Annotated in this window: 39 protein-coding genes and 1 pseudogene; 18 read left to right on the top strand and 22 right to left on the bottom strand. The window is 66.8% G+C overall.

Annotated elements, in window-relative coordinates:
- Positions 1-43 precede the first annotated feature (43 nt).
- Positions 44-505 (bottom strand): Lrp/AsnC family transcriptional regulator, encoded by a 462-nt coding sequence (locus RSO01_RS13905; RefSeq protein ID WP_147149699.1) that lies wholly within the window; start codon positions 503-505, stop codon positions 44-46.
- A 99-nt stretch (positions 506-604) separates the two neighbouring features.
- Here RSO01_RS13905 and RSO01_RS13900 point away from each other — a divergent pair, with 99 nt between their 5' ends.
- From RSO01_RS13900 to RSO01_RS13865, 9 genes are all read left to right on the top strand, one after another.
- Positions 605-2,962: a thiamine pyrophosphate-binding protein gene (locus RSO01_RS13900; RefSeq protein ID WP_147149698.1), complete on the top strand. Its 2,358-nt coding sequence runs from the start codon at positions 605-607 to the stop codon at positions 2,960-2,962.
- A 30-nt stretch (positions 2,963-2,992) separates the two neighbouring features.
- Positions 2,993-3,802 carry a VOC family protein gene (locus RSO01_RS13895; protein ID WP_147149697.1) on the top strand — a complete coding sequence of 270 codons (810 nt, stop codon included), beginning with the start codon at positions 2,993-2,995 and terminating at the stop codon, positions 3,800-3,802.
- Positions 3,803-3,896: 94 nt separating this feature from the next.
- Positions 3,897-7,058, top strand: a complete 3,162-nt coding sequence (locus RSO01_RS47230; protein WP_170303044.1) for a hypothetical protein — start codon at positions 3,897-3,899, stop codon at positions 7,056-7,058.
- Complete coding sequence (locus RSO01_RS13890) at positions 7,055-9,010, top strand: hypothetical protein (protein ID WP_147149696.1); 1,956 nt, start codon at positions 7,055-7,057, stop codon at positions 9,008-9,010. Before RSO01_RS47230 ends, RSO01_RS13890 begins: the two co-directional genes overlap by 4 nt.
- A gap of 17 nt (positions 9,011-9,027) precedes the next feature.
- Positions 9,028-9,993, top strand: coding sequence for an AAA family ATPase (locus RSO01_RS13885; RefSeq protein WP_147149695.1), 966 nt, complete (start codon positions 9,028-9,030; stop codon positions 9,991-9,993).
- A gap of 16 nt (positions 9,994-10,009) precedes the next feature.
- Positions 10,010-11,251, top strand: coding sequence for a hypothetical protein (locus RSO01_RS13880; RefSeq protein ID WP_147149694.1), 1,242 nt, complete (start codon positions 10,010-10,012; stop codon positions 11,249-11,251).
- Between the two features lie 2 nt (positions 11,252-11,253).
- Positions 11,254-12,387 (top strand): ComEC/Rec2 family competence protein, encoded by a 1,134-nt coding sequence (locus tag RSO01_RS13875; protein WP_147149693.1) that lies wholly within the window; start codon positions 11,254-11,256, stop codon positions 12,385-12,387.
- Between the two features lie 46 nt (positions 12,388-12,433).
- Positions 12,434-13,525, top strand: a complete 1,092-nt coding sequence (gene mtnA / locus RSO01_RS13870; protein ID WP_147149704.1) for an S-methyl-5-thioribose-1-phosphate isomerase — start codon at positions 12,434-12,436, stop codon at positions 13,523-13,525.
- Positions 13,522-14,718 carry an MFS transporter gene (locus RSO01_RS13865; RefSeq protein ID WP_147149692.1) on the top strand — a complete coding sequence of 399 codons (1,197 nt, stop codon included), beginning with the start codon at positions 13,522-13,524 and terminating at the stop codon, positions 14,716-14,718. The genes mtnA and RSO01_RS13865 overlap by 4 nt, the downstream gene beginning before the upstream one ends.
- 12 nt (positions 14,719-14,730) lie before the next feature.
- On the opposite strand, the gene RSO01_RS13860 is transcribed toward RSO01_RS13865, so the two are convergent.
- On the bottom strand, positions 14,731-15,174 hold the full coding sequence (locus RSO01_RS13860; RefSeq protein WP_147149691.1) for a hypothetical protein: 444 nt from the start codon (positions 15,172-15,174) through the stop codon (positions 14,731-14,733).
- Between the two features lie 85 nt (positions 15,175-15,259).
- Between RSO01_RS13860 and RSO01_RS13855 the strand changes: the two genes are divergently transcribed.
- Entirely contained in the window at positions 15,260-16,039 is a 780-nt protein-coding gene (locus tag RSO01_RS13855) for an enoyl-CoA hydratase/isomerase family protein (protein ID WP_170303043.1), read from the top strand.
- Between the two features lie 19 nt (positions 16,040-16,058).
- Here the strand turns inward: RSO01_RS13855 and RSO01_RS13850 are convergent.
- Positions 16,059-16,481: pseudogene (locus RSO01_RS13850) on the bottom strand (transposase); the annotation flags it as partial.
- Positions 16,482-16,608: 127 nt separating this feature from the next.
- Between RSO01_RS13850 and RSO01_RS13845 the strand changes: the two are divergent.
- The gene (locus RSO01_RS13845; protein ID WP_147149688.1) at positions 16,609-17,592 is read left to right on the top strand and encodes an MBL fold metallo-hydrolase; all 984 of its coding nucleotides are present in this window, start codon (positions 16,609-16,611) and stop codon (positions 17,590-17,592) included.
- A 77-nt stretch (positions 17,593-17,669) separates the two neighbouring features.
- Here RSO01_RS13845 and RSO01_RS13840 read toward each other — a convergent pair whose 3' ends face one another.
- From RSO01_RS13840 to RSO01_RS13805, 8 genes are all read right to left on the bottom strand, one after another.
- A complete protein-coding gene (locus RSO01_RS13840) occupies positions 17,670-19,061 on the bottom strand; it encodes an acetamidase/formamidase family protein (RefSeq protein ID WP_147149687.1) in 1,392 nt (463 codons plus the stop codon).
- A gap of 4 nt (positions 19,062-19,065) precedes the next feature.
- Complete coding sequence (locus RSO01_RS13835; RefSeq protein WP_174825931.1) at positions 19,066-19,458, bottom strand: RidA family protein; 393 nt, start codon at positions 19,456-19,458, stop codon at positions 19,066-19,068.
- 18 nt (positions 19,459-19,476) lie between these two features.
- Positions 19,477-19,839, bottom strand: a complete 363-nt coding sequence (locus RSO01_RS13830; protein WP_147149686.1) for a hypothetical protein — start codon at positions 19,837-19,839, stop codon at positions 19,477-19,479.
- Between the two features lie 18 nt (positions 19,840-19,857).
- On the bottom strand, positions 19,858-20,370 hold the full coding sequence (locus tag RSO01_RS13825; protein WP_170303042.1) for a hypothetical protein: 513 nt from the start codon (positions 20,368-20,370) through the stop codon (positions 19,858-19,860).
- 41 nt (positions 20,371-20,411) lie between these two features.
- The gene (locus RSO01_RS13820) at positions 20,412-21,257 is read right to left on the bottom strand and encodes a phosphodiesterase (protein WP_147149684.1); all 846 of its coding nucleotides are present in this window, start codon (positions 21,255-21,257) and stop codon (positions 20,412-20,414) included.
- 128 nt (positions 21,258-21,385) lie between these two features.
- Positions 21,386-22,687, bottom strand: coding sequence for an ABC transporter substrate-binding protein (locus RSO01_RS13815; protein WP_147149683.1), 1,302 nt, complete (start codon positions 22,685-22,687; stop codon positions 21,386-21,388).
- A gap of 11 nt (positions 22,688-22,698) precedes the next feature.
- A complete protein-coding gene (locus RSO01_RS13810; RefSeq protein ID WP_246158388.1) occupies positions 22,699-23,535 on the bottom strand; it encodes a carbohydrate ABC transporter permease in 837 nt (278 codons plus the stop codon).
- Positions 23,536-23,667: 132 nt separating this feature from the next.
- The gene (locus RSO01_RS13805) at positions 23,668-24,606 is read right to left on the bottom strand and encodes a carbohydrate ABC transporter permease (protein WP_147149682.1); all 939 of its coding nucleotides are present in this window, start codon (positions 24,604-24,606) and stop codon (positions 23,668-23,670) included.
- Between the two features lie 90 nt (positions 24,607-24,696).
- On the opposite strand from RSO01_RS13805, the gene RSO01_RS13800 reads away from it, so the two are divergent.
- Complete coding sequence (locus tag RSO01_RS13800) at positions 24,697-25,938, top strand: MgtC/SapB family protein (protein ID WP_147149681.1); 1,242 nt, start codon at positions 24,697-24,699, stop codon at positions 25,936-25,938.
- A gap of 3 nt (positions 25,939-25,941) precedes the next feature.
- Here RSO01_RS13800 and RSO01_RS13795 read toward each other — a convergent pair whose 3' ends face one another.
- From RSO01_RS13795 to RSO01_RS13765, 7 genes are all read right to left on the bottom strand, one after another.
- Positions 25,942-26,421, bottom strand: coding sequence for an Hsp20/alpha crystallin family protein (locus tag RSO01_RS13795; protein ID WP_170303041.1), 480 nt, complete (start codon positions 26,419-26,421; stop codon positions 25,942-25,944).
- A gap of 83 nt (positions 26,422-26,504) precedes the next feature.
- On the bottom strand, positions 26,505-27,674 hold the full coding sequence (locus RSO01_RS13790; protein WP_218037334.1) for an amidase: 1,170 nt from the start codon (positions 27,672-27,674) through the stop codon (positions 26,505-26,507).
- A gap of 72 nt (positions 27,675-27,746) precedes the next feature.
- On the bottom strand, positions 27,747-28,409 hold the full coding sequence (locus RSO01_RS13785; RefSeq protein ID WP_147149678.1) for a cysteine hydrolase family protein: 663 nt from the start codon (positions 28,407-28,409) through the stop codon (positions 27,747-27,749).
- 3 nt (positions 28,410-28,412) lie between these two features.
- The gene (locus RSO01_RS13780) at positions 28,413-29,333 is read right to left on the bottom strand and encodes an ABC transporter permease (protein ID WP_174825930.1); all 921 of its coding nucleotides are present in this window, start codon (positions 29,331-29,333) and stop codon (positions 28,413-28,415) included.
- Positions 29,333-30,412: an ABC transporter permease gene (locus tag RSO01_RS13775; protein ID WP_147149677.1), complete on the bottom strand. Its 1,080-nt coding sequence runs from the start codon at positions 30,410-30,412 to the stop codon at positions 29,333-29,335. Before RSO01_RS13775 ends, RSO01_RS13780 begins: the two co-directional genes overlap by 1 nt.
- On the bottom strand, positions 30,409-31,953 hold the full coding sequence (locus RSO01_RS13770) for an ABC transporter ATP-binding protein (RefSeq protein WP_147149700.1): 1,545 nt from the start codon (positions 31,951-31,953) through the stop codon (positions 30,409-30,411). The genes RSO01_RS13775 and RSO01_RS13770 overlap by 4 nt, the downstream gene beginning before the upstream one ends.
- Positions 31,954-32,043: 90 nt before the next feature.
- Positions 32,044-33,033, bottom strand: coding sequence for a BMP family protein (locus RSO01_RS13765; protein ID WP_147149676.1), 990 nt, complete (start codon positions 33,031-33,033; stop codon positions 32,044-32,046).
- Between the two features lie 119 nt (positions 33,034-33,152).
- Between RSO01_RS13765 and RSO01_RS13760 the strand changes: the two genes are divergently transcribed.
- From RSO01_RS13760 to RSO01_RS13750, 3 genes are all read left to right on the top strand, one after another.
- Positions 33,153-33,929: a cysteine hydrolase family protein gene (locus RSO01_RS13760; RefSeq protein WP_147149675.1), complete on the top strand. Its 777-nt coding sequence runs from the start codon at positions 33,153-33,155 to the stop codon at positions 33,927-33,929.
- 8 nt (positions 33,930-33,937) lie between these two features.
- A complete protein-coding gene (locus RSO01_RS13755) occupies positions 33,938-34,630 on the top strand; it encodes an alpha/beta fold hydrolase (protein ID WP_147149674.1) in 693 nt (230 codons plus the stop codon).
- Positions 34,631-34,708: 78 nt separating this feature from the next.
- A complete protein-coding gene (locus RSO01_RS13750) occupies positions 34,709-36,118 on the top strand; it encodes an adenylate/guanylate cyclase domain-containing protein (protein ID WP_147149673.1) in 1,410 nt (469 codons plus the stop codon).
- Between the two features lie 32 nt (positions 36,119-36,150).
- Here the strand turns inward: RSO01_RS13750 and RSO01_RS13745 are convergent, their stop codons facing one another.
- The 4 genes from RSO01_RS13745 to RSO01_RS13730 are packed head-to-tail and all read right to left on the bottom strand — an operon-like array spanning position 36,151 to position 39,331.
- On the bottom strand, positions 36,151-37,023 hold the full coding sequence (locus RSO01_RS13745) for a DUF3592 domain-containing protein (RefSeq protein ID WP_147149672.1): 873 nt from the start codon (positions 37,021-37,023) through the stop codon (positions 36,151-36,153).
- Positions 37,024-37,033: 10 nt separating this feature from the next.
- Entirely contained in the window at positions 37,034-37,708 is a 675-nt protein-coding gene (locus RSO01_RS13740) for a hypothetical protein (protein ID WP_147149671.1), read from the bottom strand.
- Complete coding sequence (locus RSO01_RS13735) at positions 37,705-38,472, bottom strand: SDR family NAD(P)-dependent oxidoreductase (RefSeq protein ID WP_147149670.1); 768 nt, start codon at positions 38,470-38,472, stop codon at positions 37,705-37,707. The genes RSO01_RS13740 and RSO01_RS13735 overlap by 4 nt, the downstream gene beginning before the upstream one ends.
- A gap of 7 nt (positions 38,473-38,479) precedes the next feature.
- Positions 38,480-39,331, bottom strand: a complete 852-nt coding sequence (locus tag RSO01_RS13730; RefSeq protein WP_147149669.1) for an aldose 1-epimerase — start codon at positions 39,329-39,331, stop codon at positions 38,480-38,482.
- A gap of 127 nt (positions 39,332-39,458) precedes the next feature.
- Between RSO01_RS13730 and RSO01_RS13725 the strand changes: the two genes are divergently transcribed.
- Genes RSO01_RS13725 through RSO01_RS13715 form a run of 3 tightly spaced genes read left to right on the top strand, consistent with a single transcriptional unit; the run spans position 39,459 to position 42,656 of the window.
- The gene (locus tag RSO01_RS13725; protein ID WP_170303040.1) at positions 39,459-40,817 is read left to right on the top strand and encodes an extracellular solute-binding protein; all 1,359 of its coding nucleotides are present in this window, start codon (positions 39,459-39,461) and stop codon (positions 40,815-40,817) included.
- A gap of 40 nt (positions 40,818-40,857) precedes the next feature.
- The gene (locus RSO01_RS13720) at positions 40,858-41,769 is read left to right on the top strand and encodes a carbohydrate ABC transporter permease (protein ID WP_147149667.1); all 912 of its coding nucleotides are present in this window, start codon (positions 40,858-40,860) and stop codon (positions 41,767-41,769) included.
- Positions 41,769-42,656, top strand: a complete 888-nt coding sequence (locus RSO01_RS13715; RefSeq protein ID WP_147149666.1) for a carbohydrate ABC transporter permease — start codon at positions 41,769-41,771, stop codon at positions 42,654-42,656. Before RSO01_RS13720 ends, RSO01_RS13715 begins: the two co-directional genes overlap by 1 nt.
- Positions 42,657-42,703: the final 47 nt, after the last annotated feature.

The following is a 42,703-nucleotide window of genomic DNA, read 5'->3' as shown; positions in this document are numbered from 1 at the left end:
GGCCCGCATCATGAGCGGGCCAGAGGCCCGCGCTCCCGTCACATCACCCGAGCGGCAATGCCGCGCCCTGCTTTACCGTGCGCAGGGCGAAGGAACTCCTGATCTGGGCGATGCCCGCGATCTTGGTGAAGTCCATGACGAAGCGCTCATAGGCTTCGAGGTCGGGCACGACGATGCGCAGCAGGTAGTCGCTGTCGCCCGTCATCAGGTAGCACTCCATGACCTCGGGTCGCGCTGCCGCGGCGCGCTCGAAGGCCTGCAGCGCCTTCTCGTTCTGGGTCGAGAGCGACACGCTCATGAAGACGTTGACCGACAGGCCGACCGACTTGGCGTCGACCTGCGCGGCATAGCCCTTGATGACACCTGCCTCCTCCAGCGCCTTGACCCGTCGCCAGCACGGTGAAGAGGAGAGCCCGACCTGCCCGGCGAGGTCGGCATTGCTCACCCGGCCGTCCTTCTGCAGATGGTCGAGGATGCGCCGGTCGATGGCATCAAGGGAGATCATTGCTTAAATTTCCTACTTTTGGCGCAATTCTACCCTATACAGACCCCCAAAGGGTCCAAACGCAAGGACTTTCCCCCGAGCCAGGCGTATGCCGTGCCCATGACCACGATTGCCCCTGTTCAAGAGTTGAAGGCGCAACGTCTGCGGCTCCTGCGCGAGCTCGAGCGCAAGGTCCTGTGGCTGAGCGCCTGGACCATCCACAACGCCAACCACCTGCGGCCCAACCGCGACGGGCTGAAGGTCGGCGGCCACCAGGCTTCATGCGCCTCGCTTGCGACGGTGATGACGGCGCTCTACTTCTCGGTGCTGAAGCCGGAGGATCGCGTGGCGGTGAAGCCGCACGCCTCGCCGGTGTTCCACGCCATCCAGTACCTGTTCGGCCATCAGACGCAGGAGAAGCTCGAGCACTTCCGCGGGCTGGGCGGCGCGCAGTCCTATCCCTCGCGCACCAAGGACGTGGACGACGTCGACTTCTCGACCGGCTCGGTGGGCCTCGGCGTCGCCATGACGCTCTTCTCCTCCCTTGTGCAGGACTATGTGCGCCTGAAGGAACTCGGTGACGGCAAGCGGCCGACGGGTCGCATGGTGGCGCTGGTCGGCGATGCCGAGCTCGACGAAGGCAACATCTTCGAGGCGCTGCTCGAAGGCTGGAAGCACGACGTGCGGAACCTGTGGTGGGTGATCGACTACAATCGCCAGAGCCTGGACGGCGTGGTCAACGACCGCCTGTTCGGCCGCATCGGCGAGATGTTCGAGCTGGTCGGCTGGCGTGTCGTCACCCTGAAGTACGGCATGCTTCTGGAAGCCGCCTTCACCCAGCCCGATGGCGAGCATCTGCGGCAATGGATCGACGATTGCCCCAACTCGCTCTATTCGGCGCTGGTGTTCAAGGGCGGCGCAGGCTGGCGCGAGGCGCTGACGCGCGACCTCAACCAGTATCCCGGCATCCGCCGCATCCTCGACCAGCACGACGACGAGGCGCTGCACCGGCTGATGACCAACCTCGCCGGCAACGACATGCAGGCCGTGCTCGATGCTTTCGAGGGCGTCGAGGGCGACCAGCCGACCTGCTTCATCGCCTACACCATCAAGGGCCAGGGCCTGCCCTTCGCCGGCCACAAGGACAACCATTCCGGCCTGATGACGCTCGACCAGATGGCGGGCTTCAAGAAGGGCATGGCCATCGCCGACGGCCTGGAGTGGGACAAGTTCGCAGGCCTCAAGGCGACGCCGGCCGAGCTGCAACAGTTCCTGGCCGAAGCGCCGTTCAACGCCGAGGGCCGCCGCCGCACCGAGGCGCCGGTCGTGGCGATCCCTGCAGCACTGCCCAAGCCCAACGACAAGGAATCGAGCACGCAGGCGGGCTTCGGCAAGATCCTGAACGCCATCGCGGCCGAGGACAGCGAGCTCAGCAAGCGCATCGTCACGACCTCGCCCGACGTCACCGTCTCGACCAACCTCGGTGCCTGGGTGAACCGGCGTGGTCTGTGGGCACACACCGAGGCGGAAGACGTCTTCCGCGAGTTGAAGGTCGTGTCGGCCCAGCTCTGGCGCAAGACGCCGCGCGGCCAGCACATCGAGCTCGGCATCGCCGAGAACAACCTGTTCATCCAGCTCGCCGCGATGGGGCTCAGCCACCAGCTGTTCGGCGCCCGCCTGCTGCCGATCGGCACACTGTACGACCCCTTCATCGCCCGCGGCCTCGATGCCCTGAACTACGCCTGCTACCAGGATGCGCGGTTCATGATCGTGGCCACGCCCTCGGGCGTGACCCTGTCGCCGGAAGGCGGCGCGCATCAGAGCATCCATACGCCGTTGATTGGCATCGGCCAGCCCGGCCTGCTCTCGTACGAGCCCGCCTATGTCGACGAGCTCGCCGTGCTGATGCGCCATGGCCTGCAATACATGCAGCTGGACAAGGGCGGCTCGGTCTACCTTCGCCTGTCGACCCGCAGCCTGCCGCAGCCGCAGCGTACGCTGACGCCCGGGCAGGAGTCCGACATCGTCGCCGGCGGCTACTGGTACGCCCCGCCCGAGCCGGGCAGCGACGTCGCCATCGTCGCAATGGGCGCCGTCACGCCCGAGGCGATCGCCGCGCACGAAAACGTGGCGCGCGATTTCGTCGGCGCCGGCCTTCTAGTGCTGACATCGCCCGACCGCCTGCATGCCGACTGGCTTTCGGCCCAGCGAAATCGTGGTCGGACGGCAGGCCTGGTCGATCGAAGCGCAGCGCCGGTCGAGCGCCTGCTGGCGCCGCTGTCACGCGACGCCCGCTTGGTCACCGTGCTCGACGGCCATCCGCTGGCGCTCTCGTGGCTGGGCTCGGTGCGCGGCCAGCGCGTCGTGCCGCTGGGCATCGAGGCCTTCGGACAGTCCGGCGACATTCCCGACCTCTACCGTGCCTACAAGCTCGATGCGGCGGCGATCGTCGACGCCGTGGCCCGTTCCATCGCTTGACCTTCACCACGGCGCGGCGAAGCATGGCTCATGCCGTTGCTTCGCTGCCTATCGTGGATCGCCTTCCTGTTGTCGGCCACGGCCGCTGCGGCTGAGGACGCCGTCGTTCGCGGCCTGGATTACATTCCCCTCGCCGTGAAGGATCTGGAGCAGGCGCAAGCCGACTTCGAAGCGCTCGGCTTCGTCCTGAAGCCGGGCCGGCCGCACGCCAACGGGCTGCGCAACACGCACGCCAAGTTCCCGGACGGCACCGAAATCGAGCTCATCACGGCGCTTTCGGCATCGGACGCACTCTCATCCGACTATATCGAGTGGCTGCAGCGGGGAGACGGGCCAGCTTTTCTCGGTTTTTTCGCTTCGAACCCGAAGGCGCTGAAGGAGCGGCTTGCGTTGCAGAACCTGTCACTCGAGCGAGTGTTCTTCTCCCGCCGGCAGCACTCGCCGACCGACCGGCCTGAGCATTTCGCTCATCCCAACACGGCGTTCGCCCTTTCCGGCGTCTGGCTGGCAGGCGCGGAAGCCGAACGCCGCTTGCTGCCTCTGCTGGGAGCCAACCCGGTAGAAGCACCGGTTTGCAGTCCATTCGGCGCCGATGCAGCCGCCTACTCCTTGCCGGAAGCGCGGGTCGTCTTCCTGCCCGCAAAGGTTCAGCTCGTGCCCGGTCGATCGATCGTCGGCGTGACGCTAACGGTCAGGGACCTGCAGGCTGCTCGACATGTCCTCGAAACCGGCCGGGTAGCCATCGCACGGCCGCCCGGATGCGAGGGCCGCAGCTTGTGGGTTGGCCCGAACGCGGCCCACGGCTTGTGGCTGGAGTTCCACCAGCCGACCCCGCCATAAAGCAGCGAACGTGCGAAATCTCACCGACTCGTCATCGCCGTCGTGATACGAAGGGGTAGCTAATCCTTCAACAACCACGGCCAGGCGGATCGCCGTGAGCGGGGAGCACGACCAGAGCAGTTGGCCGATCGCGGTCTTTGCCGCGCGCTTGCGACTGGCTGGCGTTCGCGTCGGCCCACGCGAGTACGAGCAGGCGCTGTTCGTCGTCGCCCAGCAGCCGACCTGGGCGCGTGAGCGGCTGCGCGGCATCCTGGCCGGCTTGTTCATCGCCGGCCCGGCCGACCGCACTCTGTTCGACGCCGTCTTCGACCTGGTCTTCACCGAGAACCAGATCGCCCCGTTGAAACCGGACGCGGCGCTGTCGCCGGGCGGTCCGCCGCAGGACGCTACCGAGGCGCCCGTTTCCGGCAAGCCGGACGAACCCGCCGGGCAGCGCCGCAAAGACAGCCCGCCGCCGCCAGAGACCGCCTCTCCACCGAAAAAAATCGTGAGGGTAGTCCGGCGCGCCCTGCCGGCCGACAAGCTGGGCTGGACGCTGCTCGCCTTCGTTCCCTGCGCCGTGATCGCCTACCTGCTGTACGACACCAGCGAAGCGGCCGTGACGGTTGCCGGAAGCCAGACCGCCGAGGAGGCGCCGCCGGTCGCCTGGTTGTTCGCCGCCTTCGCCGGCGCCGCCCTGCTCGGCCCCATCCTGATGGTCCTGCGCCTGATCACACGCCGACGGGTCGACGAAGACGGACTCGCCAGGCCCAAATCCGATCCGACCTTCCATCGCGAACCAGCCGGGACGCCACGCTTCACCTTCCGGATGGGGGCCGTCGGCGGCGCGCTGCCGCCGCGTCTCGACCCCGAGCGACTGCGCACGATCGTCGACCTCTTCGTCTATGCCAACGGCGAGGAGGAACTGCGCGAGCTCGACATCGACCGCACCATTTCCGCCGTCATCGCTGGCGCCGGCATGGTGACGATCCTGCATCCGCGCCGGCGCGTGCTGCCGCTGATCGTCATCCTCGAGGATGCCAATTCGTCGGCACGGCTCTGGAACTCGATCCCCGAGGAGCTTGCCCACGGGCTCAACCGCCGCGGTTTCGACGTCGTCCGCCGGTCGTTCAGCGGATCGCTGCACCGCGCCGCCGACCGGCCGGGCGAAGCCGCCCGCCGCACCGCGCTCGCCACCGAGATCGAAAGCCTGATCGACGATTCCGGCTACGCCGTCACCATGGTGTTCAGCGACTGCAATCTCTGGCAAAGCGCCGATGCCCGGCTGCTGGCACGGCTCGGCATGGCAGGCCGCGCCTTCTGGTTCGACGACCGCGATCGAGAATTGTGGGATTCGCGCCTCGACCCGCTGCGCAATGCGCGCATCCCGATCTACGAGGCGACCGGCGAAGCGACCGAGGAAGCGCTACGCGTCGCCTATGCACCCGTCCGCGGCATCGGCGCGCGGGCGCGCACGGCCGGGGCGGCCCTCGGCCGGCGTCGCCACTCGGGACTGGCCGGCGAGGTCCACGCCATCCTGGGCGGCGCCATCGGCTGGGCGCGCCATTGCGCGCTGGTCGAACCCGTCTCGCTGGCGTTGGCCGAATCGATCCGGGCGACCTTCCACGAGCGCGTGCCGTGGATCGCCCTGTCGCGGCTGGCGGCGCTGCCCGGCACGACGGTGGCGGCCGAGGGCCTGCGCTTCGACAGCCGCGTGCGCAGCCTGCTGATCGCCGAGCTGGCCACGCTCGAGGCGCCCAGCCGCAAGGACAAGGTGATCAGCCACGTCCGCAAGATCATCGAGCAGCACGAGCCCGCCGCCGACGCCGGCGACACCGCGCATGCGAGCTGGCAGCTCTCGATCCAGAACGTCGAAGTGATGCGCAAGCCGGATGAGGCGTTGGCCGAGATCGGCCGCATCCGCCAGTCGGGACTGCTGGCCGACGAGCCGATCGCGGAGTTCCTCGAGCGGCTGGTGCCGACCACCGCCGGCGGGCGACCGGATTTCGAGACGCACGAGACGTCGATCCGCCTGCCGGTACGGCCGCGCCGCTCGGAATCGCTCGAGCTGCTGCGCTCGGCCCAGGCACCGGAAAGGCGCCCGGCGCCGCACCATCCGGTGTGGCACATATCGACTCCCGAGCTGCGGCTGGGCGAGCCGCTGATGCATCAGGTGCTTCGGCCGGCGATGGCGTTCGGCCAGGACGACGAGCTGATCCTGCAGACCACGACCGACCCGGCGCAGGGAGTGCGCATCGTGTCGATCGACGTTTCGTCCGGCCTGGTGAAGGAGACCATCGGCGACGTCGGCGGGCCGTTGAGGACGATCGTGGCGCACGACAAGGTCGTTGGGTTCGCCACGGAAAGCGGCCGCATCGGCGCTTTCATGTTCGAGGCCGTGGAGACGGGCGAATCGGTGACGACCAGCGAACAGCCGGCAAAGAGGTGGCGGCAGTACGACGTGAGGGATTCCGTCGAACCGAATGAGCCGATCCTGCTCTGCGCTTCGTCCTTGCGAGCAGAAGTGCTGGCCTGGCTACCCCGACGCCGGGTCATGTGGCGGCTCGCGCAAGGCGATGAGCCGCAGACATCGACGGTGCCGACCGAGCAGGAGGTCGGCGCCATAGCCGATGTGTCCGAGAATTTCATGATTGCCGGCTGCACGTCGGGCGCCCTGCTGTCCGTTCCCAAGAGGAGCCCCAACGGATCGCCCGAGATCTCGGCGCTCGACGCGCGCTTCCCCGGCCCGATCACGGCCCTGGCGAGCGCGTTCCTCGAGATCCGCAACACCGACGGCGACGGCCTGACGCGGGTCGTCGCGGCCTATACCGAGCGCGCCTCGGGCCGCCACTACATAGCCGCGCTCGACCTCCACCTGTCGCCGTCGCGGCGCGCCGTCGAACGCGCTTGGCGGCCGGTCGAGGTGCTGGCTGAGCCGCATCAGCTCTATGTCACGGCCAACAGCACGACCGTGCTGGTGGCGATGAACGATCTGGTCGATGTGATCGATCTCGACGCCGGGATGTCGATTGTCGCCTCGGAAGCCGACATGCTGCTGAACAGCCTGGGCTTCTCGGCCGAGCAGGGGGCGCGCGTGGCGGCGGCCACGCTGGCCGGACGCCGCATCGCCGTCACCACGGCCTTGCCACCACGCCTGGAGGTGAGGAAGCTGGAGCGGGTCGAGTTCGCGACGGAACCGGCGGAAAGCACCCAGGCCTCGCCCGAGGCCAGTGCCGAACCGGAAGCTGCGGCCAAGGAGGCGCCGGCCGCGTCATGAACGACCGCAAGGTGCGCATCGAGCTCGCGATCGACCCGCTGACCCGCCTGGTCAGCCGGATCGACGGCGCTGGTTCGCACCCGATCGACCTGTCGCGCAGCCGCGCCATCGATCTCGGCGAGGGCCGCACCTCCACTTTGGGAGAGGTCATCGACACCTATGCCGAGGCCACCCAGTTCTTCGACGTCCAGGAGTTCTTCACCGTCTACGCCCAGCAAGCGATCGGCGAGATCCTGTTCGAGGCGCTGGGCGGCGCCAAGGTCCTGAACGAGGAAGGCGGCTGGCTGGAGATCGCCGTCTGCTGCAGGCCCGGCCCCGGTGGCGCCGACGTCAGGCGCGAGCTCGAGCGGCTGCCGTGGTCGTTCCTGGCGCGGCCCGATGCTCGCGGTTCGTCGTTCCTGATCAACGACGAGGAGAATCCCTGGGTGGTCACGCTCGACGGGGCGCCCGAACTCGCGCGCGAGGAAGTGCTGTTCCCGCCCGAGCCGCGCATCCTGCTGATGATCGCCGGCGACGATCCGGCAACGCCCGGCTACGACCCGAACAAGGATCAGGCGCCGGCGCACGAGGAAGAGATTCTGGCCGCCCTGAAGAGCTGCTATTCCGCCGCCGCCTTCGTCGAGAACGTCAAGGTGGCGCGTCGATGGAAGGATGTGATCGCCCTGCTCGATGCCGGGTTCGCGCCGCATGTGCTTTATTTCTACGGCCACGGCGAGTCCGACGGCAAAAGCAGCCAGCTCCTGTTCCGGGCCAATCCCGGCGAGCTGCCGCGGGTGAGCCCGACCCAGATCCGTCGCGTGCTCGAGGACCAGGCCGCCAGGGGCTTGCGACCCAAAATCTTCTTCGCCAACTGCTGCCACGGCAACAGCGCGCCGCGCTTCGGGCTGGGCGAGGAGCTCTCGGCGCTGGTTCCCTGCCTGATCGCCAACCGCACGGTGGCCGGCGTCGAGGAATCACGCCTGATCGGCCTGCACGTCCTGGAATCCCTGGCGCGCGACGGCACCGCGCCGGATGCCCTCCTGGCCGACGCCGTTCGCAAGGTGCTGACGAACGTGTCCGGCAGCACCGTCGGCGGCCGGTGGGGCTGCCCCGTGGTCTATACGCGCTACGCGAGCTGGATCGCGCTTGCTCCCGAGAAGCGCAGCGATATCCGCCCGGTCACCGCCGGCGATTTCCCGGCGCGGGTCGATCGCCACGAGCCGGTCAAGCATGCCACGGCGGCCTTCGCCAGCCGGCTGGGCGGCAAGGGCATCACGATCGATGGCATCGCCTGGCAGGCCGAGGAGCGCCAGGGCCTGACCAATTTCAGCCGGCGCCTGCGTGACGTGTTCAACGAGCAGTTCACGACGACGCCAATCCGCGAATGGATGGTCCGCTTCCAGGCCGAGTCCTACCCGGCCGCCGGTGACGATTCAGATGAGCTGGTGCCGCACTTCGCCAAATCGATCTACGCTGCACTCGCCGGACCGGGCGATCCGTTGCGGGCGCCCGACAAGGCGGTGCAGCTGAACGACGTCGTCAGAAAGCTCACCCAGTCCGTCGCCACGGCGGGCTCGACCGTGCTGTTCAGCCACGAGCCGATCGACGCCAAGCGCCAGGTCTTCCTGCGCGATTACTGGCTCACCTGGGCAGAAATCCGCAAGCGCATCGAAAAGAACGCCAAGGCGCAGGCGCTGCGCATCCTGCTCGCCTTCCCGCTGCGCGTCGGGCCGACCGATTCGATCGACATCGCCAAGGTCATGGCGGTTTCGGACTTCCTGTCGCTGACGCCGCTCGGTGTCTTCGAATCGGTATCGCGGGACGAACTGGCCGGGCATCTGCGGGATTTCACCGCCTTCTACAACGTGCTCGACCATCAGGTCGACCGCGTTGCCGCCGACATCCATACGCGCACGAACGGCGTCTTCGATCAAACCCACATTGCATTGAAAACCAAGGCAGGCATCGCCTGACGTTTCCGGAGGGTGTCATGGTGAACTACGTGTTCGATCTGGTGCAGCACGCCGAGCAGAACGGCGGCAACAACGATCTCGGCGGCATCCTGAAGGCGCGGCCCTTCCAGCTCTTCTACGCCGACGTCAAGGAAGAGGTCGCCAACTATATTGCCAGCGAAGGGCTGCGCGACGCCGTCAACGTCAGCATGGCGACGGGACGCCCGCTGCTGCTCACCGGCGAGCCGGGCACCGGCAAGACGACCGCGGCGACCTGGATGTCCGGCATCTTCGGCCTCAACGCCGCCCGCTTCCAGGTCAAATCCAACAGCCGGGCGCAGGATCTGCTCTACACCTTCGATGCCGTCGCCTATTTCCGCGAATCGCAGATGGCCGCCGCCAACCGCACGCCCGCGCCGTCCAAGGGCGAGTTCGTCCAGAAAGGACCGCTGTGGCAGGCGATCGAAGACGCCGCCGACAAGCCGCAGCTGCTGCTGATCGACGAGATCGACAAGGCGCCGCGCGACTTCCCCAATGATCTTCTGCACGAACTCGACCGCATGGAGATCTTCTGCGCCGAACAAGGCAAGACGGTGACGCTGAAGGACAGGGCGCTCCGGCCGGTCATCGTCATCACGTCCAACTCCGAGCGCCGCCTGCCCGAGCCCTTCCTGCGCCGCTGCATCTATCACAACATCGTCCTCGACCAGAAGATGCTGGAGCGCATCGTCGATGGTCGTCTGAAGCAGACCAAGGCCTACTTCGAGGCCGAGGCGACGTTCCGCACGGCCGCCACCAAGTGCTTCTTTGCCCTGCGCGACAACGACAACCTCCAGAAGAAGCCGTCGGTCGACGAATTCTGGCAGTGGCTGGCATTCGTCGGATCGTCGAACGCCGCCGCGCGCGCCAAGGTCATCGAGATCGCGGGCGGCGGACGCTTCTCCGAGCTGCCCTCGCTGTCGGCGCTCGTGAAGCTGTCCGAGGACCGTGCCCAGCTGCCCTGACGGCGAGGATCGCGCCATGTCCGACGTCTCCCAGCCTGCCAAGCCGGTGTACCGCGACATGTTCACCGGCTTCAGCGCGGCCGATTGGCTGTTCGTCGTCCTGCTGTACGTCGCGCTGGTCTATCTCGTGCTGCAGATCATCCTTCAGTTCTTCGGCACCGCCTACTCGTTCGACTTCATGCCGATCGTCAACGGCGCGCTGTTCATCTTCGTCGCCTGGGACTGCGTGCGGCTGAACCGGCGCATGAAGGGCATCTTCGATGCCCTCGACCAGAGCGGCTCCATCACCTTCAAATCGCCGCAGGCGCGCCAGGACGTGCTGGATGCAATCTACCGGCTCGACCGCCAATACGGCGCGGCCATGGCCGCGGTCGTGCTGATCACCATGGTCGTCAGCATCCTCTACTATTTCGACTTCTTCTCCGGTGCTCGGCCCGACTTCGCCAATTTCCAGATCGTCGATCCGGGCGGCAAGCGTGTGCGCTCGCTGTTCGAGCCGATCGCGCTCCTGCTGGTGGCCGGCATCGCCGCCCTGCTGGCCGGATACTTCCTCGGCGCCATGATCGCCAATGGCCGCCTGCTCGATGTGCTGCGCGGCTTCGACTACGAGCTGTCGGGCTTCAACAGCGACAGCGGCGTCAGGACACTGCAGCTGATCGAGTCGATTTACGCCTTCGCCGCGCGCGTCACCCTGTCGTTGTGCGCCGTGCTGGCGGCCTGGTGGGTGGTCTTCCGGCTGCAGCTGCCGTTTGCCCAGGAATACGCCCAGTGGGAGGTGCCGTTCCTCGGCCTGTGGTTCATCGCCCTGGTGAGCTTCGTGATGGCCGTGCTGGTGCCCGTGCGCGCCTTCCAAAGCCGCCTCGACGAGGTCTATGGCGGCGCCGAGGCGCACGAGCTGGTGCGCAGCCAGCTCGCCACCGCGCGCATCGACCTCGCCACGCTCGACAAGCAACTGGCAGGCGCGGCCCCGGCCGATCGTGAGCGCCTGCAGCGTCATCGCGACGACCTCAGCCGCTTCGTCGACACGCTCGACAAGCGGGTGTTCCGCAAGCCTCTGATGCGGACGACCGTGCTGGGCGCGCTGCTCGCCATCAACATCGCGTTCTTCCTCATCTTTCTCGTGCTTCCCGTTGGCACGCCGTCCCCGGGAGGGGAGCCCAAGCAACAGCAGCAGGATCAGCGGCAACAGCAACAACAACAGCAGCAGCAACAACAACAGCAACAGCCTCCAATCGCTCCGCCGGCGAAGAAAGGGTGACCATGAGCGACTGCCTGCGGCTCCACGCCTTTCCCGCCAACGAGGGCGACTGCCTGCTGATCGAGTACGGCGACAGCGACAAGCCGCATCGCGTGCTGATCGATGGCGGACGCCTCGCCACTTACCACGACCATCTCGGCCCATTCCTCGCCGACCTCAAGGACGGCGAGCGCAAGCTCGAGCTCATGGTCGTGAGCCATATCGACCGCGACCACATCGAAGGCGCGCTGGCCCTGCTGCAGGACGCCGAACTCACCCTCGCCGCCGACGACATCTGGTTCAATGCCTTTCCTCATCTGGAGGGCAAATCGGTCCCCGTTGTCCTCCCGGACAACCAGATCCCCGTCCTGAGCGCCAAGCACGGCGAACTGCTCACGGCAGCAATCCGCCAGCGCAAGTGGCCCTGGAACAAGGCGTTCGACGGTGCGGCCGTCGCCCTGGGCGACGACGGCAAGCCGGTGCGCCGCAAACTCGCGGGCGGCGCGGTCATCCACCTGCTGTCACCCAGTCGTGAGAAACTCACAGCCCTGATAAAGCCTTGGCGGAAGGAGTGCGCGCGCGCGGAAATCGTCCCGGGTCTGCTGGCCGTGGCCGGCGCCGGTGCGGCTGGCCAGGTTGCCGTGCTGGCGGCGCGGGACTCGGCCGACCTGGAAGCCCTCGCCAATCGCAAGACGCCCGATGACACCGCGCCCGCCAACGGCTCGAGCATTGCCTTCCTGTTTGAATATGGCGGCTGGCGCCTGCTGCTGGCGGCCGATGCCCATCCGGGGCTACTGCTCGACGGGCTGCGCGCCTATGATGGCGGCAAGGCGGTGAGCGTCGCCCTGTTCAAGCTCTCGCATCACGGCAGCAAATCGAACATGACCCGCGACCTCGGCGCGGCCGTCGCCTTCGAGCATGCGCTGGTCTCGACCAGCGGCTCCCAGTTCAGTCATCCCGACCAGGAAGCATTGGCCCGAGTCATCCTGGCTGGCGATGCCAAGAACGTGCATTTCAACTATCGCAACGACATCACGGGCTCGTGGGACAACGATCCCCTGATGAAGAAGTATGGCTATCTCGCGACCTATCCCATGGCCGCCAACGGCTATTTCAGCGCCGAATTCACCAAGGACGGCCTGCAGCGCCTGAAATGACGCGGATCGCTTGACCTCCGCCGGCCGGGGCCTCTATCTCCGGCGCATGAAGGTCGACGGCACCCCCTACCGCACCATCTGGCTCGGCGCCGACGGCACGACCGTTCAGGTGATCGACCAGACCCTGCTGCCGCATCAGTTCGTCGTGCGCGACTGGCGGACCATGGAGGATGCCGAACGCGGCATCCGCACCATGATCGTGCGCGGGGCGCCGCTGATCGGCGCGGCGGCTGCTTATGGCATGGCCCTTGCGATGGCCAGGGATGACTCCGATGCCATGCTGACCCAGGCCTACACCACCCTGATGGCGTCGCGCCCGACCGCAGTGAACCTGCGCTGGGCGCTCGACGATCTGCGTAATCTTCTGGCACCCCTGCCGCACGCCAAGCGCGCCGATGCCGCCTATCGCCGTGCGGCCGAGATCTGCGACGAGGACGCCGAGATCTGCCGGCGCATCGGCGAGAACGGTCTCGGTCTCATCCGCAAGCTCAAGCCCAAGGGCGATCGCATCAATGCGCTGACCCACTGCAACGCCGGCTGGCTCGCCACGGTCGACTGGGGCACGGCGCTGGCGCCGATCTACCAGGCGCACAATGCCGGCATCCCGATCCATGTCTGGGTCGACGAAACCCGGCCCCGTAATCAAGGTGCCAGCCTGACGGCGTGGGAGCTCGCCAAGCACGGCGTGCCGCACACCGTGATCGCCGACAATGCCGGCGGCCATCTCATGCAGCGCGGCCAGGTCGATTTCTGCATCACCGGCACCGACCGCACGACGCGGCGCGGCGACGTCTGCAACAAGATCGGCACCTACCTGAAGGCGTTGGCCGCGCACGACAACGGCATCCCGTTCTATGTCGGCCTGCCCTATCCAAGCATCGACTGGACGATCGAGGACGGCGCCGCCATCCCGATCGAGGAGCGTCACGCCAGCGAGGTCTCGCGCATCGCCGGCCGCACGGCCTCGGGCGAGGTCGTCACGGTCGACGTGCTGCCCGAGGGCAGCCCCGCCGCCAATCCCGCCTTCGATGTCACGCCGGCGCGGCTGGTGACCGCGCTGATCACCGAACGCGGCGTCTGCCCCGCGAGCGAAGCGGGCCTCCTGTCGCTCTATCCCGAACAGTCCCAGGCGGCGTGATCACGCCCGCCCAGCGATCCGCCCATCTCGCGACCATCGGCCTCGGCTTCACGCAGATCGTGGGCTGGGGCACGACCTTCCTGATGCCCGCGGTGCTGGGCCGCCACATCGGCGATTCGCTCGGCCTGGCGAGCGAGGTCGTGTTCGCCGGCATCACCGTGATGTTCGGCGTGGGCTCGCTGCTCGCACCGCAGGTCGGCCGGCTGGTCGACCGCATCGGTGCCCGCACCATCATGGCCTCCGGTTCGGCGCTCTACGCCGTCTCCATCGCGGCGCTGGCCTTCAGCCAGGGCATGGTGAGCTACCTGCTGTGCTGGGCGGCGATGGGCATCGCGTCGACCTTGGCGCTCAGCACGCCGTCCAGCATCGCATTGGCCCAGGTCGCGGGTCCGGGCGCGCGGCGCGCCATCGGCATGCTGGCCATCATCGGCGGCTTCGCCTCGACGGTGTTCTGGCCGCTCTCGGGCGCACTCGACGTAGCGCTGGGCTGGCGCGGCACGCTCCTGGTCTATGCCGCGATCCATCTCTTCGCCTGCCTGCCGGTCCATCTGCTGGTGCTGCCTCGGCGGCCGCCGGCGCATCATCTCGCCGCAGCAGGCAGTGCGGCGGCGAGCGGCGTGCCGTCGGAGGTCCGGTCTCGTGCGTTCCTGCTGTTGTCCATAACGCTCTCCAGCGGCGCCTTCGTATTCACCGGCGCCATGGTGCACATGATCGAGCTGATGCGCGGGCTCGGCCATCCTGCCGCCGTCGCGGTGTTCCTGGCCTCGCTGATCGGGCCGTCGCAGGTCACGGTGCGCATCTTCGAGCTGCTGTTCGGCCATCGCTACTCGATCATGAACTCCGCCGTATTCGGCTCGGCGGCCCTGGTGCTGGGACTGGCCGTGGCGATGATCGACGGCGGCAACTTCGTCTTGGCACTGGTCTGCATCGTCTCCTACGGCATCGCCAACGGACTCAAGGCCGTGCAGCGTGCCACCCTGCCGCTCGCCCTGTTCGGCCGCGGCCAGTTCGGCGCCTACATGGGAAGGCTTGCCCTGCCGCAGGGCATCGTCTCGGCGTCGGCGCCGCCGGTCATCGCCGCCGTCCTCAGCAACGGCGGCACAGCTGCCGCCCTATGGCTGATCTTCGCAGCCGCCATGCTGTCGCTGGTCACCATGATCATGCTGGCCCGGTTGGCGAAAAACGTTCGTTGAGCGCAGCGACGCTCACTTGTCGAGGCTGGTCCGGGTGCCCGAGGGTTTCCTGGAGGCCGTGGCAAAGCCCTGCGGATCGACCCACATGACGCACGAGCAGCTCGGCAATCCGTCGCCGTAGAGGTCTCTTAGGTACATCTGCCGCGCCTGGGCCTCCATGATGGCCGTCGTCAAGTTTGCCGCAGCGACGAGCACGCGATGGTCGCCGCACAGGCTGGCGAGCGTCCAGCCCTGCCTGACGGCCGTGACCTCGGCGCCGCAGTCGCTTTGGCCACCCGACATGGCCTCGCATTTGCGCAGGGCCGAGGCCAGGGCTGGGCCGTAGTACTCGGACGTTCCGACGCCCCACGAGCCGTCCAGCGCCAGCGTCACCACGGTCCATTCCGACACGGGCTGAGCGGCCAGCGGAGCAGGCAGCAGCAAGACCGCCGCCAGAAACGCGAGGATCGCCTTCATGAGACCTTCTCCGAGCCGGACCACGGTCTCACAATCCATTGCCAGGGTCGGTGGCAATTCGCACAGTGCACGATACGCTGGGGTCATGAGCCAGCCCATCCTCATTCGCTCCAGCGTCGACCGCCACGTCGGCTGGCTGGAATTCAACCGGCCGCCCGTCAACGCCTTCACGCGCGAGATGGTCGACGAGACGCATGATGCCATCGTCGCCGCGCTCGGCGATCCCGAAGTGCGCGTGCTGGTGCTGGCGAGCGCGCTCCCGCGCTATTTCAGCGCCGGCGCCGACCTGCACGTCTTCAAGGGCATCGGCCAGGACGGCATGCGGCGCTGGGCCGAACGCTGCCACGACATCGTGCGCCTGCTACGCAACTCACCCAAGCCGCTGCTCGCCGCCATCAACGGCACCGCGGTGGGCGGCGGGCTGGAGATGACGCTGCATTGCGACCTGCGCTTCGCCGCGACCGACGCAAGGCTGGGGCAGCCCGAGATCAACATCGGCTTCATCCCGCCGATCGCCACGACGCAGGCGCTCGCCCGCCTGATCGGCCGGCCGCGCGCCATCCGCTATCTCTATGAGGGCAGGCTCGTGCCGGCGGCCGAGGCGCTGGATTGGGGCCTTTTGGACGAGCTGGTCGAGCCTGCCGGGCTGCAGGCGCATGTGCAGGCCTATGCCGAGACGCTTGCCGCGAAGTCGCCGGCGGCGCTGGCCGCCATCCGCCGCACCGTGACCCTGGGCGGCGGCATGACCTTCGAGGACGGCATGGCGCTGGAGCTCGACACCGTCGTGCAGCTCGCCGTCACGCCCGACTTCGCCGAGGGCGTCGACGCCTTTCTCGCCAAGCGGCCACCGACCTGGCGATACTGAAGCACGACGCTCACGCGTGCCGAACGTTCTTGCCCGATACCCAAGCCATCAGCAGCGTGCCATCAACGGCGAAGTGGTCGGTCGCCAGAAGACGCTTCACGTGCGGATCGGCGATCACCGCCACCAGGAACTTCCGCACAATCGCTTCCGTCAGCAGCCGGTTGCGGTTGGTCGCGAAGGTTGAATGGTCCCACGTGGCATCACCGGTTCCCAACCCGACGAACCATCGGAACAGGAGGTCGATCTCCATCCGATCCATCAGCTGGCGCTCGGAGCGTATGCCGTAGAAGCTTTGCAACAGCATCGCACGCAGCAGTCGTTCCGGCGGGATCGACAGCCGTCTCGGCCCTTCGAGCTTGGCAAATTCTCCCGTCAGGTCGCCGAGAGCCGCGTTGGCGGTTTCCCGGATCATCCCTAGCGGATGGTCCTCCCAGATCGCCATGGTCCCGTCGCTCCCCCGAGGTGGAATTGGCGAACGCCACCTTCACCGTCGCCAGGGACGCAATCAATTTGCATGGCGCACCCAAAGCTGACCTTTATTGGGCGCATTTTTCTCGGGAGGATTCTCCATGACGACGCTTGCCCCGGTCGACTCCCTCGACATTCAGATCATCGTAGACAACGTCACCGATTCGCTGTCATCGGTGCCCTCCTTCATCGAGACGGAGCTGGGAGGCCTCGGCCGACGGCGTGGCGGCGCCTGGGTGCTGGGCGGCGGCTGTCTATGTTGCGCTGCGCACGGTCTTTCCTGCCTGCTCACCGTGAAGAGTGGCGGTCGCAGCCATTCCGTGCTGTTCGACACCGGACCCGAGGATCGCGTGTTCGAGCAGAATGTCTCGCGGCTCGGCCTCGATCTCGGCCCGGTCGAGGCCATGGTGCTGAGCCACGGACACTGGGACCATGCCGGCGCCATGTTGCGGGCGCTTCAGCTCGTGCTCGATCGCAACGGCGGCAAGCGCATCGGCTGCTACGTCCATCCCGACATGTTCCGCAGCCGCGCCGCCAAGTTGCCGGACGGCTCCTTCCGGCCGATGGAGGACGTGCCCTCGCTGGCCGATCTCGAGGCGCAGGGCGGCGACGTCGTCTGCACGCGCGAGTCGCAGCTCATCGCCGACCGCGTGTTCGTGAGCGGCGAGATCCCGCGCCGCACGCCGTTCGAGACCGGCCTGCCCGGCCAGCACCGCCGCACCGAGGACGGCAACGGCTGGGAGCCGGACGAACTTCTGATCGACGAACGTTTCGTGGCGGTGAATGTGCGCGGCAAGGGGCTGGTCGTGCTGACGGCCTGCAGCCACGCCGGCGTCGTCAACGTGCTGCATCACGCGCGTGAGTGTTTTCCGGACGTAAAGCTGCATTGCGTGCTGGGTGGCCTGCATCTATCGGGGATCAATGAGCGCGTCATCCCGCAGACGGTCGAAGCCCTCAAGGGTTTCGACCTCGACGTCGTCGCTGCCGGCCACTGCACCGGCTGGCGCGCCATGGCCGCCCTCACCAACGCCTTCGGCGACAAGAAACTGACGCCGCTGGCGGTGGGTAAACGCCTCAGCTTCTAGATTCATGCTCTTCTGGACTGCGCGCATCCTGCGCGGTCATGATCATGAGCGCGCAGGATGCGCGCGGTCCGGAAGACTCAAGTCGGGAAGATGTCCTTGCGGACGATGGCGTGGACGCCCCAGTTGCCGTCGACCACCTGGGTGATGCCGAAATCGACGGCGATCGACATCAGGCTGATCGCCTCGTCCTCGGTGAGGTTCTTGGCCGTCATCAGGAAGCGGCGCATCTTGCGGAAGGCGTCGCGCATGGCGAGATCGACCGAGGATTTCTGGAAGATGGCGGACTGGGCCGCAGCACCGAGATCGGCAAGGTAGTTGGGATAGCTGAAGCCCTGCAGCACCCACTCGTCGCGCGTCTCGATCATCGGGAAGTCGAGTCCCTCGATCGGCGTGCCGGCAAGCTCACCCGCCTTGTGCAGGATGACCTGGAAGGTGCCGGTCAGGGAGCATTCGATTGCCGTGCCGCAGAGCTCCGAATCGCCCTGCGAGGCGTGCGGATCGCCGACCGACAGGAGCGCGCCCGACACCGCAACCGGATAGTAGACCGAGGCGCCCTTGCCGATGCGCCAGTTGTCGATGTTGCCGCCGGTATAGCTCGGCGGCACCGAGTTCACGTCGTCGGCTTCCTTGGGCGCCAGCCCCATTACGCCGAAATGCGGCCGCACCGGGATACGCACGCCCTTCAGCACATCCCAGTTGCGTGTCGTCAGCGCGTGATCGACCGGCAGCCCTGGATAGTCGATGGTCGGATGCTTGACGCCGAACGGGTCCATGACCTCGGGCCAGCGGAAATTGTAGATCGCACGCGCCCAGTTGCGCTCGCCCGTGGCGTCGAGCTCGTAGATCGTCACGACCTCGCGCGTGTCGCCCGTGAGAAAGTCGTTGTAGTGGAAGCCCCAGTTGGCGGCGGCGTTGCTGCCGAAGGCCAGGCCCCTGAACTGCGGATTGGCACTCGGCCGCAGCGTCACGTCGACGATACGCACTTCCAGGACATCGCCAGGCTCAGCGCCGCGCACCAGCACCGGACCGGTGCAGACATGAACGCCCAGCCCCTTGCCGTCGCCCTCTCCGGCGCCGCGGCGCATCACGCCCTTCCTGTCCTTGGTCCAGAGATAGACACTTTCCGCACCGGGATCGCCTTCGATCATGCGTTCATGATCGTCGCTCGCCTGGTGTGTCAGCGTTTCGATGGTGGCGAAGTCACCCGAGTCGATCTCGAGCTGCGGCTTGAGGTTGCGACTGAAATAGCCCCAATGGACCGTGTCGGCGTTGGCGGGCAGGTGGTGGTGCCGCGTCACGGCCGACACCTTCTTCGGCAATGCCACGCCACCGGCGGCCATGGCGGCGATGCCGCCCTTGGCTGCGAAGGCGCTGGCCAGGAAGGCACGCCGCTCGCGCGCCATGTCCTCGACGAACTGCCGGTGATGGATCTCGAAGTCGGCGCAGCTGGGATCGTCGCCTCTGCACATGGGATCAACGCTTCGCCAGGAGATCGATCTCGACCATGGCGCCACGCGCCAGGCCGGTGACGCCGATGCAGGTGCGCGCCGGCCGCCGGTCGGCCGGGAAGTAGCTGGCATAGACCTCATTCATGCGCGGGTAGTTGGTCTCGAAGTCGGTGATGTAGACACGCGCGCAGATCACGTGCTCCAGCCCGAGCTTCAACCCGCCCAGCACGATCTTGAGATTCTCCATGACGCGCACCGTCTGGCCTTCGATGTCGGGCGGCAACGGCTTGCTGTCGTCGTCGGGCCACGTCGGCATCTGGCCGGTGACGAAGCACCAGCCGTCGACCTCGACGGCGTGGCTGAAGGGGGCGACCGGCGTCGGTGCGCCGGGGGCCATGAAGAATAGCGGTGCGCTCATGTGTCGGCCGGCAGCAACTTACATGCCATAGCGTGATTTTCTGTCCGCCACCCGCGCGCGGCGTTGATCGCCGAGCTGCCGCAGGCGTTCGCGCTCGGCGGGATCGAGACGGCCATAGCGGCCGCGCCACTCGGGATCATGCCAGTCGAACGGAGCGCGGACCATGGTGCGTGGCTTCTCGGCGCCGGACAGCAGGCCGAGCGCCAGCTCGACCACGGCACGCTGCACGTCGCGACGGTCCGGCGGGCCGCAGGGATTGCCGAGCGGGAAGTCGGTGAAGACAAAGCGCGGCACGCCGCAATGTTCCACGATATCGAGTGCCGAGCCGATGATGACGGTGGGCAGGCCGGCGGCTTCGAGGGTTCGGGCGACCAGACTCACGGTCTGGTGACAAACGGGTCAAAGTGGACAGAGGATGGCGGCGTCGGCACCGTCGGCGCGCAAGCGGGACAGCACCTGCGGCGCATCCTCAGTCAAGGTCTTGCGCTGGCTGTACTCGGTCGGCACGCCATGGAAATGCACCGCGAGGCTGGCGAAGCGGCCTTCGCGCGCGAGCAGGCTCGCCGTCTCGATGGGCAGGAAGCTCTCGCGGTCACGCGTGTGCGTGGATTCCTTGTCCCAGGCGACGTTGTCGGTAAACAACCTTTCCGGCGGCGGCGAGACGCTGCCGGACCACACCTGCTTGGCAACGCTGCCGTCGTCTCGCACGGCCGTGAGCGGGCTTGCCGTCGTCACCAGGGCGATACGGCACTCGGCCAGCGGCTTGGCCGGGCGCACGAACGGGACGTCGGCGTAGTGCGCCCAGACATAGTCCTGCTCGTACCCCAGCGCACGATAGTAAAGGCGCGTGCGCTCCATGTAGCGGACCGGCTCGTTGCTCGGCGTCATGGCGGCGGCTTCCTCCGCCGCCATGCTAATACGGACGATGACCGGGTCGCGAGTGGATCAAATCGCTAGGCGGCTTCGGCCTTCGCCGTATGCCCGGGATAGTCGGCGTCGAGGATGAAGGGAAACGGCCCCTCGAAGCGGCCGATATTCACCCCGTGTGTCACCAGGCCGGTGTCCTTCGACCAGATGTGCAGATGGAAGCCCGGCGGCTCCAAGGTGAAGCTCGATGGTCCGCCGTCGACCTCGAGGTCGAGCGTCACTTGGTGGGCCGTGCTGGGCGCCACCGAGCCGATGGTGCCGCCCCAGCGTACGGTGATAGGGCGATGATGATGGCCGCATACCACGCGCTCGATATTGTCGAAGCGGCGCAGCACGGCCCCCATCGACGCGCCGTTGCGGCAGTTGATGCGGTCCATGTCGGCAAGGCCGGTGCCGAACGGCGGATGATGCATGAAGATCATCGTCGGCCGCTTGCGTTCCTGGCCGAGCTTGCCCTCCAGCCAGGCAAGCCGCGCCGCGCACATCTCGCCATGGCCGTGGCCGGGCACGACGGAGTCGAGCCCGATCAGGCGCACGTCATGGCCCTCGATCACGTAGTGCAGGAAGCCGTCGTCGTTCCTCAGGTAACCGTCCGGGGCGAACTCGGCGAAGAGCTCGGCGCGGCGGTCGTGGTTGCCCGGCACGAGATAGACCGGCATGGACAAGGGGTCGAGGATGTCGCGCAGGACCTCGTACTCTTCGGCCAGCCCGCAATCGGTGAGATCGCCCGTGGCGATCACCAGGTCGGGCTTGCGCGGAAGGGATTCGATGGCGGCGACGGCCGCCTCGAGCATGGCGTTGGTGTCGACCCGCTCGTAGGCAACCTTGCCGCGCGGGCGGACATGCAGGTCGGTGATCTGGGCGATCATCATGGGTTTGGCTCCTCTTGAACGAGCTTTCGAAATACAGATTCTGTCGTCCTGAGCGTCAGCGAAGGACCTCATCGCCGCTTGCAACCGGCCTGAGATCCTTCGCTTCGCTCAGGATGACATGAGGGCGTCTACGGCAACTTCAACGACGTCGTCTCGGCATAGGGCCGCATCAGCTCGTCGGCCTTCTTCTGGGCATCCTTGACCGCCTGGTCAGCCTTCTTCTTGCCGTTCATCAGCGCCTGGATCTCGTCCTCCAGCGCCTTGCGCACGGCCACGGTCTGGTAGGTCGCGAACCACGGCTTGGCGTAGGGCAGCTGGTCGAGCGCCACCTTGGCGTCGGGGTTCTTGGCAATGAACTCCTTCATCTCCGGCTTGTCGTAGGCCGACTTGCGCGGCGCGAAGTAGCCGGTGAAGCGGCTCCAACCGCCCAGCGTATCGGTCGAGGACAGCCACTTGATGAACTTCCAGCCGGCCTTCTTGCTGTCCTCGCTCTGGCCCGCGAACATGACCAGCGAGGCACCGCCGATCGGCACGGCGTTGCGCACGTTCTTCGGCACGAAGGCGACGTCATAGGGCGTCTTCATGCTCTCGCGGATGAACGAGAGCGAGCCGGTCGACAGGAGCACCATCGAGGCCTTGCCGGCGAAGAAGGCGGTCGACACGCCGCCGGCCTCGGTGACGCCCTGCGGCATGACCTTGTGCTTGAAGATCAGGTCCTCGACGAAGCGCGCCGCGCCCAGCATCGAGGGCTGGTCGTAATAGACCTCGCCACCGTAATCCTCGTTGAAGTAGCGGCCGCCGTTGGACATGGAGAGCGCCTCCATCAGCCAGCCGAGATAGTCGTAGCCGGCCGGCATCATGAAGCCCGAGCGGTCGCCCTTGGTGAGCTTCTTGGCGGCATCGACCATCTCCGCCCAGGTGCGCGGCGGCTTGGCGGGATCGAGACCCGCTTCCTTGAAATGCTCGACGTTGTAGTAGAGCAGCGGCGTCGAATTGTGGAACGGCACGCCGTAGAGCTCGCCGTCGACCGTGGCGTTGGCATGCAGCGCCGGCCAGAAATCCTTGAGGAAATCCTCGCGCGTCGTCTCGTCGGCCTTGAGCATGGGTTCGAGCGAGATGATGTCGCCCGAGAGCTTGAGGTCGACATTGAAATTGGCGCTCATCAGCACGACCGACGGCGGCTTGCCGGCCTTGGCGGCCGCCTGGGCCTTGAGCTTGGTGTCGTCGTAGCTGCCGGTGTAGGAGGCCACGACCTCCACTTCCTTCTGGCTCTCGTTGTAGAGCTTGACCAGCCGCGTCATCTCGCGCGCCAGCTTGCCCTCGACGGGCACGGGGAAGAAGAAATCGATCTTGGTCTGCGACCACGCGGGCCATGCCGCCGTGGCCAGCGAGAGCGCCAATGCGCCCAATCCCAAACGTCCAATTCTCATTGTTGTGCCTCCTAGCCTTTCACACCGCTGAACACGAAGCTGTCGACGAAGCGGCGCTGGAAGGCGATGAAAGCCACCGCCAGCGGCGCCATGACGAGAAGCGTGCCGGCAGCCAGCACGCCCCATTCCTTGCCGCCCTCGGCGCCGCGCGTGAATGCAGCGAGGCCGATGGTGAGCGTCTGGTTGTCGGGCGAGCTGATCACCATCAGGGGCCACAGGAACTCGTTCCAGTGGGCGGTGACCGAGACGATGGCGAAAGCGATCAGGCCGGGCTTGGCCATCGGCAGCAGCACGTACCAGACGATCGCCCACCACGGCGCGCCGTCGATGGCGGCGGCCTCCTCGAAGTCACGCGGCAGGGCAAGGAAGGTCTGGCGCATCAGGAAGGTGCCGAAGGCCGAGGCGAAGTACGGCGCCATCACGCCGGGCAGCGTGTCGTAGAGATGGAGATCCACGACTGTCGAGAGGTTGGGCACGATCAGCGCCGGCGGCACCAGCATGAGCTGCAGCAGAAAGGCGTAGAACAGCACGTCGCGGCCCGGGAAGCGCAGGCGGGCGAAGGCATAGCCGGCGAGGCTCACCGTGACGCACTGCACGGCGAGCACGCCCACGACGACGATCAGCGTGTTGAGGTAGTAGAGGCCGAACGAGCCGCTATCGAGGGCGTTGCGGAAGTTTTCCAGCGTCGGCTTGAAGTCGGGCCACAGCGAGGCCATGCCGGCACTGCCCGCGCTCTCGGGCCGGAACGACGCGATGAGGGTCCACAGGAACGGGCTCGCCCACAGAAAGGCGACGGCCGACAGCAGCGCGGCGAGCAAGGCGGCCGGGAGATGCTTGCGCATTCTCATTGGACCGCGGGCCTCCAGGCCCGCTCATACGGAGCGCGGACCTCCAGGTCCGCATCATGATTATGAGCGGACCTGGAGGTCCGCGCTCCGGCAAGAACATGAGCGCCACTGCGCGATCCCGGCGATGCCCCCTTACCCATTGCCGCGCGCTCCCCTCTCCATGACCCGCATCGAGCCGAGCGAGATCGCGAGCAGGACGGCGACGCTCATCAAGGTCGCCGCCGCGGCCTTGCCGTACTCGAAGTTCTCGTGCGCCGACTGGAAGATGTAATAGAGCAGCAGATTGGTGGCGTTGGACGGCCCGCCTCGCGTCAGCACGATCACATGGTCAACGTTGGTCAAAAGCTGGATCAGGGCGATCACCACGACGAAGGCGGTGGTCGTCGCCAGGGCCGGCAGGATGACGAAGCGCAGGCGCTGCCAGGCGTTGGCGCCGTCGATCATCGCCGCCTCGATCGTGTCGCGCGGCACGTTCTGCAGGCCCGCGATGTAGAACAGCATGTAGTAGCCCGCGTTCTTCCACACGGTGAGGCCGATCACCGACCACAGCGCCACGTCGGAATCGCCCAGCCAGTTCGGCCCATGCAGCCCGATCTTGGCGAGGTAGTAGTCGAGCAGGCCGACGCGCGGCAGGAAGATGAAGAAGAACAGCGACGCCGCCGCCACCAGCGGCACCAGCGAGGGGAAGAAGAACACCGTGCGCAGCACCGCCGAGAAGCGCGTCGAGCGCTGCACGGCGAGCGCAAAGGCCAGCGCCAGCACAATAGTCGGCACCAGAACGCCCACGGCATAGATCAGGTTGTTGAGCGCGGCCTGGCGGAAAGCGGGATCGGCCAGCACCTTGGCGTAGTTGCCGAGTCCTACGAAAGTGGTTGCCGCCCCGGTGCCGTGCGGCTTGTCATAAAGCGATTCGACCAGCACCCGCGCGACCGGCAGGTAGGTGAACAGGACGAGGAACAGCAGCGACGGCGCCAGCAACGCATAGGGCAGCAGCCGCAGCCTGCGACGCCGAACGGGGACCGCCGCAGCCTGGATGCCGTCTAGGACTCCAGTCGTGCCGGCTAAGCTCATACGCCGCTGCATAGGCAGAGCGGAACAAGGACGGGTTACAGAATCGCTACGCTTGCGTGACGCTCGCTACGGCAATGGGGATAATGGTTCATGTCGTTCGTGCACCCTCTGGTCGTCGGCTTCCTGGTGGCGCTGGGCGTCGGCCTGCTGATCGGCATCGACCGCGAGCGCCACAAAGGCGACGGCGCGGCGCGCGATCCCGCGGGCCTGCGCACCTTCACCCTGGCCTCCCTGGCCGGGGCGACGGCGATGGCAACCGGAGACGAGATCCTGCTGGCGGCCGTGGCGCTGGGCATGGTCGCCTTCGCCAGCCTCTCCTACTGGCGGGCACGCGACGTCGATCCCGGGCTCACGACCGAGACGGCGCTGGTGCTGACCACGCTGCTGGGCGGCCTGGCGATCAAACAGCCTGAGTTCGCCGCCGGCCTCGGCGTCGTGGTCGCCGTGCTGCTGGCCGCCCGCTCGCCGCTGCACCGCTTCGTACGCTCGGTCCTGACCGACGACGAGCTGCGCGATCTCCTGATCTTCGCCGCCGCCACGCTGGTCGTGCTGCCGCTGCTGCCCGACAAGCCGATCGGTCCCTACGGCGCGCTCAACCTGCGCACGGTGTGGACCATCGTCGTCCTGGTAATGGCCGTGAGCGCCCTGGGCTACGTCGCGGTCCGCGTGGTCGGCCCGCGTTATGGCCTGCCGCTGGCAGGCCTCGCTTCGGGTTTCGTCTCGAGCAGCGCCACCATCGGCGCCATGGGCACGCGCGCCAAGCACGAGCCCGAGCTGATGAAGCCCGCTGTCGCCGGCGCCGTGCTGTCGTCCGTGGCCACCGTCGCACAGCTCGGCATCCTGATCGCCGCGACCAACATGCCGACCCTGCAGGCCCTGTGGTTGCCGTTGAGCCTCTCGGGCGTCGCCGCGATTCTCTATGGCGGCGCCTTCACCTTGTGGGCGCTGAAGCAGAGGAACCAGAAGCACGAAGCGCAAGGCAACGCCTTCAGTCTCACCACGGCATTGACCTTTGCCGCCATCCTCGCCGTCGTCCTGCTGGTCGCGGCAGCGGCGCAGGATTGGTTCGGCGAGGCGGGCGTGGTGGTCGCGGCCGCGGCCGCAGGCTTCGCCGACACCCACTCGGCCGCCGTCTCGGTGGCGTCGCTGGTCAGCGACGGCCGCATCAAGCCGCCGCAGACCATCATCCCCGTGCTGGCGGCCTTCACCACCAACACCGTCACCAAGATGGCCTTTGCCGTGACCGCAGGCGGCCGGACCTTCGCCTTTTATGTCATCCCCGGCCTGCTGCTGATGCTGGCCGCGGCCTGGGCCGGCGTCCTGCTCGCCTGAGCGTCAGGAGGGCTTGACCTCGATCTGGCGGGCCCGCTCGGCGCCGTGCGCGCTCTTGCCGATCCTGAGCGTCAGCACGCCGTTGGCGAAGTTTGCCGAGATGTCGTTGCGATCGGCGTCCGACGGCAGGGTGAAGGCGCGCGTGAAGCTGCCGTAGCTGCGCTCGGAGTAGTGGGTCTTCTCATCGGTGCGCTCGACGTGCTTCTCGCCGGAAATGGTCAGCACATCGTCCTCGACAAGGACCTTCACGACCTTCTGGTCGACGCCCGGCAATTCGACGGTGACGGTGTAGGTCTTGCCGTTCTCCTGCACTTCGACCTTGGGCGCATGCTCGTGCGTGCCGAGCGTACGCATGTGGCCGTTGGCCGGTTCGAGGAAGCCGAACGACCAGGCACGCACCATGCGATTGAAGAGCTGGTCGAACTCGCCGCCGAACGGCGTGAAAGCGCTGGGCGTCAGGGCCTTGGGCACGTTCTCTGCCATCGCAGTCCTCCTGGGTGAACTCGATTCGGATTTAGGACCCGCAGATGACAATGCAATCACAACCGAATTGGATGCCGCGACATTCATGCAATCTTCATGACCAACGCCAGTAGCGCCTCGTCTTCGCCGGGACCGGCGACGATCGACAGGCCGAGCGGACAGCCGTGCAACGTCGCGATCGGCAGGCTCACCGCCGGCAGGCCGGCGTGGCCTGCCACCGATCCCAGGGTGAGCGCTGCGTCGTAGAAGCGGCCGGCGGCTTCGTCGCGCAGGAAACGCAATGGCGCGATCGACGGCGCCGTCGGCAACAGGAGGAATGTCCCGGGCGGCAACAATTGCCGCAAGCGGTCAGTCGTCTCGGCACGCCACGCGCTCCAACGCGCGCCGGCCGATGGATCGAGTGCGCGCACACTGTCGAAGCGCGGCTGGATCGTCGAACCGAAGATCGGGTCGCTGCTCAAGAAGTCACTGTGCTCACGCGCGATGTCGAGCCCCTGCAAGGTGACGTAGGCGTCGCGGAAATCGCCCGGACGGCCGGCAAAGACCTGCACCTCCTCGACGGCGCCGAGTGCTTTGGCGGCGTCGGCGAGCACAGACGCCGCCTCCGGCTCAGCCAGCTCGAAGGCGTCGCTGGCGAACAGCAGGCGGCATTGCGCCAGCGACACGGCCGGCGTTCCGAGCAGGCATTGCGCGCCAAGCCGCAGGTGTGATGCGTCGCGAGCCAGCAAGCCCATCGTGTCGTAGCTCGGCGCGAAACGCACCACGCCCTCCAGCGAGACGCGGCCGTGGCTGGGGCGCCAGCCGAACACACCGCAGAAGCTCGCGGGAACACGCACCGAGCCGCCGGTGTCGGTGCCCAAACCGAGATCGGCGAGGCCGGCCGCGACGGCGACCGCCGATCCGCTCGACGAGCCGCCCGGCAGGCGATCGGGGGCACGCGGATTTGTCGGCGTGCCGTAATGCTCGTTCTCGCCTTCCAGGCTGAAGGCGAGTTCGTCGGTGATGGTCTTGCCGACGAGGGTGGCGCCAGCGCGCAGCAGGCAATCGACGGCCTGTGCCGATCTCATCGCCGGCTTCTGTCGGCTCTCCCAATGAGGGTTGCCGCCACCGGTCACGTATCCCGCGACATCCAGAAGGTCCTTGGCGACGAAGGTGAGGCCGTCGAGCGGGCCCGATCCGAGCGGCGCCAAGCGTGCCCGGGGACCGGGAACGAAGGCGCCGAAGTCATTCATATTCTTCCGGACCGCCGGCATCTTGCCGGCTCATGCTCATGAGGTCGGCTGGAGCCGGCGGTCCGGAGGAGCACGACGCCCCCAGCAAAAACATCATCGCAGCGCTTTGACGATGGTGTCGGTCGGCGCGGTCCAGCCGACGATGCCGCCCTGGGCGCGGATCATGGCGAGGGTCGCGGCCTTGAACTCGGGGAAGTAGCTCTCGGTCGCGTCCTCGGCCAACAGGCACTCGTAGCCGCGGTCGTTGGCCTCGCGCATGGTGGTCTGCACGCAGACTTCGGTGGTGACACCGGCCAACACCAGATGGCCGACACCGTCGCGCTTCAGGATATCGTCGAGGTGCGTGGCATAGAATGCGCCCTTGCCCGGCTTCACGATCACCGCCTCGCCCGGCCGGGCCGCCAGCTCCGACACGAGATCGTTGCCGGGCTCGCCATCGACCAGGATGCGGCCCATCGGGCCCTCGTCGCCGATGGTGAGCTTGCCGCCGCCGCGGGCGCGCTTGGACGGTGGGCAATCCGAGAGATCGGGCTTGTGGCCCTCGCGGGTATGGATGATCGGCAGGTGCGCTGCGCGGAAGCCGTCGATCAGGCGGCGCACGGTGGGAACGATCTTGGCCAGCGGCCGCACGTCGTTGCCCAGCACCGAGCCGAAGCCGCCCTCCTCGACGAAGTCGCGCTGCATGTCGATGACGATCAGCGCCAGCCGGCCGGCGGGGAAGCTGTACTCGTAAGGCTGAGCGGCAATTGTGGGCATACGCTACTTTCCTCGCTGGAACGGCAGGGTCAAAGACGTCGGCGGCTCGAGGCGACCGACGACGCCCGCCACCGCCAGAAGCGCCAGCAGATAAGGCAGCATCAGCAGGAAGGCGGTGGGCACGTTGATGCCCATGGCCGGCAGCTGGAACTGCAGCGCCGTGGCGGCGCCGAACAGCAGGCAGGCAGCGACGGTGCGGCCGATGTTCCAGCCGCCGAAGATCACCGCGGCCAGCGCCAGGTAGCCCGCTCCGTTGGTCATGTTCTCGGTGAAGGTGTGGATGTCGGCGATGGAGATGAAGGCGCCGGCGAAGCCCGCCATGAAGCCGGTGATCAGAACCGCTTTCCAACGCGTCGCCGCGACGGGAATGCCGGCCTTGTCGGCGCTACGCGGCTCGTCGCCGACGGCGCGCACCGAAAGGCCGAACGAGGTGTGGTTCAACATGGCCCAGATCAGCACGATCAGCGCCAGGCCGACATAGACGATGACCGACTGCTGGAAGAAGGCAGTGCCGGCGAACGGCAGATCGCTCAGGCCCTTCACCGCGAGCTTCGGGAGACCGGGGATCTCCTCGCGCGACAGGCCGCCGAAGATGATGCGGTAGAGCAAGGTCGTGGCGCCGAGCGCCAGGATATTGAAGCCGATGCCGACCACGAGCTGGTTGGCGCGCAGATTGACGCTGAGCCAGGCCTGCACTGCCGAGACGACGACCGAAGCTAGAATGGCGCAGGCGACGCCAAGATAGGGATTGCCGCTGGCCCACGAGCCCAGCGCGCCGAAGAAGGCCGCCGTCAGCATCATGCCTTCGAGGCTGAGGTTCAGCACGCCGGCGCGCTCGGACACCAGCTCGCCGCTGGCCGCCAGCATCAGGGGCATGGCGAGCCGCAAGGTCGAGGCGATGAAGATGGCGAGCATCTCTTCCATCAGCGGCCTCCCTGCAGCTTCTCGACCAGGATGACCGACCCCGCGACGGCGATGACGATCAGGCCCTGGATGACCAAGGTCAGCGCCGCCGGCACCTGGGCCATGATCTCCATGGAGATGCCGCCCGAGCGCAGGAAGCCGAAGAACAACGCCCCCGCCAGCACGCCGACCGTCGAGCCGCGCGACAGGAGGCCGACGACCAGACCGTCGAAGCCGTAACCCGAGGAGAAGCCGGTCTTCAGGTAGTACTGCTCGCCCTGCAGCATGATCGCGCCGGCGAGTCCGCCGAACGCGCCGGCGATGGCCAGCGCCACGACCAGCAGGATGCCGCCCGGCATGCCGGCCCGGCGCACCGCCAGCTCGTTGAGGCCGATCGCTCGAAGGCGCAGACCGAAGGTCGAGCGCTGCAGGACGATCGCGGTGGCGATGGCCAGCAGCAGGCAGATCACCAGGCCGATATGGAGGGGCGATTCCGAATTGCCGGTCAGGCCCGGCAGCTTGACCGCGTCGGCGATCGGCAGGGATTCCGGCAAGGTCGCCGACGAGGTCTGTGGCTGGCGCAACAGCGCCGTCGACTGCACGCACCAATAGACGAGCAGCAGGGCGACGAAGCCCAGCAGCAAGGTGCTTATGACCTCGTTGGTGCCGAAGCGCACCTTCATGAAGCCGGCGATGCCGCCCCAGAAGGCGCCGGCGAGCGTGCCGCCGAGCAGCGGCACGATCACCGCGAGCCCGAGCGGCAGGTTGGCGATCGGCGGCCACAGGCCCAGCGCCGTGGCGGCGATGCCGCCGACGGCGATCTGGCCCTCACCGCCGACGTTGGTGAGGTTGGCGCGGAAGGCCAGGATGAAGCCGAGACCGACCAGTGACAAAGCGACGGCACGATTGATCGAGGCGCCGATCGCGAAGGCTGAGCCAAACGCGCCGTCCATGAACGCCTCGATGGCGTCGGGCACGTCCTTGCCGCTTGCCGCGATCAACAGCAGGCCGACGATCATCGAACCGATGACGGCGATGAAGGGCACCGCCATGCCGAGCAGGCGGCGGCGATCCGGCAGGGAGAACGCGAGCGCCGTCATGCGACCTGACCCGACATCAGGGCGCCGATCGCGCCGCGTTCGCTCATTTCGGCGGGACGTTCGCCCACGAGCCGGCCGCGATAGAGCACGGTGATGCGGTCGGCCACGGCTATGAGCTCGTCGAGCTCGCTGGAGATCAGCAGCACGCCGACGCCACGGCGCGCTGCCGCCCTGATCTGGCGATAGACCGCCTCGACGGCGCTGACATCGAGGCCGCGCGTCGGCTGGGCCGCGACCAGCGCCACCAGCGGATCGAGCGTCAGCTCGCGGGCCAGCACCGCCTTCTGCTGATTGCCGCCGCTCAAGCCGGAGAAAGCCACCTCGGGGCTCGCGGCGCGCACGTCGAACTCGCGCATCTGCATCTGCGCCGCCGCGTTCAGCGTGCGCCTCTGCAGGAGGCCGAAGCGCGTGAAGCGATCGAGCTTGTTCAAGAACATGTTCTCGGCCACCGACATAGCAGTGACGCAGGCCACGGCATGGCGATCCTCCGGCACGATACCGCCGCCCGCCGCCGTCACGGCCGCCGCACCGGCATGGGTGAGATCGTTGCCGCCGATAAAGAAGTGCCCCTCGGTCGGTCGCAGCAGGCCCGCCAAAACCATGCCGAGCTCGCTCTGGCCATTGCCCTCGACGCCGGCCAGGCCGACGATCTCACCGGGCTTGATCTCGAGCGTGAAATTGTCGAGGCGCACCGCACCGTGGCGGTCGTGGACGGTGAGGCCGTCGCACACCAGCGCGAGCTTGGGCGGCGTGACCAGCGGCCTGGATGCTGCCGGCGCCTCGCCGTCATCGGCCAGGGCGACGTCGAGCGGTTTCAGCTCCCGGCCGACCATGGCGTGGACCAGCTCGCCCATGTCGGCGTCCTGCATGCTCTCGTCGGCGACCAGCCGGCCGGTGCGCAGCACGGCGACGCGATCGGCGACCTTGGCGATCTCGGCGAGCTTGTGGGTCACCAGGATCACGGCGCGGCCGGAATCGGCAACGCGGCGGCAGATGTCCAGAAGCGCGCCGATCTCGCCCGGCGGCAGCACGGCGGTCGGCTCGTCGAGCACTAGGAGCTTGGGATCGCGCATCAGGCACTTCACGATCTCGGCGCGCTGGCGTTCGCCGACCGAGAGCTCGCCGACGACCGAATCGGGGTCGAGGGTGAAGCCGAAACTCTCGGCGATGTCGCGGATCCTGGCGCCGAACTCGTGACGCTTCAGCACGCCCTTGACCTGGCCCAGCATCAGATTCTCGACCACGGTCATGCGCGGCACCAGGCTGAAATGCTGGTGCACCATGGCGATGCCGCGCTCCAGCGCCACGGCCGGGCTTTCGGGCGCCCAGGCCGCGCCGTCGAAGGTCATGCTGCCGACCGTCGGCTCGTAGACGCCGAAGATCAGGTTGCACAAGGTCGACTTGCCGGCGCCGTTCTCGCCCAGCAGGCACTGCACGGAGCCCGGGCGCACGTCGAGGCTGACGCCTTCGAGCGCCTGCAGGCTGCCGAAGCGCTTGCCGAGGTTTTCGAGCGAGAGCAGCGATCCGGTCGACGAGGTCATGCTACGCACTTGTCATCCTGAGCGAAGCGAAGGATCTCATGCCGCTTGCAAGCGGCGATGAGGTCCTTCGCTTCGCTCAGGACGACAGAACTAGGCGTCCAGAACCTTGATCTTGCCCGACAGCAGGTCCTTCTTGATCTCCTCGATCTTGGCCTTCTGCTCGGGTGTCGCCTTGCAGATCACCATGTCAGAGGACTTCGGGCCCATCGCCAGGCCGAACGGCTTGAACTCCGGCTTCCAGGTGCCGGCCGCCACCTGCTCCATGGCGTATTCGACCTGGAAGCCGACGCCGGTGATCGAGTAGGCGACGTAGAGCGGATCGGTGCCGCAGCGATCGGTGTAGCTGCCGATGATGTGCGTGCCCTTCTCGCGCGCCGCCTGCTCCATGCCGCGCAGGCCGAGATTGAGGATGTGGTAGTGGATGTCGGCGCCCTGGGCGATGGCGGCCAGCGTCGCTTCCTTGGCCTTGGCGACGTCGTCGAAGTCGCCAGTGTAGCTCTCGAAGTACTTGATGTTGGGATTGATGTACTTGGCGCCCTTGCCGAACTCGATGCCGGCATTCTTGATCGCCGGGATTTCCAGGCCGCCGACATAGGACACGCCGCCAGTCTTGGACAGCATCGCCGCCGACGCGCCGGCGACGAAGGCGATCTCGGCCTGGCGCACGTCGTAGCCCGAAACGTTGTCGGGCTTCTTCGGATCGGCATTGCCGCCGATGATGGCGAACTTCACCTTGGGGAAGCGCGGCGCCACCTTGAAGACCGAGGCCTGGGTCTGGCCGCCGATGCCGATCACCAGCTCGTTCTTGCCGGCCAGCGTGACCAGCACCTGCTCCATGTCGCCGAACTTCACGTTCTCGATGAACTTCACCGCGACCTTGGTGCCGAGATTCTTCTCGGCCGCCTTCATGCCATCGTAGCCCGATTCCATCCAACCCTTGTCGGACTTGGAGCCCGGGATCAGCACGCCGACATTGAGCGGGCCGGCAGCACGCGCGGGTGCTCCCAGGCCGCCCAGCATCACAAGGCCTGCAGCGCCGGCTGTGCCGGCCAGAAATCCGCGACGATCGAACTTGTTCATGGCTATGGTCCCCCGCTCGTTGGGTCCGTGATCCCCGGCAAGGCACAGGCAATCGGCGTGCCAACTGGCAGGGATCTTGCAACCAACGGCCCAACCACAAAGCCCTTTGAGGGAGATCAATGGCCAACAAACTGCATTCTTTGGGCGCTCCGCGCGCCGGCTTCGCCTGGGGCGCCAATGCCCGCGAAATAGACATGGCGACACCGCCGGCGAAGCCCGTTCCGCTCAAGATCTCGGCAGCGCCACAGAACATCACCGTCGACCTCAAGCGCACGGCCATGATCGTCGTCGACATGCAGAACGACTTCTGCGCCAAGGGCGGCTGGGTCGACTATCTCGGCGCCGACTACACACCCGACCGGAAACCGATCAAGCCGCTGCAGAAGCTGCTGCCGGCGCTGCGCAAGGCGGGCGTGCCGGTGATCTGGGTGAACTGGGGCAACCGACCTGACCTCGCCAACATGCCGCCCAACCAGATCCATCTCTACAAGCCGGCAGGCACCGGCGTCGGCCTCGGCGATCCCCTGCCCGGCAGCGGCGCGCCGGTGCTGCAGAAGGATTCATGGGCGGCCGCCGTCGTCGACGAGCTCGAGCAGAGGCCCGAGGACATCAAGATCGACAAGCATCGCATCTCGGGCTTCTGGGACACGCCGCTCGATTCCATCCTGCGCAACCTCGGCACGCGCACGGTGCTGTTCTCCGGCGTCAACACCGACCAATGCGTGCTGCATTCGCTGACCGACGCCAACTTCCTGGGCTACGGCTGCGTGCTGGTCGAGGATTGCTGCGCCACCACCTCGCCCGACTTCTGCACCGAGGCCACGGTGTGGAACGTCAAGAAGTGCTTCGGCTTCGTCACCGATTCGGGGAAGATACTGAAAGCCCTGAAGAAGTAACCAAGCGTTTGCGCCACCTCGTCCTGCTGCCCGGCTTCATGTGCGACAAGGACCTGTGGACCGACATGGTCCCGGGTCTCGGCGCCCTCGGCACGATCCACTACGGCAACGTCTACGAGGATTCGACGCTCGAAGGCATGGCGCAGCGTGTGCTCGATTCGTCGCCCGAGCGCTTCGTGCTGGTCGGCTTCTCAATGGGCGGGTTCGTCGCGCGCGTGCTCACGCTGATGGCGCCCGAGCGCGTGTCCGGCGTGGCCTTCGTCGCCTCCTCGGCGCGCGGCTATTCGAAAGAGGAGACCGAGCGGCGCAAGGCAGGCTATCGCCCGGGCGACCGGCCGCCGCGCGCGGCGGGCGAGATCTCGACCGCGCGCGGCCTGCATCCCGATCGCGAGAACGATCCCGTGCTGCTCGATCGCATGCGCGGCATGCAGCGCCGGCTCGGCCGTGAGGTGCGGACACGCCAGGCGGCGCTGATCCGCCTCGACGGCTACGCCGACCTCGAGCGCATCGCCTGCCCGTCTCTGGTCGTGGCCTGTCGCCAGGACCGCCTGCGCAGCTTCGCGGAAACCGAACGCATGGCGCAGCATCTGCCGGACGCGCGCTTTGCCATCCTCGAGGATTGCGGCCACATGGCGCCGCTGGAGCGACCAGACGAACTGACAGCGCTGCTGGCAAGCTGGATCGAAGAGACGCATCTCTGAAGCATGAGGTAATTTGTCGGATCGGTCGGCTTGAACCGGCCTCGTCCCATGCCATGTCTGGGCGTCGGAGTACCGACCATGAGCGAAGCACAATCACTGTTTGCAGTTCTACGGCAATCGGCTGATACCGATTGCGTTGCCGCGCTTGAACGATTGGTGCGCGATGCGCCTGATCGAAGGCTGGCGCGCATCAACGTGCTCGAATTCGCCGGGCGCGAGGGCCTCAAGGAGGAGCGGACGATCGCCACGTTCCTGCAGGCCGCCCAGATCGGCCTTTTGGACATGTCGTGGAACGTGCTCTGCCCGAGCTGCAGTGGCGTGCTGGACGCCAACACCTCGTTGAAGAGCGTGCGCTCTCAAGAATACTATTGCGCCTTCTGCAACCTCAACAACGAGCCGACGCTCGACGACATGGTCGAGGTGAGCTTCACGGTGAATCCGCGCGTGCGACGGATCGCGGTCCACGATCCCGATCAGCTTCCGCTCTGGGAGTACTATCGCCAGGTCTTCTGGGGCCGGGGCGTCGACTTGCCCGAGGAAGGCCTGGAAGCGGCGATGCAGCAGGTGACGCTCGATGCTGTCGAGCTTCCGGCGGGCGAGAAGGCGTTCCTGTCGCTGCAACTGCCGGCCGGCTTCGTCATCGTGCTCGAGCCGGTGAGCCACGCCGCGCAGTTCATCAACGTGACCGGCGAGCCGACGCAGGATCGGCAGAACGTGACGCTGGTCTACAACAACCTGCGCGCGCCGACGGGCGAGATCACGCTACGCCCCGGAACGATCCGGCTATCTCTGGAAAATCGCACGGCCACGCGTGCATTGCCCACCGTGTGGGTCGTCGACGACAAGTTCGCTGCCTTGGTCGGCAAGCGCCGGCCGTTCCTGACGGCCAAGCGCCTGCTGTCGAACCAGACCTTCCGCGACATCTATCGCACCGACACGCTCGACGTCGACCAGCGGCTGAAGATCACCAGCCTCACCTTCCTGTTCACCGACCTGAAAGGCTCGACCGAGCTCTATGAGCGGGTCGGCGACCTGGTTGCCTTCGACCTGGTGCGCGAGCATTTCCGGACGCTGAACGAGATCGTCGCAGCCGAGGGCGGCGCCGTCGTCAAGACCATCGGCGATGCGGTGATGGCGACGTTCCTGACGCCCGACCATGCGCTGTCGGCGGCACTGCGCATGCGCGAGGCCATGCGCCGGCTGAATTCGACGCACGGCCGCGAGGACCTGCTGCTCAAGATCGGCATCCACGAGGGGCCCTGCCTGGCGGTGAACCTGAACGAGCGGCAGGACTACTTTGGGCAGACGGTGAACATCGCCTCGCGCGTCCAGGGGCTGGCGCAGACGCGCTCGATCCTGGCGACCGCGCCGGTGATCGACAATCCGAAGAGCGCCGAGGTGCTGAGCAGCAACGGCCAGAAGCCGATGGCGCAGAGCCATCCCCTGCGCGGCGTTGCCGCCGAGGTTGCAGTGTACGAGATCCCCTAACGGGAGCGCGGGCCTCCGGCCCGCGCTCCCAGCTATGACGCGCGCCGCCGCGACCAGCGCGACAGCCAGACCGAGCCGCCGAACAGGACTGCCACGCCGAAGGCCACGGCCGTCGGAAGCCAGAGGTCGAGGAAGGAGACGATGCTAGCGCGGATGGGATTGGCAGGATCGTAGACCACCGTCACGCGATCGCCCTGGGTGAACCCCCGGTCGCTGCCACTGCGGCCGTGGAACTCGATCTCGCGGCCGTCGCCGGTGGTGAAGCGCACGACCGGCGCGTAGGAGACGCGCTCGACATTACGCCGGTATTCGCTGCCGTCGGGTCGCGTGACCTCCTCCTGCTCGGTGCGGCGCGTCTCGCGCACCTCGAGCACCGTGCCCTCGGTGCGCGTGCCGCTGCTGTAGAGCCCGACCGCGTTCCAGAGCGCCGCGGTGCCAATCGCCAGCGCCGCGCCCGCGATCAGGGCAAAGGCCCGTTCGCCGATAATGAACAGGTCGACGTTACTCGACAGTGCCCAGGCGACGACGCCGAACAGCAGCCAGAAGCCGGCAAACCCCGTGACGAAGATCGCCGAGAACCACAGCCGATCGAAGGTATCGATGCGGAAGTCCTCGGGATCGCTCGGCATGTAGAGAACGGTCACCCGATCGCCGACCGCGAAGTCGGGAGCGCCGCTGCCCAGATCCTTGACCTCCTCCGTCTCGCCGCTGGCCAGGCGAAATCGCAATACCGGCGCATACATGTCGCCCTCGCGGCGGATCTCGATCACTTCGCCCTCGGCGCGCTCGGCGTAGAGGACATGCCGCAGGCTGCCCCAGCCCAGCGCCAGGCCGCCGGCCAGGATCAGGCCGCCGATGCCCAGGATCAGCCAGGAGATCCGCCGCCAGCTCCGGTCGATGGCCATGGCGAGCGGCTCACGCCGGCCGCTGGCGCAGCGCGTCGACGATGGTCACCAGCCGCTGGCCTTGCGGCGTCGCGGTATTGAGCAGCTGCTCGCGCGGCGTCGTCTCGGCGAGGCGGCTCAGCTCCATCAGGGCGCGCACGTGCTGGCGGCGCGTCAGGCGATGCTGATTGGAGCGATGGCGGAAGAACAGGCGGAACAGCTGACCCTCGCCCAGCAGGCGACTGAGCTCGGTCGCCGTCACGTAGATCAGGAAGCAGGTGAAGATCCAGATCTGGACCGCGGCAAAGCGGCGCCAACTGAAGTCTTGCACGGCGATGTCGAGCGCCGCGCCAAAGCCCCGGTCGTCGATGGCGAGATGGATGAAGCGCTCGGCCAGCCGCACCACCAGCACGACCAGGGTATAGAAGATCGTCTTGTAGAGGATGGGTTGGGCCAGCGGCGCGCCGCGAAAGCGGTCGATCAGCCTAATGTGGTTGACGACCAGCACGGCCTTGCCGACGACCAGCGCCGTGGTCGTGGCGAGCAGGAAGCTCGACAGCTTGAACCAGTAGTCGTGGACCAGGAGGTTGGTGGTGAAGACGATGAGATTGAAGGAGATCAGGAAGAACAGCGTCGGCGGCAGCACCTCCCGGAAGGCATGGACGACGCGGCGAGCGGCCCGCCGTGGGATGGCTGCCGCATTCACATCCGTCCCCCGTCGACCACGAAATTCTGCGCCGTCACCATCCGGCTGTCGTCGGAGGCGAGCCACAGCGCCATGCGGGCGATGTCGGGCGGATAGACCTTCTCTTTCAGGCACTGCACCTTCATCAGGTCGGCCTCCGCCTCCGGCGTCAGCCAGAGATCGATCTGGCGCTGGGTCATGATCCAGCCCGGCGTGATGATGTTGAGCCGGATCTTGTCGGGCCCGAGGTCGCGCGCCAGGCCACGCGTCATGCCGACCACCGCCGCCTTGGCGCCCTGGTAGACTGCGAGGTTGGCCGTCATGGCGTGATAGCTCACCGAGCTGAAGTTGATGATCGAACCGCCGCCCGCCTTCTTCATGCCCGGCGCCACCGACTGGATGGCGAAGAACTGGTGGCGCAGGTTCACGTTCATGCGCTCGTCCCAGTAGGCCTCGGTCACCTCCTCCATCGAGTGCCGGTCGTCGCGCGCGGCGTTGTTCACCAGCACCGTGAAGTCGCCCAGCCGCTGGGCCAGGGCGGCGATGGTCTTCTGGTAGGCCGCGATGTCGCGCACGTCACACTTGGCGAAAGCAGGCTCGGGATGGCCCGCGCCCTTGATCTTCTTGATCAGCGCCTGGGACGCCGGCTCGTCGATGTCGACGAAGGCCACTTTGGCGCCCTGCTCGGCGAAGTGCTCGACGATCGACGCGCCGATGCCCGAGCCGCCGCCCGAGACGAACACCGCGCGATCTTTCAGGCTGGGATAGGAAGCGAAGGCAGGCATGGGACCCTCACAAGGTTGAAACGCGGAAAGCGACCTCACCGGCAAGCGTAGCACCTGCAGCGAGCCGCGACTCGGCAACCTTGCCGTTGACGTGGCTCACCGGCTCAACACAGAAGTATGGACGGCTCGCCGGGGTGTAGACCACGGCATGATGGAACGGCGGCGAGGCGTGCAACTCGAGCCTGAGGCCGCGTCCCGGCCAGGTGACGACGGCGCGCCCGTTCCAATCCTCGAAGCAGTTGTCGAGACCGGACCCGATCTTGCGGGGCCTGGAATAATCCCAGTCGGTCGGCACGGCGACGCGCTTGGTTGGCAGCACTTCCTCATCGCCGAGCCACACGGCAGCCGCGCGGAATTCAAGCTCGCAGTCGTCGTCGCGCGTGAAGAAGGGATGCAGGCCCATTCCCGCCGGCGCCGTTCGGCTCTCCCGGTTCTCGATCGCCATGGTCACGGTCAGGGCGCGCTCATCGAGGCGGAACGACAGCTGTGCCCGATAGCGGAACGGCCAGCCCTTCTTGCCGTCATGCTCATGAACAAGTTCCGCTGCATTGCCGTCGTGGCGCGCCACGTCCCACGCGCGCGCCCAGCCCTCGCCATGCATGGGATGGCGCACGCCGGGCCAGTTCGCCTCGAGCTTGAACTCCTGGCCATCGAAAACGAGGCGCCCATTTGCAATGCGGTTGGAGAACGGCACCAGCGGATAGCAGGCCGCCTCATTGCCGTGACCCGACGCCACCGCATCGGCCGTCATCGGCCGCAGCAGATCGGCGTCGCCATGGCGGAAACGGGCGATCGATCCGCCGGCCTGCGGCGCAAGCTCGACCGCGAGCTGGCCGGCACGAAGGGACAAGGAGGTCATGGCGTTGCCTCTAGCGGCATCCGGACCGGCAATCCACCCTGGCGTACTTTTTGCTGCTTATCCCTACATCCGCCCATGGTGCGGTGATAGGGTTTCATCATCGAACAACACCTTGGGGGAACACGAGATGACCGATGACCTGATGCGCAAGTGGGAGCTCAGCCGGCGTCGTGTCCTCGCCGGTGCGGCGGGCCTCGGGGCGGCTGGCCTGTCCGCGGGCGCCTTTGGCCAGCAGGGCGGCCCCTGGAGCGTACCGCCCAAGAGCAAGGTCGATGCCGTCAACTTCGTGGTCTGGACATACGGCGACATCTACACGCGCATCGCCAAGCAGTTCGAAGCCGACTGGGGCGTGAAGGTCGATTCGACCATCTCCTCGTTCAACGATCATCCGACCAAGCTCACCACCATGTTCGCGGCGGGCGAGAAGATCGACGTCTCGCAGTCCTCGCCCTTCTCTTTCCCGAACTTCGTCAGCCAGGGCCTGGTCGAGCCGATCGACGGCCTGCCGGGCGCGGCCGACTACATCAAGGACTTCACGCCCTTCACCAAGCAGGTGGCGACGGTCGGCGGCAAGACCATGGGCCTGCCCTACTTCTCCGCCGTGTGGGTCTGGAACTATTACGCCGACATGCTGGAGAAGCTGAAGATCGACAAGCCGTTCGCGACCTACGACGAGTTCATCGAGCACTGCGTCAAGGCCAAGAAGGACGGCGTGTCGCGCTATCCCATCCTGTGGGTGGCGGGCGTCGGTCTCGAACAGCTGCCGGGCACCTGGTACCAGATGACCTGGAACAAGGGCGGCACCTTCTTCGACAAGCAGGGCAACCACCAGCTCGGAGCGGGCTCGATCGCCCGCGAGACCCTGAAGTGGTGGGCCAACACCTTCGAGAAGGGCCTCGACATCGCCGACCCCGAATCGCTGAAGGTGCAGTTCACGACCTCGGCCAAGGCGTTCGGCGCCGGCAAGAACCTCTATCGCGGTCCCAACCATCACTACGGCCTGAACGTCGCCAACGATCCGGCGCAGTCGCCGATCGCCGGCAAGGTCAAGGTGCTGGGCTCGCCCGGCGAGGGCAAGACGATCGGCGTCACCCACGTCTACTTCCTGTCGACGGCGACGCGCGACAAGGAATGGGGCTGGAAGCTGCTGCAGTATCTCGGCGGCAAGACCAAGGACGGCAACTACACACAGGCCATCAGCCTCGCCAAGGATGCCATGCTGGGCTCGGGCTACACCTCGGTGATGAACAGCGATGCCGTGAAGCAGGGCTGGGCGCCGTGGGGCGACGTGCCCGAGATCCTCAAGATCTGGGACAAGGCGGCCTACATCGGCGAGGTCTGCTCGTCGGTCTATCAGCCCTGGCATTTCCCGTGGACCGATCAGCTCAATATCGAGGTCCAGAAGTGCCTGACCGGCCAGATCACCGCCGACGCGTGCTGCGACAACCTGATCAAGGGCATCGCCGACGCCAAGCGCAAGGTCTGACACCCTGACCACGCAAGTCCAAGAGATCGCCGCGAACCGGGTGCGCCTGCCCTGGTTCCGGCGCGAGATGTCGGCCGGCCGCTTCGCGCTGGTCATGAACCTGCCGACGCTGCTCTGCCTCGGCCTCGTGCTGGCCTATCCGGTGGGCTACGCGCTCTATCTCTCGGTCCATCGCGTCGGCCTCGCACAGCTCAGGCGCGGCGAGTTCGCCTTCACCGGCTGGGAGAACTACGGCCGGGTGCTGGAAGACCCGCTGTTCTGGGTCGCCATCAAGAACACGCTGATCTTCACCGTCATCACCGTCGGCAGCGAGATCGTGCTGGCGGTGGCGATTGCGCTGCTGATCAACCAGGCCGGCATCTGGACGTCGCGCGTCACGCGCTTTCTCATCTTGCTGCCCTACGCCATCCCGCCGATCTGCAACGGCCTGATCTGGTCGTTCCTCTACAGCTTCCAGTTCGGCTTCCTGAACCGCATCCTGTTCTCGCTGGGCCTGATCAGCGATCCGGTGAACTGGGCCGGCAACCCCGATACCGCCCTCTACGCGGTCACGGTGCCCTACATCTGGCGCACGCTGCCCTTCGCCATCATCCTGGTGCACGCCGCCCTTCAGGGCATCCCGCGCGAGCTCTACGAGCAGGCGGCGATCGACGGCGCCAACGCCTGGCATCGCTTCACCAAGATCACCTGGCCGATGCTGCAGCAGATCATCGCCATCATCCTGATCCTGCGCACGGCTTTCGCTTTCGCGGTGTTCGAGGAGATCCTGGCGATCACCCAGGGCGGGCCGGGAGACGCCACCTGGGTGGCCGCCTGGTACAGCTACAAGATCACCTTCGCACCACCCAACAACTTCGGCATGGGCTCGGCCTCGGCCTTCATCCTGACCTTGATGGTCGCGGCGATCGCGCTGGTCTATATGCGCCTGATCTACCGCCGGGTGACGCTCTGATGTTCAAGACGACGCCCACCGCGCGGCTGATGCTGCACATCGCCAACCTGATGGTGATCTTCTTCATCCTGCTGCCCGTGGTGGCGGTGTTCATCGGCAGCATCCAGTCGGAGAAGGCCCTGCAGGCCGACACCCGCCGCGTGCTGCCGCTCGAGTTCACCCTCGACAACTTCACCGTCATCCTGACCAAGGGCGAGCAGAAGGGCCGCATCTTCGAGCAGGTCACCTACCTGCCAGACAACATCAAGAACTTCTACGTCGCCTTCGCCAATTCGGCGATCGTGGCGATCTCGGTGACGGTGCTGACCTTGCTGTTCGGCTCGCTGTCGGCCTACACGCTGGCCCGCCTGCGCTACCGATGGACGCTGTTCCTGCTCCAGGCCAACATTGTCGCGCGCTTCGTGCCGGTGATCGTGCTGATGATCCCGCTCTATGTGGTCATGCGATCCGTCGGGCAGCTCAATTCCCTGACCGGCGTCATCATCGCCGAGACCGGCTTCCTGCTGCCCTATGCCATCCTGATCCTGGCGCCCTACTTCGACACGATCCCATCGGAGCTCGAGGAGGCCGCCCGCATCGACGGCTGCACGCGCTTCACCGCCTTCGTGCGCATCGTCCTGCCGCTCGCCACGCCGGCGCTGGCCGCCTGCGGCGTCATCATGTTCATCATCTCCTGGCACGAGCTTTTGATCCCGCTGATCCTGAATGCGCGGCCGAATTTCATGACCTTGCCGGTGGTGATCGCGAGCCTGGTCGGCGACGTGCACGTGTTCTTCAACCTGATGATGGCGATCTGCCTGCTGGCGCTGGCGCCCACCGTGATCCTGGTCGCGCTGCTGCAGAAGTACATCGTCGAGGGCCTGTCGGCAGGCGCCGTAAAGGGCTGACTCTCCTGGACCGCGCGCTTCCAGCGCGCTCATGAGCGCGCTGGAAG

It is taken from the genome of Reyranella soli (genome assembly GCF_007992495.1).
GTDB classification, from domain to species: Bacteria; Pseudomonadota; Alphaproteobacteria; order Reyranellales; family Reyranellaceae; genus Reyranella; species Reyranella soli.
Note: the sequence above shows the minus strand (reverse complement) of the source record. Positions and strands in the feature narration are given on the sequence as shown.

Bases quoted from the DNA above. Each gene is read 5' to 3' on its own strand.
- RSO01_RS13905 (WP_147149699.1), bottom strand. From the start codon at position 505: ATGATCTCCCTTGATGCCATCGACCGGCGCATCCTCGACCATCTGCAG.
- RSO01_RS13900 (WP_147149698.1), top strand. From the start codon at position 605: ATGACCACGATTGCCCCTGTTCAAGAGTTGAAGGCGCAACGTCTGCGG.
- RSO01_RS13895 (WP_147149697.1), top strand. From the start codon at position 2,993: ATGCCGTTGCTTCGCTGCCTATCGTGGATCGCCTTCCTGTTGTCGGCC.
- RSO01_RS13890 (WP_147149696.1), top strand. From the start codon at position 7,055: ATGAACGACCGCAAGGTGCGCATCGAGCTCGCGATCGACCCGCTGACC.
- RSO01_RS13885 (WP_147149695.1), top strand. From the start codon at position 9,028: ATGGTGAACTACGTGTTCGATCTGGTGCAGCACGCCGAGCAGAACGGC.
- RSO01_RS13880 (WP_147149694.1), top strand. From the start codon at position 10,010: ATGTCCGACGTCTCCCAGCCTGCCAAGCCGGTGTACCGCGACATGTTC.
- RSO01_RS13875 (WP_147149693.1), top strand. From the start codon at position 11,254: ATGAGCGACTGCCTGCGGCTCCACGCCTTTCCCGCCAACGAGGGCGAC.
- mtnA (WP_147149704.1), top strand. From the start codon at position 12,434: ATGAAGGTCGACGGCACCCCCTACCGCACCATCTGGCTCGGCGCCGAC.
- RSO01_RS13860 (WP_147149691.1), bottom strand. From the start codon at position 15,174: ATGAAGGCGATCCTCGCGTTTCTGGCGGCGGTCTTGCTGCTGCCTGCT.
- RSO01_RS13855 (WP_170303043.1), top strand. From the start codon at position 15,260: ATGAGCCAGCCCATCCTCATTCGCTCCAGCGTCGACCGCCACGTCGGC.
- RSO01_RS13845 (WP_147149688.1), top strand. From the start codon at position 16,609: ATGACGACGCTTGCCCCGGTCGACTCCCTCGACATTCAGATCATCGTA.
- RSO01_RS13840 (WP_147149687.1), bottom strand. From the start codon at position 19,061: ATGTGCAGAGGCGACGATCCCAGCTGCGCCGACTTCGAGATCCATCAC.
- RSO01_RS13835 (WP_174825931.1), bottom strand. From the start codon at position 19,458: ATGAGCGCACCGCTATTCTTCATGGCCCCCGGCGCACCGACGCCGGTC.
- RSO01_RS13825 (WP_170303042.1), bottom strand. From the start codon at position 20,370: ATGGCGGCGGAGGAAGCCGCCGCCATGACGCCGAGCAACGAGCCGGTC.
- RSO01_RS13820 (WP_147149684.1), bottom strand. From the start codon at position 21,257: ATGATGATCGCCCAGATCACCGACCTGCATGTCCGCCCGCGCGGCAAG.
- RSO01_RS13815 (WP_147149683.1), bottom strand. From the start codon at position 22,687: ATGAGAATTGGACGTTTGGGATTGGGCGCATTGGCGCTCTCGCTGGCC.
- RSO01_RS13810 (WP_246158388.1), bottom strand. From the start codon at position 23,535: ATGAGAATGCGCAAGCATCTCCCGGCCGCCTTGCTCGCCGCGCTGCTG.
- RSO01_RS13805 (WP_147149682.1), bottom strand. From the start codon at position 24,606: ATGAGCTTAGCCGGCACGACTGGAGTCCTAGACGGCATCCAGGCTGCG.
- RSO01_RS13800 (WP_147149681.1), top strand. From the start codon at position 24,697: ATGTCGTTCGTGCACCCTCTGGTCGTCGGCTTCCTGGTGGCGCTGGGC.
- RSO01_RS13795 (WP_170303041.1), bottom strand. From the start codon at position 26,421: ATGGCAGAGAACGTGCCCAAGGCCCTGACGCCCAGCGCTTTCACGCCG.
- RSO01_RS13790 (WP_218037334.1), bottom strand. From the start codon at position 27,674: ATGCCGGCGGTCCGGAAGAATATGAATGACTTCGGCGCCTTCGTTCCC.
- RSO01_RS13785 (WP_147149678.1), bottom strand. From the start codon at position 28,409: ATGCCCACAATTGCCGCTCAGCCTTACGAGTACAGCTTCCCCGCCGGC.
- RSO01_RS13780 (WP_174825930.1), bottom strand. From the start codon at position 29,333: ATGGAAGAGATGCTCGCCATCTTCATCGCCTCGACCTTGCGGCTCGCC.
- RSO01_RS13775 (WP_147149677.1), bottom strand. From the start codon at position 30,412: ATGACGGCGCTCGCGTTCTCCCTGCCGGATCGCCGCCGCCTGCTCGGC.
- RSO01_RS13770 (WP_147149700.1), bottom strand. From the start codon at position 31,953: ATGACCTCGTCGACCGGATCGCTGCTCTCGCTCGAAAACCTCGGCAAG.
- RSO01_RS13765 (WP_147149676.1), bottom strand. From the start codon at position 33,033: ATGAACAAGTTCGATCGTCGCGGATTTCTGGCCGGCACAGCCGGCGCT.
- RSO01_RS13760 (WP_147149675.1), top strand. From the start codon at position 33,153: ATGGCCAACAAACTGCATTCTTTGGGCGCTCCGCGCGCCGGCTTCGCC.
- RSO01_RS13750 (WP_147149673.1), top strand. From the start codon at position 34,709: ATGAGCGAAGCACAATCACTGTTTGCAGTTCTACGGCAATCGGCTGAT.
- RSO01_RS13745 (WP_147149672.1), bottom strand. From the start codon at position 37,023: ATGGCCATCGACCGGAGCTGGCGGCGGATCTCCTGGCTGATCCTGGGC.
- RSO01_RS13735 (WP_147149670.1), bottom strand. From the start codon at position 38,472: ATGCCTGCCTTCGCTTCCTATCCCAGCCTGAAAGATCGCGCGGTGTTC.
- RSO01_RS13730 (WP_147149669.1), bottom strand. From the start codon at position 39,331: ATGACCTCCTTGTCCCTTCGTGCCGGCCAGCTCGCGGTCGAGCTTGCG.
- RSO01_RS13725 (WP_170303040.1), top strand. From the start codon at position 39,459: ATGACCGATGACCTGATGCGCAAGTGGGAGCTCAGCCGGCGTCGTGTC.
- RSO01_RS13715 (WP_147149666.1), top strand. From the start codon at position 41,769: ATGTTCAAGACGACGCCCACCGCGCGGCTGATGCTGCACATCGCCAAC.